Source organism: Streptomyces sp. NPDC017676, from assembly GCF_044329325.1.
Taxonomy (GTDB): Bacteria; Actinomycetota; Actinomycetes; order Streptomycetales; family Streptomycetaceae; genus Streptomyces.
Map to the genome: position 1 here is coordinate 1 of NZ_JBIRJA010000036.1, position 45,297 is coordinate 45,297.

Genomic DNA, 45,297 nt, shown 5'->3' on the forward strand with positions numbered 1-45,297 from the left:
TGAGCGCTGGCGGGTGGCTGCGCCACCCGCACACCTCGGGTGCTGCGCACCCGAGGTGACGGTCCGTTCGCTGCGCTCCCGGACCGGCGGGACTGCGTCCCGTTACCGGCCTTCGTTTCACTCCGGCCGGGGCCGGCGGGTCCGCTGCGCTCCCCCGCCTGACGGTCCTTCCGGCTGCGCCTCCGGAACCGTTGAGGCCCGCTGACGCGGGCCGGGCTGGCTGCGAGGGATGGGGGTGGCTCGTTCGTGTCGGGTTCCAGTGTAGTGGCTGCATCACGTTGATGCAGCATGTACCGTTGGCGGAAACACGGGACACCTCCAACCACCCATGGCCGGATCGATGTCCAACCAGCAGGAAAAGGGAAACCGCATGTGGAGTGCTCAGGATGTGGCGCGGGATCAGGTTAGGCGCCAGGCGAACGGCCTCGATATGGCCGCCGTTGCGGAGAAGGTCGCGGAGGCCGCTGCCCGCGAGCGTGAGACAGCGGAGCAGTTGAGGCGGGGTGGTTCCTTCTCCGAGTTCGAGATGAACCCGGAGCGGCTGGCTGCCATCTGGGCGGCGAAGCATGTGGAGTGGCAGCGCGTCAGGGACTTGCTGGCTCAGGCCGGTTGGGGCGCGTACGAGCCGGAGCGGGACACCGAGGGCTCCACTTGGGCTCAGGCGCGCGAAGAGCGGCGTGACGGTGCTCTCGCGGCCCGGGCCGCCTTCGAGGCGCGGCGGCGGGAGGAGGCGGATGAGCTGCGGGCGGAGCTGTGGCTGTCTGCCGTGCCCAGTCGGCTGATCCGGGCGGTGGCCGATCGGGCCGGGCTCATGCCTGCCCAGGTCCTGGCGCAGCTCGCGGAGCGGGTCGTGGTGCGCGAGGACGGTACGGTGTCAGTCCCGCCCTTCACGCCGTCCCGGTAATTTCCCGAAGCGGCCAGAAAATGAGTTAGGGGAGGATTGCTAAATGCCGCATATCCAGCTCAAGGAACACCAGGTTGACCAGAAGGCGGCTTTCCGCAAGTGGGTGGGATTTCCTGCAAGGTCATCTGTGCCCCCGGAAGGGGCGCGGGGCACGATCGTGTCCGCGACCGGGTCGGGCAAGACGATCACGGCCGCCGCGTGCGCGCTGGAATGCTTCCCGGGCGGGCGGATCCTCGTGACCGTGCCAACCCTGGACCTGCTCGCGCAGACCGTCCAGGCGTGGCGCCTGGTCGGACACCGCTCCCCCATGGTCGCGGTGTGCTCGCTGGAGAACGACCCGGTGCTCAACTCGCTGGGCGTGCGCACCACCACGAACCCGATCCAGCTCGCCCTGTGGGCCGGGACCGGGCCGGTCGTCGTGTTCGCCACGTACGCCTCCCTGGTGGACCGCGAGGGCATCGACGCACCCGAGGGCCAGCGGAAGGTCCGCGGACCACTGGAAGCCGCCCTGGCGGGCGGAGAGCGGCTCTACGGCCAGCGCATGGCGGGCTTCGACCTCGCCATCGTGGATGAGGCGCACGGAACCGCGGGTGATCTTGGTCGTCCGTGGGCGGCGATCCACGACAACCAGCGGATCCCGGCGGACTTCCGGCTCTACCTCACCGCCACCCCACGCATCCTCGCCTCGCCCCGGCCGCAAAGGGGCGCCACCGGCCAGGAGCTGGAGATCGCGTCGATGGGCCAGGACTCCACCACCTACGGGCCGTGGATCGCCGAGCTCGGGCTCTCCGAGGCGATCGAGCGCGGGATCCTCGCCGGGTTCGAGATCGACGTGCTGGAGATCCACGACCCATCCCCCGTCATCGGGGAGTCCGAGGAGGCGCAGCGGGGCCGGCGCCTGGCGCTCCTGCAGACCGCGCTCCTGGAGCACGCGGCGAAGTGGAACCTCAAGACCGTCATGACGTTCCACCAGAAGGTGGAGGAGGCCGCGGCGTTCGCGGAGAAGCTGCCGGAGACGGCTGCCGAGCTGTACGCCAACGACGCCACCGACGACGACCTGGCCGCCGCCGACAAGCTGCCGAAGTCCTCCATCGACGCCGAGTTCTACGAACTTGAGGCCGGCCGCCACGTCCCGCCGGACCGGGTGTGGTCGGCGTGGCTGTGCGGCGACCACCTCGTGTCCGAGCGGCGCGAGGTGCTGCGCCAGTTCGCCAACGGCATCGACGCGGCAGGGCGCCGGGTCCACCGCGCCTTCCTCGCCAGCGTTCGCGTGCTCGGGGAAGGCGTGGACATCACCGGCGAGCGCGGAGTCGAGGCCGTCTGCTTCGCCGACACCCGCGGCTCCCAGGTGGAGATCGTGCAGAACATCGGCCGAGCGCTCCGGCTCAACAAGGACGGCTCCACCAAGGTCGCGCGGATCATCGTGCCGGTGTTCCTGGAGCCCGGCGAGGACCCGCAGGACATGGTCGCCTCCGCCAGCTTCCGCCCCCTTGTAGCGGTCCTCCAAGGACTCCGCAGTCACGATGAACGACTCGTCGAGCAGCTCGCCTCCCGCGCTCTCTCCAGCGGGAATCGCAAGGTCCACGTCCGGCGAGACGAGGACGGACAGATCGTCGGGGTTGGCAGCAAGGGTGACGGCGAGGACCAGGAGGACGACACACAGGCCGCTGCCGAAGCGGCGCTGCTGCACTTCTCCAGCCCGCGCGACGCCGCGGCCATCGCGGCGTTCCTGCGCACCCGGGTCTACCGGCCCGAGTCCCTGGTGTGGCTGGAGGGCTACCAGGCCCTCATCCGGTGGCGGAAGGAGAACGAGATCACCGGCCTCTACGCCGTGCCCTACGACGTCGAGGTCGAAGTGGGGATCACGAAAGATTTTCCGCTGGGGCGGTGGGTGCACCAGCAGCGGAAGGCGCTGCGGGCAGGTGAATTGGAGGACCGGCGCAAGACCCTGCTGGACGCGCCGGAGGCCGGGATGGTGTGGGAGCCGGGCGAGGAGGCGTGGGAGAACAAGCTCGCCGCGCTCCGGTCCTACCGGCGGGCCATGGGGCACCTCGCTCCGCGTCAGGACGCGGTGTGGGGCGAAGGCGAGGCGATGGTGCCCGTCGGGCAGCACATGGCCAACCTCCGGCGGAAAGGCGTCAAGAACGGCCTGGGCAAGGACCCCAAGCGGGCGGCACAGCGCGCGAAGCAACTGGCTGCGATCGACCCGGACTGGAACTGCCCCTGGCCCCTGGACTGGCAACGCCACTACCGCGTCCTCGCCGGCCTCGTCGAAGCCGACGGCAGCCTCCCCGACATCGCACCCGGAGTGCTGTTCGAGGGCGACGACCTGGGCAAGTGGCTCCAGCAGCAGAAGCTGCCGGCCGTCTGGGCGCGGCTCCTGCCCGAGCAACAGGAGCGGCTTTCCACGCTGGGCATCAAGCCGCTGGAGGCGGCTTCTCCCGCCCCGGCGGCCAGGCGCACGACAAAGGGGCCGAGCAAGGCACAGCAGGCGTTCCAGCGTGGCCTGACGGCCCTCGCGCAGTGGGTGGAGCGAGAAGGCCATCGGCCCGTGCCGAGGGGGCACAGTGAACAGATCGCGATCGGTGGCGAGGCCGAGCCGATGCCCGTGAAGCTGGGCGTATGGGTCTCCAACACCAAGGCCAGAAGGGACCGGCTCACGGCGGAGCAGCTGGACGCGTTGCGGAAGCTGGGCGCGGACTGGGCGTGACACAACCACCAGCAGGTCGCAAAGAGACCCCGGAAGTCATGGCCCGGGGTCTCGTGCTGGCGGCGCGAGACACAAGACCGGGCCCGTGCGTTACCCCAAGTCCACTCCCCTGCTGATCGCGAAGCAGCAGAATCGGACCAACACCCATCACGGTGCCGCCGCACGGGCACCGAAGGATCAGAAGTGCCGTTCCCAAGACAGCGGCACGGGGCGGGGTGTACCGGCCCATGACAGTCGTGCCCGCTGCAGATGCCACCCCGTGTCAGTGACCACGCTCAACACACGACCAGCGAAACAGCCCCGACCTGACAGCCGTCACTGACATCCAACCACTGACACCAGCCCGGCACATCGCAGTGAAGGAGTTACGCAGGAAACGTAGGCGAAAGGCGTGAGACGGCGGTATGAAGTGACTCACGTCATACAGGCGGCCCTATACTGGGCGGTCTCGCCAAGGCCAACTCCCTTATTCTCCAGCTTTGTTGACCATGCGCGACATTGACACCGCCTTGACTGGTCCTGCGTCGGGGGACGATCTATGACCCAGCCACAGCTTCCGCCTCAACGCATGGAAGCCTCCAGACCCGGAGCGCGCCGTCCGGTCGACCCCTGGCTGAGTGAGGCCAGTCGGCTGCTGTGCGCGGGCACGTATCTGCACGTCGGCTACCGGGACGCGGTGATCGACGAACTGTATGTGCACCGCGAGCGGTTCGCCGCACCCTCCTATGGCTTCGACGCCGCCCGTGTCCTCGCCCACGCCCTGCGTGCCCGCCGCCAGGAAGTGGCGTGGGCCGCTGGCATGATCGGCCTGTGGGTGATGACGGCTGTTCTCACCAAAGGGCTGATCATGACGGTGATCTGGCCCATCCTCCTGATCGCGCTGGGTCGTCGGCTGCGCGGTGGCCGTGGCATGGGCGCGGAATTCCCGCAGTTCGCCCTGTTTCGCCGCCTCTTCGCCTTCGTCCTGCGCTGGTATGGGCGCAGCACCCTGTTCTCCGGGTACTTCGCCCTGCTTCGGCTGCTCATCGACGGTCCCGACGAGTACGCGTCCGACACCTTCGACGGGGCTTTCCTCAACCCGCTGCACTATGGCTTCGCCGATGCTGATCGTTTCACGGCCGGGTGCCTGCTCGCACTCCCGCTCCTGCTCGCGTTGCTCAGCGTCTGGCAGCGTGGCCAGTTCGCGCACACAATCGCGACCGATCTGTCCAGGCAGCGCTTCCCGAACGTCGCCGCCGATCCGGCCGAGGCGACGCCCGGAGAGCGGTTCCGCGAACTGAGTCGCTGTATCCGCCAGGAGCAGCACGCGCCGCTGATCCTGTACTCGAAGTCCGATCCGTTCCGTGGTGCGGGACTGCCGTACGAACCCTGGTCCCTGTCGATCGAACTGCGCCCCCGCGTGACGGATGGCGACGCCTCGCCGAACGACGCCCTCAGCAAGCCGGGGGTGACGCCCTCGTCTGCGGAGCGGCTCGACAACAACACGATCCTGGAAAAGATCAAGCCGCTGGTGGAGCAACTGCGGGAGCCGTCGCCCCGCAGTTCCCCGCGCGCGGCCGACGCCGTCATCGACCGGTTGCGTGAACTCGTCGTGGACGAATGTGTTTTCCTGCCCGCTGACGGGCTGCCGGGCCGGATGGCCTTCCCGCACACGCCGGACACGTTCGCGATGCACCGCGCCGACGCCGTGGAGGAAGGCGGCGAGCAGCGTCGGCACTTCCTGCGCATCCGTGTCGGCGGCTGGGACGAAGAGATTGTCGTCACCGTCTTCGTCCGCGTCCACACGCAGGGCGGGATGCTGATGCTGGAGGTCGCGCCGCACGTCCTGCCGCCGGTCAACCCGTTGTTCGGGACCGCCGACCGGATCGCCCACGAGCATCTACACCGTGGGGGTTTCGGCCGCTACGTCTTCGCGCTGCTGCGCATCCCCGCCGCCACCGGCGACGCCCTGCGCGTCCTGGTCCGCGCCATCGCTCAGCAGTGGCGGCAGCTGACCGGCGTCCACGCGGACACGCTGCCGGACGGGCCGGGTGTCTCGGTTCGGGAACTGGGCGCGACCGACGAGGCGACCCTCTTCCAGGAGATGGACATCGCCCGCTATCTGAAGTCCATCCAGGACCGAATCGCAGGCGGGGTGCGCCAGGCGCTGTGGAGCGCGGGGTACGACATCGCTGAGTTCGAGCAGAAGGTCACCCACGTGTTCAACAACAGCGGGACCTTCGTCGGCGGCTCCGTCCAGGGCAAAGGGATCGCCATCGGCGACAACAGCAAGGCCGTCTCCTCAGGCAGCGGATCGTCCAAGGCGTCGCCCTCTGGCGCCGGTGGCGCGTTGAAGTAGCCGGAGAACAAGCAGATGCGGAGCGGGGCCGGTGCAGTCGGTTCCGTCAGCACAACGGAGGGTGACATGAACCATGCGCCAGCGGGGGACGACCCCCACGTCGGTACTTATGTCGGGGGATCCGTCACCGGCAACGGCATCGCGGTCGGTGCCGGCGCCAGTGCGAACTACACGTCGATGCCGGCCCCAGCCGACGACGGACATCGAGCGCTCCTCGAAGCCGTCCGTGCCCTTAGCGAGGATCTGAGGAGATACCCGGTCTCGTCTGAGACGCAGGAGCTCTCCGCGCGCCTGGAGGAGGCCGAGCAGCAGGTGACAGCCACCGGTCGTATCCAGCCTGGCGTACTCGACCGGCTCCGCAGCGCCCTCGACGCGGCGAGCGGAGTTCTCGGCGCGATCACGTCCGCCACGGCTCTCGGTACGGCCCTGGCCGGACTCATCGGGAGCTGAGCCATGGGCGACGGGGGAGCCGGCGGGGTCCGGTGGAACAAGGACACACAGTCGTGGGAGCCGGCGGGCGCGGGCGGTCACCCCGCCCCGCCTCCGCCGCCTGGGAGACCATTCTGGCCCCCGACCACCGGCGGACCGGCCGACTCCGGTGGCGGGGCGCCTGGAGAGCGGCCCGCCACCGAACCGGCAGGCGGCGCTGCCCAGCCGGACCTGCCGTGGCCGTCCTCCGTACCGCCCCAGGCTCCGCGCGGCCGCCAGAGCAGGATCGTCGCCGCCGCGGTCGTCGCGGCGGTCGCGGTCACCGCGCTGGCGGGCTGGCTCGCGGTCGACATGGTGGGGGACGACGATCATGACAAGGCGGGCCGTACCCCGTCGAGCACGGCCGGTGTTTCCCAGGACGGCCAGGCATCATCCTCGGGCACCTCGCCCTCCGACGACACGTACACCACCGCGTCCGAGTCGCCCAAGGTGCCCGCCGGATACCGGCCGGTCGAGGATCCCTCAGGCTTCTCCACCGTCGTCCCCGAGGACTGGACCCGCAGCGAGCAGAACGGCGGCGCCGTCGTCTTCTACACCTCGCCCGACAAGCGCGGCCTCCTGCAGATCTTCGAGGTGGTCGAGGAGGGCTACACCCCAGACGACGCCCTGGACGCCGCCGTCGACGGCCTCTCCAAGCAGCCGGGCTTCGCACAGATCAGCCGAGGGCCCGTCTCTGGGGAGACACAAGCGAGCGAGCTCGTCTACGAGTACAACAACAAGGACCTCGGCGAGCGTGTGAAGGCGGTCGACCGGGTCTTCCAGGCGGACGACGGCCGCCTCTACGCGATGGTCGTCCGTGGCGCGGCGGACGACTGGACTGAGACGCAGGAAACACTGGAGGACGCCAGGTCGGCGTTCACACCGAGCTGAAGCGGCGACCACCAGGAGCACCGCTTCCCTCGGGTCGGCGGCGACGCGGTCGCGGACGACGTCGACGGTGGGAGATCGTGCAGAACATCGGCCGAGCGCTCCGGCTCAACAAGGACGGCTCCACCAAGGTGGCCAGGATCATCGTGCCGGTGTTCCTGGAGCCCGGCGAGGACCCGCAGGACATGGTCGCCTCCGCCAGCTTCCGCCCCCTTGTAGCGGTCCTCCAAGGACTCCGCAGTGGGCAGCACATGGCCAACCTGCGCCGGAAGGGCGGCCTGGGCAAGGACCCGGAGCGGGCGGCACAGCGCGCGAAGCAGCTGGCCGCGATCGACCCGGACTGGGACTGCCCGTGGCCGCTGGACTGGCAGCGGCACTACCGCGTCCTCGCGGACCTGGTCGACGCCGACGGCGTCCTGCCGGCCATCGAACCCGGGGTGCTGTTCGAGGGCGATGACCTGGGCAAGTGGCTGGAACGGCAGAAGAATCCGGGCACCTGGGCGCAGCTGTCGAGCGAGCAGCAGGAGCGGCTGTCCCAGCTGGGCGTGCAGCTGCTTGAGGCGCCGTCTCCCGCCTCGGCTGCCACGCCTACGGCTAAGGGTCCAAGCAAGGCGCAGCAGGCGTTCCAGCGCGGCGTTCAGGCCCTTGCGCAGTGCATCGCCCGGGAGGGCCACCACCGCGTCCCCAGGGCCCACGCAGAAGAGATCGCGGTGGAGGGCGAGGCCGCCTCGGTGGTCGTCAAGCTGGGTGTGTGGGTCTCGAAACCAAGACCCGGCGGTACAAGCTCAGCGCGGAGCAGCTGGACGCGCTGCGGGAGCTGGGCGTGGAGTGGGCGTGAGCCCGGACTCAGGTCCTGTCCGGTCTTCGGGGCAGGACCTGAGTCGGACGGCCTTGTTTTTCAGCCCGTCTCGTCATCGATCAGGCCGTAGGGCGGCTCTGTCTCGTCTCGGCTGAATCGGACGATCACACGGTCCTCGATCAGCTCGGGTGGGCTGTTGTCGGCGACGATGACCTGCGCCCCGTTGCCATGACGTGCCAGCCACTGTGTGAGGTGCCGATAGAAGTCGTCGGTGCTGACAGCGTCCGCGATGAGGGTGTCACGGCCGGTGCCGTGTCCAAGATTCTTCTGAGGGCTGTCGATCATGAGAAAGCCAGGGTGCGATGCCCCGCTCTCGAAGGCCGTTTCGAAGACGGCCAGTTGCCATGCGAGGGTGATGAGCGTCCTAGCTCCTGAAGATGCCACCTGGTAAGGCTCACCACGCACAAAGGGAGTCAGGTCGTTCGCCACGTGAGCCTGGCTGAGTTTGGGATAGTGCCACTCAGTAAGGAGACGACCAAACCGCGTGCTGATCTGCCGGAGCACCTCATTCCGGTCCTGGGTGGCATCACCCAGTTGCGCAAGTTCCTCACGAAGCTGGCCCAGGTTCGCCTCTTGCCGGTTCACGAGTCCAGCCCGCTTGGCCAAGCCTTCTTGGAGTTTGGACGCGGTGTTCAACTGATCGATCTGGCGCGTAACTACCTCTTTGTGGCGATGCAACTCGTCTCGGGCCACGAGGAAGGTGGAGACGGTCGGCGAGGTGGCTTCGTCGAGGGCTTTCGCCGCACGCTGTTCTTCCAAGCTGGCGGTCTGAGCCCGCTGCCTGGCAGAGGAGAGCGAGGCATCGAGTTCCTCGATGTACGTAGTGATCTCTTTGAGCCGGGCCTTCGTCGAACGGATCTCAGCCGCGACGTCCAGCTGCTCAGCTTGTTCGCTGATGTTGTTGCCGGCAGCGGCACCGAGGGTCAGGTCCGGCGCCTCCGGCAAGTCGTGGTCGCACATACTGCAGCGCCCGTCGATGACATGGGGCGGGACAGACAACGGGTTCAAGCAGGCGGGACACGTGCGGACGCGGAGCGGATCAAACAGCTGCCGCGCTTGAGCCAGCATGCCGAGTTTGAGGAGGTCGTCGGCGTATTGGGCGCGCAGGGGAAGCATGCGTGCAAGCTGCGTTTCCCGGTCACGCAGAACGGCGGAGGCTGTGCGGGCCTCCTCTGCAGAGCGCCGGTGGGTCTGGCGCAGCTCTTCGGCGAAGGTGGTGGCGGCGTGGGCCCGCTGATCGAGCTCTTCAAGCTGTGCAGTGATCGACGCCAACTGGCGCTCGGCATCCAGGCGGGTCTGCGGGTCGGTGGCCGTTTCACCGTCTTGTTCGGCGACAAAGGCGGTGGCTGCGGCTAGCTCAGCCCGCGAACGGCTGAGGCGTCCCTCGAGCTGTTTGATGCGTGAGCCGAGTTCTACGGCGCGGTCGTCGTGGACGCCGAAGACGACATCGACGACCTGGCGCAGCTTGTGCTTGCGCGGAGGGCTGTTCTCGAAGAGGAAGTTCTTGTCAGCGACCCGTTCGTTGGGCAGGAAGGTCAGCCACATCAGGTCGCGGATGCTGAGCGGGTCGGTGCGTGATTCTGCGTCGGTTGGCGCTTCCCGCAGTTCTACGCCTTCCAGCTTGCAGTGGCTCAGCAGTAGAGAGGACAGGCTTTGAGGGTCGCCGGCCGGGGCGATGACCTTCCTTTCGATGGTGGCGAAGGAAGGCTGGTCCAATCGTCCGCGTCGGACGAAGGCCACGGTGGAGGGCTCGCCTACAGCGCGTTCAATGATGTGGCTGTCGCCAGAGAGCTCGACTTCCAGCAAGGCCGAGCGGACCTTGCGGAGGACTTCGGGGTGCCTGGGGTGGTTCTTGGCGCCGAGACCATAAGCGACGAACTCCAGGACGGCTGTCTTGCCGGAGCTAAAGGCTCCCGAGATGACAGAGAGATCTTGGACTCGGCCCTCTGTGGTGAAGTCGATGTCGTAGTTACGACCGATACCCACCAGGCGGAGACGTCGTACGCGGATGCCATGTGCTTCGGTCATCGGTCGTCCTCCACAAAGGGCTGCTCAAGTGGCTGAAGTACCGTCCTGCCGCTGTCTACGGTTGCAAGCACGCTGGCGAGAGCTGCGGCGGGCCGGTTGCTGCCGTCGACACGCAGCCAGCCAGCAGTCTCCTTGCGCAGGCGGGCGTCACTGAGACGACGTAGCTTTCCGACGACCATTTCGGCTGCGGTAGTGAAGGATCTGGCGTAGGTCGTGGTGAGGTGAGCGCTCAAATCACGTCCGGCAGAGGTGATGCGGTAGACGAGGCCACCCTGCTCATTCGCGGCGGTGCAGCATCCGTAGGCCACCAGCAGGCTCAAGTCATGCTGAATGCGCTCACGGCGGCTGGTGAAGCGCTGTCCCGAGGACGCGTAGGACAGCACCCGCGGGTCGAAGCCCGCGAGACGCAGCAGGGATGCCTCCCGGCTGTCCGGCTCCACCACCAGGAAGGGGTTCGCGGAGAGGAAGTCGTAGTAAGCGATGCGTTCCAGGTTCGCGCCGGGCGGCTTCTGGTTGGCCATGGCGTTCATGAGAAGAAGGAGCTGTGCCAGCCGGAACTGGACCTCGTCCTCCGGCATGACTACCGGACGGTCGGCGTCCACGGCGACTCCTCATCGTCGGTCGGGGGCTCGTGCCGGGACTGCTGGATGTGTGAATCGGTTTCGGAGTGCGCGGCGGCAACAGTGCGCCAGTGCTTGACCCAGCCGGCCTTTCGGTTGTCCACGAGCCGGTGAACCAGGCCCCAGGCATGCGCTACCTCCAGCCTCAACTGCTTGGGCAGCTGAGGGTGCTCCGCCCGGACGTCAGCCCAGACCAGACTGTGCAGCTTGCGCAGGCTGTCGTCAGCGCAGCACTCGTTGAAGCGGGTCTCCCACACGCCGTGGAGGGTCGCGTCGGTGGACACCAGAGCATTGACCTCCGACGGCACTCCCTTATGGGCGATCTCGCGCGCGACCAGGTCCGCATTGAAGAACTGGCGCTTGGCACCATCGAGCTCAAGATGGCCGGCCTCCCTCATCTGCCTGACGAAGAGCGCAGAGTCGAAGGCAACCGCCTTGTCCTCGTCCACTTCCAGGACGGGTCGGGCTTCCCCGTCAACGGGAGGCACTGCCGTGGGCAGCTCGTAGTATGCGCGGCGCACATGATCAGCTTCCGGCGCCCGCAATCTGACCGTCAGCTGTGTCTCGTCCCACAAGTCGATGACCAGGTTGTGGTCACGTTCCTGGGTCCTCTTCCACTTGTCCCACCACTTCGTGGTCGGCCCATCCATGCTGGAGGGGATACACAGGATCCACATCTTCACCGTGTGCCCGTGCTCGGCCGCCTGCTTGATCACCGACTGGAAGGACTCCCTGATCGTCCGCTGGTGTGTAGCCGCGGTGACGGGATGAAAGTACTTGGACTGCCAGACCGTGATGGAGCCACCGAGGTCGCCAGCGAACGCGTCGATGCCCCAGTCACCCGGGTTGGCTGCGATGGTGCGGACGCCAGGCATGGTGGCGTTGGCGAGCTCGATGATCATTTTCTCGAAGTCGTCCCGGGCCCCGCCCATTCCACCCGTACGCATCTGGTGAGCCACGAAACTGATCGGCGGCACACCAGCCGCCATCGCCACGTGATCTTTCACGGCACCCCCCAGCGCACGGTACCCACCGCTCTCAGCCCGTGCTTCCTCCGTGACGCAAAGTCAGGAGTGGCACCGTAACGCTGTTCTCCTCTATCGATCAAGAGGATGCCCAGGGGGTCTTCCGCATCTAACGGACGCTTACCGCTCCACGCGTCGACCTGAGCGCGAACCCGGCCGGGACGCTGCACCACCCCGGCCAGGTCGGTCTGCTGGCGCGAGGACCTGGCGGACCTGGTCGCCGCCGACACCCCGCTCGGACCCGAGCAGGCCGCCACCCGGCTCGGGGTGCGCAGGGTCGAGTTCGACTGGATGGTGCGGCTCGGCTGGGTCCTCTCCCCGCAGTCGATCGAGGTCCGCTTCGGCACCAGCCGGGCCGGGGCCGTCGACGTCGCGCTCTACACCACGGCCTCCGTCGACGCCGTCGTCCCCGCACACCCGGAGGTCGACTGGCAGCAGCTGCGCGCGGTGGAGAAAGGCCGACGCTCCCCACTCGCTGCGCTGGCGCAGCAGGCCGCCCCGACCTGACCGACACGGTGCGGTCCACGAGGACGCTCCCCCACGGATGCCTGAGTGGGGGAGCGTCCTCGTCTCCGGCAGGTCTGCCTCAGCGGCCCGGAGGCTCGGGGTAGCGCTCGCGGCGCCGGTACGGGTCGTCGACGCCGATCTCGTACCAGGGCTCGCCGCGCTGGAGCCGGGGCAGGGTGTTCACCCACACCGCGACGGCGATGCCCTTCACGTCGTCGGCGAGCGCCTGGAGGCGGTTGTCGAGCAGGTGCTCCTCCTTGCCCGCCAGGACGACGTGCAGTCGCGGGAAGGTCTGGGAGCGGGTGTAGCGGTGGTGCTGCCAGAACGGGAACGTGTTGCCGATCATGCCGCGGGCGCCTTCCCAGACACGGTGCCCGGCGTAGCGCTCGTAGTCCCAGACTTCCTTGGCGAGGCGGGCCTGGGACATGGTGCCGTTGTCGAGTTCGAAGAGGCGCACCTCGCTGGTCTTGGTCGGCAGCGCGAGGACGGCGTCGGTGTTGAAGCTGAGGCCGGTCTCTTTGATGGCGTGGTTGACCTCCACCTGCCAGTCGGTCAGGTGCTTGCGGCCGCCGTAGGCGAGGATCATGTCCGTCACCGCGACGCCGTGCGGCCCGAACCCGGCTCGAACGGCCTTCGCTCCGGTGCCGGCCTTCGGTCGGGGAGGCAGCTCGTTGCCGTCGGCTAGAGCCTTCTGTCCCGCCGCAGTCAGGTTCCAGATCGGGTGCCTGCCCGCTTTGCCGTTCGTCTCCGCCAGCCCCAGCTCCGCCAGCTTCTTCATCGCCCTGCGCACGTACGACCGGCCGTCCGACTCATCCTTCGTGATCACCTGGGCCATCTGCCGGACCGTGGCTATCCGCACGCACCCCAGCATCCGCAACGCATCAGCACGCACCTTGGCCGCAGGGGTGGACTTCTTCCCCTTCGCCGGTGTCTCAGGGGAAGGGAGAGAGGTGTCAGCGTGCCGGAACGTCCCATGGCGGGCGGCGTGAGCTGCGGTGATGGGCACGACGTTGGAATCGTTCGCGGCACCGTTCACGGCACTGGATTCCGGGCCGCCAGGCGGGCGTTCAGCACCCCTTGACCGGCCCGGGCGCGGCTCCGGCTCCGGCTCCGGCTCCGGCTGCCAGGCGCTGCTGATGTACGTCATGGCAAGACTCCTCACACAGGTGGCGCGGGGGTCCGGACGGAAGTCCCCCGTCACCTGGTAGAGGTGTGGCGAACATCGACGGTGTGACACTCCACTGAGCGCCGTTACCGAGCCGTGATCATCAGGCAAGCGCGGAGCAGAGCCCGGAGATTTCTCCTCACCGGCATGGGCGGAATGTCGCAGGTAGCGGAACTGGACAAGGGGCAACGCGGGCACCGGCCAGGCGAGTCCGCTCACCGTCGGTGCTCGGACTCTATCCACAGGCATCTGCTCTGAAGATCGCTTCTGAGGCTGCCGCGATCGGCGCGGCAACCCGTACGTTGAGGAGCCGACATGCCCGTCACCACGCCGCTCGCCCCGATGACCCCGCACGCAGCCATCAGCGCCTTCAGCTACCTCCGGGCCGTCCAGGCCGACGACGCCGACGCCGCCCGCGAGTTCGCCGGCGCCGAACCGCGGATGCCCGAGCTGCTCGTCGACGCCGCGACGCGGATCGTCGTCCCGGTCACCGCGCTGCCCGGCCCCCACGTGGCTGAGCCGTGCGCGGACACCTTCGCCCTGGAGGCCCTCGGGCGCGTCTTCGTGACCTCTCTGCGGACCTGGGCGCAGGCCGGCCCGGAGACGGCGGAAGGCATCGCCCGCGCCGTCATCGACTTCGCGCAGCAATTCCTCACCGAGGACCACGAGAACGTCGCCGACACCCTGCGCCAACTGGAGGCCGTCGGCGTGAGCCAGGCCCTCGATGCGCACCCCGCACCGACCGGTGCGCACCCGGTGCGCCTCACTGCCGTGTAGTGCGCCCGCCGCGCTGTCCATCACGGTGCGCGCCACCGGTGCCGGCGCACCCCGCACCAGGTGTGCCACGGGCGGCGGGCTCCTATATCACGCAGCCCCTTGACCGCGGTCTGATCGACGGCTGGAGGGCGCTGTGGCAAGGAGAAATGGGCCGGGTAGCAGAGGTGGACAAGGGGGCGCACGTGCGGGTAGCAGACCTGGACAAGGGGTCACGCGCGAACCCGGCCGCACCTGGGGGAGGGGTGCTGGTGCGCGCGCCAATGCGGTGCGCGCACCAGGTGCGGTGGACATCGCGGTGCGCACCTCGGCGGCGTCCATCGTCATCCGGTGCGCACTGGAGTAAGTGGAGTCCACTCGGTGGAGCCCATCGGGTGGACTCCACTTCAGTGGCCGGTGTCCGGCATCGTCACCACAGCCAGGCGTTGGAGTGCCGCACTCGGGACAGGGCACGCGCGTCGCGGCGCGCGGCAGCGTTGCCGATCCGGTTCTGCCGGGAGCGGGGCCGGCGCGACTGCGCGGCGGCGAGGCGACGCTTCCCGGCTTCCTGGAGTCGCTTGCGCTGCTTGCGCAGTTCCGCCTTCTTCGCCACCTTCGACTTCGGCTTCCGGGGCCGCTTCCAGATCGGCTGCCACCCCAGGGGCTCGTCGGGCTCGGGCTCCTGGTCCTCGGTGAGCGCGGCGGCCATCTTCGCGCGGTCGGCACGGGCGCGGGCGAGGGCCTCGTCGGGGTTGGGGCGTTCTTCCGGGGTGCTCATGTGACTCCTTTTGTGGTCCGGCCCGGTGTGTGCTGGGTGCCGGGCTGCGGGGTCGTCGCCGGGGCGGGCTGTGGCCGGGGGCCGTGCGTGAGGTCGCGCTCCCGCTTTCCGTCCTGGAGTCTGGCGGCCAGCTTCACGGCGACTTCGAAGGTCCGGCGGGTCTGTTCCACCGTGTCGATGCCGGTCTCCGGCTCCAGAAGGCGGCCGTCTTTCGGGCCGGTGCGGAACGGCCGCGGGTGCGACCTCGAGGCGGCGGGCACGGCGACGGTGCGCGGCCGGGTGCGAGAGCCCAGTCGCTCCGCACGACGCACCGCGTGGACCCGGGCCGTCAGAGCACTGGCGGCGAGGCGGGCCCGCTCGTACGGCGGGGCGGTCCGCTTGCGGGTCAGTGGGCGCAGCACGGCCTGGTCCTCGGTGTCGTACGGGTACAGGGCGCGCAGGTCGGCGGTCATCATCCGTCGGCTGGCCGGGCGGGTGTAGTCGTCGACGACGGTCTGCACGATCTGTTCGTCCAGCCCGGGCTGGTGTGGCCGGCCGCGCAGGACGTAGGAGAGGTGGCGGCGGGCTTCGGCGAGCAGGTGGTGGTGTTTGAACGCGCCGCGCATCACGTACACCACGGCGACGACGTCGACGGCCGCCAGCGCGATGTCGACCACCGGCCGCACCCGCGCCCACACCGCCGCGGCCGCAGCCCGCGCCCGCTCCGCCAGCCGGTCGATGACGTCGGCGCCGTAGGCCCGGATCGCCGAGGTGCGCCATCGCTTGCGCAGCTCGGTCAGCGACAGCAGTTCCGTGCGCTTGGGCGGGCGCGTCTGGTCGGCGGCCTGGCAGGCCAGCGCGTAGGAGGCCCGCTCCCCCGGCGCGTGCCCGTGCTTCTCCTCGTACCTGGCGGTCAGGACGGGCAGCGCGTCCTCGATCTGCTGACGCCGGGTCGACTGCCAGCCGATGAGCCGCCGATCGATGCCCGCGATCTCCATGACCGGCCGGCGGCCGGGCGTCACCTCGCGCGGCTCCCACGCCCACCCGAGCCGGGCGGACACCTCCTCCATGAAGTACAGGATGTAGAGGGTGTCAGCCGCGACGATGTGGACCATCACCGAGTCCGCCGACAGGTTGCCCCACGTCCCCTGGTCGTCCGGCCGCCGGGCACGCACCGAGACGATCGCGTGATCGTGAAGAAGCGGCTTCGAATCCATGGCCCTGGACTCGTAGTGTCGGAAGACCGCGACGATCAGCCCGTCCCGGATCCGGGCGCGGCGCTTGCCACCGCCTCTCCAGCGGATCTCCGCGACTGACTCCCCCAGCCACCCGAGCGTCTTGTCCTCGGCGATGTCATGGCACAACTCCAGCACCCGGCGGTGCTTGTCGTCCATCAGGGCCCACGCGAGGTGCGCCGTCGGCGGGGGCCGGAACGTCAGATCGAAACCCAACCAGGGGGTGCGCTCCTTGGCCTTGTCGGTCTTGGGTGAGCGGTTGTGCTCGATGGGCCTGCCCAGCACGGTCGCCCGCCGGGCCTGCGCCGGGCTCTTGCCCTGCGCCAGGAGAGCGCGCTCGATCCGGTCGGCGTCCGGGTACCGGCCCTCCCCCAGGAGCAGTTCGGCCTGCCTCTCAGTCACCACGTCCCCGTCCTTGAGACCGACCGCGGCCAGGCCCCCGCCCTTCCACACACCGGGTGGGACACCGGCTTCATCCTGAGCGGCGCGCAGCGGCTTGCCCGCAGGGCGGTAGCCATCGCCCACCATCACGCCACGGAAGAGGTACCGGCACCCGTTCCCCGGGCGAACTGGAGACATGCTGATCATCAGCCCATGGAACCCCGGCGCTGACCTGCGCAAAAGCGCAATCCGAGGTCGTTCCCGCCGGGCGGGAGGCCATCACCAAGTCTTTACCGCAGCGCCCGCCAGGCGGACCGTCCGCTCAGCACGCGACAGTAAGCCACCGACCTGTGCACAGTCCGCCGCATGCTGAACGAAATGATCTACGCAGACCCCTGCCCGCTGTGCTCGCGACCGATGCAACCCGAGTTCCGCAGCGTCGGCCGCTCCGCCCAACAGGACCATCCGGCCCGCACCGACTTCCACCCGTACCACTGCGACGGCTGCGAGGCCGCCCGCCCCCAGGAGTGTTACGACGCGATGCGCCCCCGCTACGAGAGCTGACTCCGGCGTGCGAATGCTGCGCCCCGACCGCACGAGCACCACCCACCCCGGAATCCGACTCCAGCCGACACCAACGCCATCGCGCACACACCAGCGCAACACTCCTCCGGCCGCCCACCACTGAGCGCACCACGTCACCGACGCCCTTCAACACGAACAGCCGCTATCGCCCCCGGCCGCCCGGCCGGGGGGCTTCGTGCTTCCTGAAGGAGTTCGCCGTGCCCACCTACGAGGCCACGCCCCGCTTCACCGACGACCACCACCGCCTCACCCTCGAGCAGCGCCACCGCTTCCGCCAGGCCGTGGCCGCCTTCGTCGACGACCTGCGCACGGGACGAGGGCGTTTCCGCGCCGGCCTCCGCGTGAAAGGCGTCCGCAGCGCACCGGGCGTCTTCCAGCTGACCTGGGACGGCAACGGGCGGGCGACCTGGCAGTACGGGCCCGAGATAGTCCAGGGCGTGCAGCACGTTATCTGGCGCCGCATCGGCACCCATGACATCCTCAGCGGCCCGTGACGCCGTACCGCGTCGGGGATCGGCGGGCGGGGGGCAGCCGCTGGCGGGCTCGGCGCCCGCGCCGAAAGGCGGGACGTCCGTGACCGCGACGTCCTGCCGGAGCCGGGCGAAGCGCACCGGGTGCCGCCACGAGCCGCGCTCGAGTGCGGTGTCCACCATGATCTCGGCGACCAGCTCCGGTTCAACCAGTCCGACGTAGGGTGGCTTCCGCGACCCCCAAGGTCGTGGATCCGAATCACACGGTGCAGACCCGGACGCTGCACGCCTACCTGCGCTGGCGCAATGCCAACGCCCGCCACCCCGACATACTCGCCGCACAACGCCGGGAACGCGCTCGCGTCCGCAGTGAGAAGGGCATTCGCTGGGGCGGACGCCCCCTCGCCGGCTCAATCGGCAGCAGAGTGCCGTCCAGCAGCACGAACGCCTTCGACGATGCTGTGCGGACGACCTCCGCAAGGGTCGGCGCGAGAGCTGCCAGAACCTCGACAGCCTCGGTGATGTACCGGTACGCGGTCGTGGTCCCGATCCCGAACCCGGCCGCGAGCTGAGCATACGGGTGGCCATTGCGGAGATGGGCGAGCGTGAGCAGGGCCTGTCGGCCGGCACTCAGGCGCCGCCAGCGGGTACCGAGCTCCCGGCGGCGCTGACGGAGCTTGGCAGACAGGAAGCGTAGGGCAGAGCTGGACACATCAACACCGGACGGGTAGACAAGCACAAGAAGCCTCTGGTGGAGACGGATTTCTTGGTCGAAAACCCATCTACCAGGGGCTTCACCTGTCTGTCAGCCCAACCGCCCGTCCGGCCGGACAGGTTGGAAAGAGCTCAGTGCCACCAGCACGCCCTCGCGGCATAGAGATCGAGTGTCCAAGATCACGGGGAAACTTCACAGGGGGAGGTCGGCGTCGGCATAGTGACTGAGAGGTGCTGGCTGCGATCGTATTCGTGGCCACGCCAGGCTGCACCTGGCAGCGGCTGCCGTCCTCCTCGTTCGGGAGCGGCAGCTCACCGGCGCTTCACGGAGTGGTCGAAGGCCAGGGGCGAAGCTCCACCGCCTGGTCCTCGACGAGCTCGGTGTCCGCGGCGCATCGGCGCTTCGTCGAGGGCCCCTCAGTGCAAGTGCCGTTCGATCCGGTTTCTGTACTTCTGCCCGGTGGTGTAGACCGTGTTGTTGATGTCGCCGACGGAGAAATTGATCAGCGCGTCGCAGGCGAGGAGGCAGAAGCCGGGGGGCGGTCCAGGAGGCGTCGGAGCGGATGTGACCTGGATGGTCGTGGTGTTGTTGGAGGCGTCGCACTGTGCGTTGCCGTTATAGGCGGCGGTGATGGTGTGCGTGCCGGTGGTGGTGAACGTGGCGGTGTAGTCGGCCTGGCCGTTGGCACCGACGGGCACGGTGTCGAGCAGGGTGCTGCCGTCGAAGAATGTTACGCCGAGCCCGCCGGTGGGGTCGGCGGGACAATCGACCGTGGCTTCCAGCTGCACTGGAGTGCCTACCTCGGCGGTCTGGGGCGTTGCCGTCACCGTGGTGTTCGAGGGTACGGCCCAAGCGGGTGAGGCCAGCCCCAGCACAGCGGCGAGGGCTGCGACGGTGACGAGTTTTCCTTTACGTGGCGTGAGGCGCACCTGTTCGGCTCCTTGATCTGTCGCCGGGCCCGCAGCGTGCGGGCACGTGGAGCTTCACGCTAGGCGGATCTGCGCTAGCTGCTGGGAAGGCTGCGCCCGCAACCAACCCGGTTGGATCAGCGGCCGGGCTCGCCATAGGGGAGCGGTGCGTGGGGCGGGGTGAGTGTTGTGAGGCGGCAGCCACTCCTTGTTGCTGTCGGGGCGTCAGATGCCTGGTGCGTTCATACGGGTGTAGGTGAGCCCGGAGCTGGTACCACCTGCAGTAGTAACGGTCACGGTGAGCGGGCCTGCGGCTCCCGCGGGTGCCACGGCGGTGATCTGGGTGTCCGACACGACGCTGAAGGCGACGGCCGTGCCAGCGAAGGTCACGGCTGATGCGGTGGCGAGGTTGGTGCCGGTGAGAGTGACCACTGTGCCCGCGGAGGTGGGGCCGCTGCTGGGTGCCAGTGCCGTCAGGACGGGAGCGGCCACATAGGTGAACGCTACGGGGTTGCTTGTGCCACCCGGGGTGACCACGGTGATGGGTGAATTCCCTGTCCCCGGCGGAGCCGTGACGGTGATCTGTGTTGCAGACACGATCGTGAAGGAAGGGGCGTTGGTGGTGCCGAAGCGGACGGCGCTGGCGTTGAGCAGATTGTTGCCGGCGAGGGTGACCACAATGCCGCCGGCCGTTGGGCTCTGGGTGGGGGCGGCACCGGTGAGGACGGGTGGCGCGGCGTAGAAGAAAAAGGCGTCGGGGGCGCTGGTGCCGCCTGGTGTCGTGACGGCCACCACGGCGGCGCCGGCGCTGTTGGCTGGAGTTACGGCAGTGATCTGGGTGGCCGAGTTGACCGAGAAGGACATGGCCGGAGCCCCCGCGAAGGTGACCGTTGTGGCCCCGGTGAACCCGGTTCCCGTGAGGGTCACCGTGGTGCCGCCCGAGGTGGGACCGCTGCTCGGGGTCACACCCGTGACTACCGGCACCTGCGCCGTGATGTACGTGAACGTCACCGAGTTGCTGTTGCCGGTGGGATGGGCGATCGAGACAGCTGCCGCTCCCGCGGTGTGAGCCGGGCTGACGGCCGTGATCTGGGTGGCCGAATTGACGACGAACGATGTGGCGTTGGTGCTGCCGAACCGCACAGCGGTGGACCCCGTCATTCCGGTACCGGTGAGGGTGACGGTGGTGCCTCCGGTGGTGGGCCCTTGCGAGGGATTGATGGTGCTGATCGTGGGCGGCATGTAGAGCCTCCTAGGGCAGCCTGGGGCGAGGCGCCCGGGTGACATGGATGCCGGTCCGGGCCGATGAACCGCCCCGTTCGGGGCGCGAACGGATGAGAATGAGGCCGCCCGCCCGGGGCGGGTCAGGCAGAGGACGGGAGAGTCGGGCGACGGCACCGAGGGGCGATGCCCGGGGCCGCCGGTTGCCGTGCGGACGCCGACGGCCGCACGAGGCATGCTGCCGCCCGGTGAAGACCGGGCGGCAGCATGGAGGCTGGCTCAGATGCCGGGACCCGCGACGTAGGTGAACGCACCTGCGGCCGTGTCGGATCCGGCCGGGTTGGTCACCACCACGTCGACCGCCCCTGCGGTTCCAGGCGGGGTCACCGCCGAGACCGTGGTGGAGTTCACCACGGAGAACGGTGCCGGGTTGCCGTCGAAGGTGACCGACTCGGTGGTGCCGAGGTTGGTTCCGGTGATGGTCACACCGGTGCCGCCGGACGTCGGCCCCGACGTCGGCGCGACGGTGGTCACGACGGGCACGTCCACGTAGGTGTAGGACAGGCCGTTGTTCGTCCCTCCCGCGGTGGTCACGCTCACTCCTACGGGGCCCGCCGCTGCACCCGCCGGGACGGCAACGGTGAGCTGGTTGTCGGAGACGACCGTCGGCGTGGCGCTGTTGGCGCCGAAGGACACACTGGTGGCCGTCGCCAGCCCCACGCCGTTGATCGTGACCGTGTTGCCGCCCGCCAGAGGGCCGGAGGTCGGGCCGAGCGTGGACTTGAACGGGGCTCCGACGTAGAAGAACGGAATCGGGTTGCTGGTGCCGCCCGGGGTCGTCACCGTCACCCCGACGGTGCCGGTGCCCGAGGGCGAGACCGCGGTGACCTGGGTCGGTGAGACGTTGGTGATGTTGGTGGCCGGCTTGGTGCCGAAGGTGACGGCGGTGGTGCCGGACAGGTTCGTGCCGGTGATGGTCACCAGCGTGCCACCGCCGGTGGATCCCTGATTGGGGGAGATGGGCATAAGGAGACTCCTCGCTGACAGAAAGGGATGGGGACGCAGCGGAACCGGGAAGTACCGTGCCGAACCTCGCGGATGGCCTCACGGGAGAATGGCGGCTCAACTGTGTTGCCGGAAACGGAGCTTCCTCGTGAGCGCACAAGAAAAAACCGGCGGACGCCGCCCTTTGCCGTGATCCCCGGTAATGGGATGGGCGGCCCACCGGTTCGCTTCTTCAAGTACGTCATACCAACGCCTTACTGACAAGACGTTCGGCGACACCGAACAGCGCATTCGGATGACGAAGTGAGTTCCGGGAAGTGCTCGGTACCACCGGCGCACGCCTCCGCCGAACCTCCCGGCACCGCACAACAAGCCAGCCGGCACCGCGCAAGCAGCACCGACTGGCGATCCAACCCCCTCAGGGGTGCCCATCATGACCCCGGCGGACCTGCACCCTCCCCACGTGTGAAGGGCGACAGCCCCACCCGGACCACGCCCCCCGAGCGGTACGGGCTGCCCGTTGGTTGGACATTGCCAGTAAGTCAGACTTATGGCATATGCCTCAAGCAGCCGGTCGCGATGTCACCCGATCGGCGTAGCGCGTGAGACGGGCAAGGTAGTTACTCCAAATGTAGATCGTGATCTTCATCTGGCCACCACTGTCCGGCGTCACCAGCGGGCAACGAGCGTCTCCTCACCCCGGTTGCGGTACAGCCAGGTGGTCCCCGGTGTGGTGGCCCCGGTCAGATAGCCGACGACGGGCAGCCCAAACTCGGGGTCGTAGAAAGTCCGGCGGCACAGGCAGCCCGATCCGTCGATGGCCGAGGGACTGGCCTTGTCCTCCGTGACGCGCCGGTGGAACAGCGACGACCGGTCGGCGGCCGTCTCCGAACGCGACTCCGCGCACGTAGTACCGCCACGCGTTACGCCTCTGAACCTTCGCGACACTCAGCATCCCCACAGGGGACACTCGCTCTGACCTGCGGAAAAGCGCGATCCCGTGAGGCGGGATACCGGAACTTCACGGCCGATCCCGTACGGCGGGCACTTGCGGCGACACCGTGCCCGCCCGGCGGACACCACCAGGGCCATGCAAATGCTGCGCGATGCGGCACCCAGTCACACGCGCACTTGCGTCTTCGTCAGGGGGTCCAGTCGGAGGGGATGAGTGCGTTCCGGTTGCCTTCGTCGTCGGGTCGCCAGTTGGCGATCACAGCGTTCTGGAACCAGGGTTCGGGCAGGTTTGCGTGGTCGCTGACGATGATCTGCAAGTCGCCCTTGTTGAGTTGTACCACTTCGTCGAGGAGTGTGAAGTAGGCAGTGACGGTGGCCCAGTCGGCGTCCTGGACCTTGGAGGCGTCTCGGGGTTTCTCTGGGAAGAACGCCTGCGTGGGTTGATCAAGCATGAGGAAGCTGGGCACGGGCCGGCTGTTGCTTCGCATATAGGTGTGCAGGGCCAGGTGAGCAACGAGGTGGTAGCCGATGTGGTATTTAGCGCTACGGGACTGCTGCATGATCGGGTGACAGCGGGTTTTATGCAGCCAGGGCTGCGGGTGGGGTCATGATGGTCTCGTACTCGACGGGGGTCAATCGGGCCAGGCGTCTTTGACGTCGGCGTCGGTGGTAGGTGCGCTCGATCCAGGTGACGATCGCGATCCGCAGCTCCTGTCGGGTGGCCCAGGTACGGCGGTCGAGGACGTTCTTCTGCAGCAGCGCGAAGAAGCTCTCCATGGCCGCGTTGTCGCCGGCCGCACCGACCCGGCCCATGGAGCCGACCAGGTCGTGACGTGCGAGAACGGACGCGAACTTCCGTGAGCGGGACTGCGACCCGCGATCGGAATGAACAATGCATCCGGCGACCCGGCCGCGACGGGCCACCGCGGATTCAAGGGCTCTCACCGCGAGGCTGGATTTCATCCGGGCGTCGATGGAATAGCCCACGATGCGGCCGGAGTACACGTCCTTGACCGCGCACAGGTACAGCTTGCCCTCGCCGGTCGCGTGCTCGGTGATGTCCGTGAGCCACAGCCGGTTCGGCCCGGCCGCGGTGAAGTCCCGCCGCACCCGGTCATCGTGGACAGGCGGCCCGGCATTGGCGTTCTTCCCACGGCCTCTTCGCTTGCCGAAGGCACTCCACCAGCCGTTGTCCCGACAGATCCGCCAGGCGGGCTGCCCAGGATGGGGAAGGCGTCGCGGACGCGGGTGGCGACGTCCTCCTGGAGCAGCGAGTAGGCGTAGAGCATGGCGGCGTCGAACCCCTCCGGGGCCTGCCCCCAGCCTTCCCAGTCCAGAAGCCGCAGGGGCTCAGTGAGGTTCGCCCCGTGCAGGTCAGCGTGGGCAGTGGTCCAGCAGGTAACGGCGGGGGCCGGGATGCCGACGAACTCGGGGATGGCCCGGTCCATGTACTGCTGACGTACGGCGACACGGTCAGTGACAGTTGCCGACATTTTCTCCAGCGTCTTGGTCAGGTCAGCCCACCAGGAGCCGGGCAGCTGGAGGTCGTGCTGGAGGATCGGGTCGTCGGACAGGACCGGCTGGTCGACGCGGGCCGACAGCTCCGCCCGGTAGGCGGTGCCGTCGTCGACGGCATCGTGCACGGCCAGGAGCTCGGGGCGGTGCCCGTCGAGGTCGCCGAAAGCATGCTGTGCGTCCAGGGCGCCGTCCCACAGCTTCCCTGACGCCTTGGCCTCCGGGGCGGACACCAACCGCAGCCACGCCGGGGCGCCGGCGGCGGTGCGGGCCGGGGCGCCCAGGGTGCGCCCAGCCCACCCCCAGAACTCGCCGCCCGGCTCGGTCTGGACGTCCAGGGCCTCCGCGGCGCGGGCGTGGTGGGTGCGCATGCGCTGTTCGGTGTCCGGGTCAGGGGGAGGCGAGTACATGAGTAATCTCCCGCAACTTGGCGGCGGTCAGGGAGGGTTGGGCTACGGCTTCGGCCGCGTCCCTCCAGTGTGGCGTACTGGAGGCCGCGTTGAGGACGTCCGTCACTCCTGGACATGACGCGACGGTGAGGAGGCACGCCTGTGCGGGGGTCAGGCCGGGCCGGATGAGGTCGGCGAGCTCCTGGTCGACCATGCCGGGGAGCTCGCCGCCGTGCAGCGGCGCGGAGGCCACCACCCGCAGCCCCGCACCCACGGCGGCCGGGAGCGGACCCCGGCCGTCCAAGGCCTGGACGATCAGCGTCATCATCACCAGGCTGACCGGCAGCTGCACCGCGACCAGGCGGTGGTGCTGTCCGCCCGCGGCTTCGGCGGCCAGGGCGAGCAGCTCCCCCACCGTGAACGCCTCTTCTTCCAGACCCGCCCACGTGGCGACCCCGTACCCGGCCACGTTCCCGGCCGCCACCTCCTCCTCCAGGACCACGAAGGCGGCCCGCATCGCCTGGTGCAGGGCGAGACGGTCGCCGGGGTGTGCACGCTCGGGGTTGTGCAGCATGACCAGGTCGAGCCGCTCACGTCCGAGCTGCTCACGGTTACGGCGGACCTGCCAGCGCACGTAGTCCGGGGCGAGGCTGTGCCCGGCCGCAGCCTGGTCCTCGGTGAGGACACCGGCGTTCACGGCGTCGGTGCCGGTGGCCCCCGTGAAGTACCCCGCTTTCGTGGAGACCCGCAGGGACGGGTGGGCGGCCAGGACCGGAGCCAGCAAGTCCTGGGCGCGGCCTGCGGCGTAGTTCGGGGCGGTGTCGATCCACCGCGCGCCGGAGGCGGCCGCACGGGCAGCCGCCTCCGGGATCGCCCGGCACCGATAGGTGCCCAGAGCGAGCTCCGCTGTCACAACAGGCTCCCCACCACGGCGGCCTGCCCTGTGACGAGCTCCTGGACCAGCCCGACGACGTCCTCCAGGGCGAGGCCGGCCGTGTCGGCGAGAGTGGCCAGGTCCACGGCGCGGCCGTCGACCAGCGGACGCAGTACCGCCTCTGCCTCGAGGGCGAAGTGCGATCGCTAGTACTGCGGATACGTCCACCTCTTCGCCAACCCCGACCTCAGGACGTACCGACAGAAGCGGGAACACTGAGGCTTGTCGGCCTGCTCGAGCGTGTTATCGCGCAAAAAGGGGTAGAAGTGCCAAAAGGTGCACTTTCTTGTTCAGTCCTTCGCGGAGTGCACCTGCCGGGAGAGCGCCATGGATCTATGGCTGGTCTGGTTGATCGCCGCAGGGGTGCTGGCGGTGGCGGAGATCTTCACCCTCACTGCCGCGCTCGGGATCCTCGGCGTCGCCGCGGCGGTCACGGCGGGAACCGCCGCCCTGGGGCTCTCGCCGCCCTTGCAGCTCGTGGTCTTCACCGCTCTGGCCGCGACCAGTCTGTTGTTCGTGCGCCCCGTCGCAGCGCGCCATCTGCTCAATCCGCAGACCGAGCGATTCGGCACGGATGCGCTGGTGGGTCGCTCCGCCCGTGTCGTGTCGGAAGTGACGGGCCTGGGCGGCAGGGTCCGCATCGGTGGCGAGGAGTGGACGGCCCGCTCCTACGACGAGACGCTGGTGATACCGCAGGGAGCGACCGTCGACGTCATGGAGATCGATGGCGCCACCGCCGTCGTCTACCCCCGGGAGTGAGTCATGGACGTGACGGGACTGGTGATAGCCGGTCTGATCCTCGCGGCGCTCGCGGTGTTCACCGTGGTGCGGGCGGTACGCATTGTGCCGCAGGCGCGGGCCCGCAACGTCGAACGCCTCGGCCGCTACCGGCGCACCCTGAGGCCGGGCCTCAACCTTGTCATCCCCTATGTCGACCGCGTCTATCCGGTGATCGACCTGAGGGAACAGGTGGTCTCGTTCCGGCCACAGCCGGTCATCACCGAGGACAACCTGGTTGTCGAGATCGACACCGTGCTGTACTTCCAGGTCACCGATCCACGGGCGGCCGCCTACGAGATCGCCGACTTCCTGCAGGGCGTCGAACAGCTCACCGTCACCACCCTGCGCAACGTCGTTGGCTCGATGGACCTGGAGAAGACCCTTACCTCCCGTGACACCATCAACAACCAGCTCCGTGGTGTGCTCGACGAGGCCACCGGCAAGTGGGGGCTGAGGGTCAACCGTGTGGAGATCAAGGCCATCGACCCTCCGCAGTCCATCAAGGACGCCATGGAGAAGCAGATGCGCGCCGAGCGCGACAAGCGGGCGGCGATCCTGGGGGCGGAAGGGCAGCGCCAGTCGCAGATCCTTACCGCCGAAGGGGACAAGCAGGCGGCAGTGCTCAGGGCGGAAGGCAACCGCACCGCCGAGATCCTCAAGGCCGAGGGGCAGTCCCGAGCCGTCGACGAGGTGTTCCAGGCCGTGCACCGCAACGACCCCGACCCCAAGCTCCTCGCCTACCAGTACATGCAGATGCTGCCCCAGCTCGCCCAGGGCGCGGGCAGCACCTTCTGGGTGATCCCCAGCGAGGTCACCTCCGCGCTCCAAGGGGTATCCCGCGCCTTCAACGAGGTGCTGCCCCGGTCGCCGGCCATCCGGGAGACGTCCGCGGAGGACAGGGCGGCCACCCAGGCGGCAGACGATGCGGCGAAGGCGGCGGAGGCCGCTGCCGAGGCACTTGCCGACGCGGCCGAAGCCGACGCCGACACATATCCCTTCACCGCCGGCCGTCAGACGCCGCAAGCACCAGGGGGCAGGGAGGGGACGGCCGGTCAAGCCCCTGCCGCCGACGCGTCCCGCCGGGCGAGGTGACCGGATAGGCCCTTCCGGATAACGGTCGCGTCACGAGGGACGTCTGGGTGTCCGATGAAGGCTTGGGCGCACTGGGCTAGGGTCCAGCCCGGTGGTGGCCTGCAGGCCGCGTGAGCCGGTCGCGCGCCGGGACGTGAGCTGGTCCAGGACGTCGACGATGGCGCGGACGGGCTGGTGCGGGAGGGTGTGGAAGAGGAGGCGGGCGAGGAAGTCCGCTACCGCCGTGCGCTCCCGTGCGGGCAGGGCGTTGAGGAGGTCTACAAGCGCTTGGGGTGGCGAAGGCGGTAGGCGTGAGTGGGTCGAGCAGGGGCCGTGTCGGCGGTCATCAGCCCTTCTGTTTGTTCTGCCGTTCCGCCGTAGTGGTGGTGTGGGTCGTGCGTTGGTAGGTGTCCGGGATGCCGTCGGCCTCAGCGTCGAGGTTCTCCTCCTCGGACAGGTGGCGGTAGATCACGTTACGGCGGCGCAGCAGTACAGCGGCGAGTGCCGCCGAGATGAGGGAGCCGACGAGGACAGCGGCTTTGACGTGCTCGCCGGTGGCGCTGCCGGAAAAGGCGAGCTCCCCGATGAGCAGGGCGACCGTGAAGCCGATGCCTGCCAGGGTCGACAGGCCGAAGACGTCGGCCCAAGCGAGCTCCGGGTTGAGCTGGGCCCGGGTGAAACGGGCCGCCAGGTAAGTGCCTAGGAAGATGCCGAGAGCCTTGCCGGCGGCCAGGCCGATGACCACCCCGAGCGGCTCTGGTGAGGTGAAGACCTGGCTCAGCGCGTCGCCGGAGACGCTGACGCCGGCGGCGAAGAGGGCGAACAGCGGTACGGCGACTCCGGCGGAAAGCGGGCGCAGCAGGTGCTCGGTCCGCAGGGCGGGCGAGTGCTCTTCCCCTTCGTCGGGTGTGGTGCGTAGCAGCAGCGCCATGACCACGCCGGTGACCGTGGCGTGCACCCCGCCGTTGTACGTCAGCGCCCAGACAGCGACACCCAGCGGCACGTACCACCACCAGCCGGTTACCCGGAACCTCTGCAGCAGGTAGAAGAAAACCAGTCCGGCCGCAGCCCCCAGCAGCGCCCAGACGTTGATGTGGGAGGTGAAGAAGACGGCGATGACGAGAATGGCGCCGAGGTCGTCGACCACGGCCAAGGTCAGCAGGAAGGCCCGCAGGGCCGACGGCAGGTGGGTGGAGATCACGGCCAGGACCGCGAGGGCGAAGGCGATGTCCGTCGCCATCGGAACCGCCCAGCCTTCCATGCTGCCGCCCCCGGTGCCGACGGTCAGGGCGTACAGCGCTGCGGGGATGGCCATGCCGCAGACGGCCGCCACCATCGGCAGCGCTGCGGTGGCGGTGGTGCGCAACTGGCCCACCACGAGCTCGCGTTTCAGCTCGATGCCCGCGACCAGGAAGAAGATGGTCAGCAGACCGTCGGCGGTCCAGTGCCCGACGCTCAGGTCGAGCCCCAGGGCCGCTGTCCCGAAGTGGAACTCCCGCACGGTTTCATAGGCGTCGCTCCAGGGGCTGTTCGCCCACACCAGGGCCACCACGGCCGCGGCCAGCAGCGCCAGGCCGCCGACCGTCTCCGTCCGCAACGCGTCGGCCACAGCCTGCCGCTCGGGCCAGGGAAGAAAACCGAGAAAGGGCGCACGCGTACGCGGGGTGGCAGCCATGTCGGTGTGCACCTCCGGTTGTCGGCAACGGGCGGTACAGCCCCTGACAGACGCCGACCAGACTTCCCGGCACACCCCGCGTCATTTCTGACGCCTTCCCCTCACCCTAACGGCCGATCCACCGCGGGCCCACCGCTTGCCGGTTCTTTTGGCAGCCGCGTACGACGACAACCGTGCAGGAAGCGTGCGTCGCCAGGGAACGGCTGACCGAGCCCAGCAGTGCACCCGTGATCGGTCCTCTTCCCCGGCAACCTGTTACGACGGCGGTGGCGCGTCGGGCCTCCCGCAACAAGGCTGCTTCGGCGTCCTCGGGAACGATGTCGACGGCGATCTGCACACCCGGGTGACGTTGCCGGGCTCGCTCGGTGGCGTGGCCGAGGATGTCCTGGGCGAGGGAGCGTTCGGAAGCAACCCCTGCGGACTCCATGAAGGAAGGCCCTTCGTAGCGCTCCCACAGGCAGGCGTGCACGAGGCGCAGGGGCAAGCCGTGCAGTGCCGCTTCGTCTGCGGCCCAGTCGATCGCTCCCAAGCTGCTTTCTGATCCGTCGACCCCCGCCACTATGGGCAGCAGCATCAGTCTCACCGCCTTGGTGCGCGCGACGGCCTCTACAGCACAGTGCCCGTCCCGAGATCTTGTGGCGCGGGCCTGCGGTCCTGGCGGGAACGCAGACGCGCATGGTCTTGTGTCGTTTCACAACGGCGTCTGCGGGTTGTTCGTGCCGGCAGACCTACCCCGACGACGCGGTTGCCTTTCTCTGCCACCCCTACCAAATTTTGAGATCTGTTTAACATCTTCTGATGGTTCCTTGGGGTCTCAGGTGTCGGGGGGCTTGGCGGCGCGGTGCGGATTGGCCGGTGGATCCCGGTCGGCTGTAGGAGAGGCATTCTCGGCGGGAGCAGAGGCGGGAGCCGTGCCGTCATCGGTCCGAGATCGGTCATCAGTGGGGCCGGACAGTGAGGGCCGAGCCATGCTCAGACCGATGGAAACGGCGAGAACGGCGACGATGACGGCGAGGCTGAGGGGTGAGGGAATTTCTGGAACGGCGGTGCTGATCGTTTTATGGGACGCCTGGAGGATGAGCTTGACCCCTATGAAGGCGAGGATGAGCGCCAGGCCCTTGCTGAGGTAGTGGAAGCGGTCGAGCAGCCCGGCGAGCATGAAGTACAGAGCGCGCAGTCCGAGGATGGCGAAGGCGTTGCTGGTGTAGACGATGAAGGCGTCACTGCTGACGGCCAGGACGGCGGGCACGCTGTCGACGGCGAAGACGAGGTCGGCGGCTTCGATCGCGGCGACGACGGCGAGCAGCGGCGTGGCGACGCGCTTCCCGGCTTCCCTGACGAAGAAGTGGGTCCCCGCGTATTCGTCCCGTACCAGGACGACCTTGCGAAGCAGCTTCACGGCGAAGCTCTTGCCGGGGTCGAAGCTGTCGTCCTCTTCTTTAAGAATCTTGTACGTACTGTAGAAGAGGATCGCGGCGAAGACGAACAGGACGGCGGTGAAGCGGCTGACCACTGCGATACCGGCGGCGAGGAAGATGCCGCGGAAGACCAGGGCGCCGAGGACACCGAGGAACAGCACGCGGTGCTGGTAGGCGCGCGGCACCTTGAAATAACCGAAAATCAAGGCGAAGACGAAGAGGTTGTCGACCGACAGGCTCTTCTCCAGAAGCCACGCGGTCGTGTACTCGACTCCGGCGGTCGTGCCGACCACCGCGAAGATCACGCCACCAAAGACGATCGCCAGGCCCACCCAGACACCGCTCCAGGCGGCGGCCTCGCGGAAACCGATAATGTGTTCCTGCCGGTGGGCGAGAAGATCGACCGCCAACGACACCAGCACGGTGACGGCGAACGTCATCCACATCCACAGCGGCACGTCATGCACGGTTCCGACCTCTCCAGCGTGATCGACCGGCGGTCTTCTTACGAGTCTGGGGCACGTGGCGGGGGTTGTCTCCCTGGTGTCGATGCATGGACGCTGAGCGGAACGGCTCTGCGCTCAGCAGCACGTGCCCGCTCAAGAGTCGGCCTGGGGCGGTCGTTCGGTGCTGCGTTCACCGAAACCATGCGTGCGTGGAGAGTTCCGGGCGTATGCCGCGCTCGGCGCGAGCGAGGACGACGGCGCTGGACAGCAGCCCGACGTGGCTGAGCGCTTGGGGGAAGTTACCGAGGAAGGAGTGGTCGCGGGGGTCGATCTGCTCGGCGAGCAGGCCGAGCGGACTGGCGTAGGAGCACAGCTTTTCGAATAGTTCCGCGGCTTCGTCGATGCGGCCTTGGCCCGCGAGGTTGTCCACGAGCCAGAAGCTGCACAGCATAAAAGCGCCCTCAGGCTCGTCAAGGCCGTCGGGTGAGTCCCGTGGCAGGTATCGGTAGAGCAGGCCGTCGCCCGCGCCGAGGCGTTCGGTGATTGCCTGCGTAGTGGCGATCATGCGGGGATGATCGGCCGGGAGGATGCGTCGCAGTGGGAGGGCAAGGAGCGAAGCGTCCAGTCCTCCTGTCGCATCGAGGTGCTCGGTGAAGCAGTGCGCGCGCTCGTCCCAGGCGTCCTGGATGATCCGCCCGGTGAGGCGACGGGCCTCCGCAGCCCACGTGCCCGGGTTGCCCGGAAGGTTCAGCCGGGTGGCGAGTCGTGCGGCCCGGTCCAGGGCGACCTGGCACATCGCTGCCGAGTATGTGAAGGGGCGTGCCCGGGTGCGTACTTCCCAGATGCTGTGATCCGGTGTCCGCCAGGCGGTGCGGGCCTGCTCGGCCAGGCGGTGCCACAAGCCGGTGCTCACAGGTCGGCCTGTGGCCGCCCATTGGAAGGCGCAGTCGAGGAGTTCTCCGTAGACGTCGTGCTGAACCTGTTCGGCGGCGGCGTTTCCCCACCGCACGGGTGTGGAGCGGTGGTAGCCCTCCAGTTCAGCGTCGATCACCTCCGGCGGTGGAGGACGGCCGTCCACGTCGTAGAGCACGCGCAGTCGTCCGTCGCGACAGGCAGCGGTCAGCGCCCAGTGGAGAAAGCCTCCCGCTTCGTCGGGTAGGCCGATCCGGCGTAGTGCGAAGACGGTGTAGGCCGCGTCGCGGATCCACGCGTACCGATAGTCCCAGTTCCGGTCGCCTCCGATGCGTTCGGGCAGTGAGGAAGTCGCGGCGGCGACGATGGCGCCGTTCTCGACGTAGTCCAGGAGCTTGAGGGTGGTGGCCGAGCGGCGCACGAGGTCCGGGCGGGGTGTGTCGGCCACTACGAAGGCTGACCAGCGGCGCCAGGCTCGTACGGTGTCGTCGAGGCACTGGGAGACTGATCTTTTCGATTCGGCGCCCTGTTGTTCGCTCCACCGCAGACGGACCCAGAGGTCTTCGCCCTGGCTCAGGTGCAGAGTGCATGCCGGATCGGCCAGTGGCCGGGACACGGTCAAGTAGATCTTCACGGGCTGCCGGGGGCAGTTCAGTTGCCAACCGGTGGTTTGACGGTCGGCCTGGGTGTCGCCGCGCGGTCGCACTGCCACTTTCAGATCGACAGAGCCCTGGGTGACACGTGCGTGCCGGAGCAGTTCCCCTGTGCCGGCCGGGGCGTCCACCTCCAGCTGTGCACCTGGTCGGAGGAGGAGCGCGTCGGTGACCTCGACGAGGCCGGTGTCTGTCCTCAGTTCTGTCACCAGGACGCCGGTGTCCTCTAGGTAGTGCTGGCGGCTCAGCTGTAGCCCGTCCGGCGCCAGCAGGAAGGAACCGCCACGGTGGCGGTCGAGCAGCGAGCAGAACAGGGGCGGAGCGTCGAAGCGGGGCACGCACATGAAGCTGACGGTGCCGTCGCGGTCCACGAGGGCGCACGCGCGGCCGTCGCCGATCAGGCCGTGGTCCTTGATCGGCAGGTAGTCCACCGGAGGTGCCGGCGACCACTCGTTCATGTGTGACCCAGTACCCATCGAAGGCGAGCCGGATCACTCGGAGGGTTGCAGCGGGCGGGAGGGCCAGTCCAGGAGGCGGGCGCCGAGGGCTGCGGTCTGCAGGATGTACCGCTGGCCGGGGTCGGTGGGGTCTTGGCCGGTGAGTTGCCGGATACGGGTGAGCCGGTAGGTGACGGTACGCACGCTCACCCCCAGTCGGCGTGCCGTGGTCGTGTTCAGGCAGCCACTGGCGAAGTACGCGTCCAGGGTTGCCAGGAGTGCCCGGGGCCCGCCTCGTGCTTCCTCCAGGCCGCCGAGGACGGTGGCCACCAGGTCGGTGATGGCGGCGCGGTCCCTGCCGAGGACTTGGAAGACCAGCAGGTCGGAGGCGTACACACGCGGGGCGGTCAGGCCGAGCTGGGCGGCGAGGTCGAGGGTGCCGCGCGCCTCCTGGTACGAGCGGACGATGCCACTGGGACCGGGCCGCGGGCGGCTGACGGCGATGCGGCAAGGCTCGTCGACAGCACTGCGCACCGCAGTGGCGAAGAAGTCCGCAACGTCCGGCACCGCGCCGGGCGATACGCATACGAGCAGACTGTCTTTGGTGGTGATCAGTACGTCCTGTGGGGTGAACCGTGCGGTCAGCGCTTCTTCGACGTAGCGCGGGGTGTCGTCCCCCGCGCCGAACGGCTTGCCCGCCCGGGCGACGGCCACGCTGTGCGGCCCGACCAGCCGCAGCCCGAAGCGTTCGGCCCGCTCGGCGAGGCGGCCCAGGTCGGTTCGGCCGTCGAGGAGGTCGTCGACGAACTCCCGCCGCATCGCCTCCTCGCCCCGGATGGCCGCACGATGGGCGGTTTCATAGCCCTCGGTCAGTGCCACGGTCGCCTCGCCGATCGCCCTGATCAGAGCAGATACGACTTCCCTCAGGTCTTCGGCCTCCAGAGCATGCCCGGTGCCCGACAGGTCCGTCCAGACCCGGTGGACCAAGGTGAGGTACTCGGCGACCAGGATGCGCAGGGCTGTTCCGCGGCCGGCCGCCGTGGCGGCGAGCTGCCGGAGTTGTTCAAGGTCCTCACTGGGCAGTCGCCGCTTGCCGAGGGAGGCACCCGCGAGCTGGTTCAGGTGGCGTTCCATCCCCGCCGTCGGGGGTTCGTTTCCCTCGACGGCCGCGGCATCCCGTGCGGGAATTCTGGCAGGCGGTGCCACGGGACCCGGGGCTTGGGGACGCTTTCCCGTCGGCATGCTCCCATCTTGCCGTAGGTGGGCAAAGAGCGAGGGGCTGAGACGGCCGTGTTTGTGCCTGCCCGGCAGGCGTCCAGCCGATTCGCCCGGGTATTCCATGAGTAGAGCGCCAATGGAGAACCCTGTGACCAGGGGGTATCGCGCTGTGTTCCGATCCCGCCTCCTCACGTCGGTCAGGAGGATCACCCAGATGCTCCTGGTGGCCCTGGGCTGTCTGCTGGCAGCCCCTGCTGTGAGCGCGGCGCAGTCGCCGACCGTGCTCGCGACGCGGGTCGACGGCACCATCACTCCGGTCGTCGCCGGCCATCTTGAGGAGGGACTAGGTGTCGCTGAACGGGATGGGCATGAGGCGCTCCTGGTCGAGATGGACACTCCGGGCGGGCTGCTCCAATCGACCCGGGAGATCGTCCAGGACGTCCTCGCCTCCGAGGTGCCGGTCATCGTGTACGTCACCCCCTCTGGGGCGAGGGCCGCGTCGGCAGGCGCCTACATCGCGCTGTCCGCGCACGTCGCCGCCGTGGCGCCGGGCACGCACATCGGCGCCGGTACGCCGGTGACCGGGCAGGGCGAAGAGGTGAGCGAGAAGGTCGTCAACGACGCAGTCGCCTTCGCGGTCTCGATCGCCGAGCAGCGGGGGCGCAGCACGGACTTCGCCCGGGACATGGTCCGCGAGGGCAGGTCGGTGTCTGACCAGGAGGCCATGCGGATCCAGGTCGTCGATCTCGTGGCGCCGTCCCGCGATGCTCTGCTCAGCAAGCTGGACGGCCACCGTGTTGTGGTCGGCCCGCAGGACGCGGAGCGCGAGGTCGTACTGCGTACGGCGGGTGCGCAGGTCGTGGAGCACGAGCTGGGGTTCTTCGGTGAGCTGCGGCAGATGCTGGCCAGCCCGGAACTTGCGTATCTCTTCCTGTCGATCGGCACGCTGGCCGTGATCTACGAGCTGGCCAGTCCTGGCATGGGTTTCGGCGGTGTCCTCGGCGCGGTCCTGCTCGTCCTTGGCTTCGTCGCACTCAGCGTTCTTCCCTTCAACGTGGGCGGGCTGCTGCTGCTCGCCCTGGCCGCCGCCCTGTTCGTGGCGGAAGTACTCACCCCCGGCGTCGGGGTCTTCGCCGCAGGGGGAACGGTGTCCCTGCTGTTCGCGGGGGCGCTGATGTTCCGCGGTGAGCTCCGTGTGGACCCCGCTGTGCTGTGGCCGGCCGCCCTGGTGGCGGGCGGCGGATCGGTGCTCGCCGGTCGGCTGGCCTGGCGCGCCAGGAAGGCACCGGCGACGACCGGGAACCAGGCGCTGCTGGGCCGCGAGGCACTCGTGCAACGGGTCGAGGGCGACATCGGTCAGGTGCAGCTTGAAGGGGCGTGGTGGACCGTACGCGGCCGTGATGCGGAGCTCGCCGACGGTCAGCGCGTCCGCGTGGTGGGCCAAGACGGCTTGGAACTGATCGTCGAACCCGCCGGGCCCACACCAGGCCCAGGCACGGAACAGGAGGACCGGCCATGAACGCAAGCTTGATCGGCATCATCATCGGCGCAGTCGTCCTTCTGCTGCTACTCATGTCCGCGGTGAAGATCGTGCCCGAGTACGAGCGTGGGGTGATCTTCCGCCTCGGCCGGATCATCGGAGCGAAGGGGCCGGGGCTGTTCTTCATCATCCCCGTGGTCGACCGTATGTTCCGGGTGTCTCTGCGGACCGTGACCATGGACATCCCGCCGCAGGACGTCATCACCAAGGACAACGTCACCGTACGGGTCAACGCCGTCACCTACTTCAACGTCGTCGACCCCAACCGCTCTGTGGTGGCCATCGAGGACCACATCAAGGGGACCTCGCAGATCGCCCAGACGACGCTGCGCAGCATCCTCGGCCAGGTCGACCTGGACGAACTGCTGATCAACCGGGATGAGATCAACCAGCGGCTTCAGCGCATCATCGACGACGTCACCAACCCGTGGGGCGTCAAGGTCACCCTCGTCGAGGTCAAAGACGTCGAGCTGCCCGAGGCCATGCGGCGCGCTATGGCCCGCCAGGCCGAGGCCGAGCGCGACCGGCGCGCCAAGGTCATCCACGCCAAGGGCGAGTTCGAGGCCGCCCAGACCCTGGCGGACGCAGCGGAACGGATCGAGGGCCACCCCGCCGCCATGCACCTGCGGATCCTGTCGACCATGGCGGAGATCTCCGGTGAGCGAAACTCCACCCTCATCTTCCCCCTGCCCATGGAGATCCTGCGCATGGTCGACATGCTCCGGGGCTCCGACGCTCCGCCGAGCGGCGCCCGCACCCCATAGGCCAGACCCGCTGAGCGGCCGTGCACTCGGCAGTCGACACCGCGTCCCCCGAATACAAGGTGATCGGTATGAACCCCTCTATGGACGACCGGCGCATCTTCGCAGAGATGGAGCGCCGCCTCTCCCAGGACGACCCCGAGTTGGTCGGGCTGATGGATGCGCTGAACCATCAGTTTCCCGACGGCCAGGCCGACAGACATGCCCTTGAGGACACCGACACCCCTACCGACGCATATAGCCCTGACAACGCAGACGTCCATGAAGTCGACGTTCTGCGCCTCGACTGGCGCTGGAAGGCCATCCTGGTGTTCGCCGTCGTGCTGGTGGCGGGTCTGATTCTCACGGCGGTCTTCAACAGATCAGCCTCAACCGGTGACAATCAGGGACCACCGAACAGCCGTGCTCTAGCCGTATCCATCCACACGCACAGCAGAGGGCTCCCGGCTCCGGGTGAGCACCGGGGCACCTCCGGCCGCAGGGGTGCTGATGGTCGACTCCGCCGTCGCAGCCGTGCGCGCCGCTGTCCGGCTGCGACGGCGTCAAAACTTCGGCCGTATCGGCTGGCGTGGCAACCGGCATCGGCTCACGGTCTCGCTGTCCCCTCACACCTGCCCAGCGAAAGTGATGCGCCCATGACCAGGAAAGCGACTCCCGCCGCCACCCACCCCCGCCGAGTGACACTGACAGCAGGCGGAAACCGTGCATGTGCCGACCCGTGGACACCTCGGTTCATCGGTTCAGGGGTAGGACCGCCTGCCCCAGTCCGCAGGAGAAGGTCATGAACAACTCGGTACGGATGGGCCGCGTTCTGGGTGTGCCGCTGCGCATCCACTGGACCGTTCCCCTGCTGGTGATGCTCTTCGGATACAGCCTGGGCAGCCAGACCCTTCCGGCCAGGATTCCGGATCAGTCGAATGCCACTTACACCATTGCCGGCCTGGCCGGGGCCCTGCTTCTCCTTGTGAGCCTGCTGGCCCATGAGATCGCCCACGCGATCACGGCCCGTAAGAATGGCATCCCTGTCCAGAGCATCACACTGTGGGCCATGGGCGGCATGACCCAAATGGGCAAGCCCCACACGGCCAGCTCCACGTTCTGGATAGCCGTCAGCGGGCCGCTCACCAGCCTGCTCGCCGGTGCGCTGGCGCTCGGAGCGGGCATCGGGCTGGACACACTGCCCGGCTGGGCGGTGCCCGCAGCCGTCCTGCTCTGGCTCGGCTGGGTGAATTTCGTCCTCGCCGTGTTCAACCTGCTGCCCGCCGCTCCGCTCGACGGAGGACGGGTGGTGCAGGCGCTGACGTGGTGGCGTACGGGAGATCAGAACCGCGCCGAGCGAGCGGCCGCACGAGCCGGTCAGGTCCTCGGCATCGCGCTGATCGGCCTCGGGTGGATCGTCGTCCTGCGCGGCGCGCTGAGCGGGTTGTGGCTGACGGTCATCGGCTTCTTCGTCCTGATCGTCGCCGGCGCAGAACACCAGCGTGCGAGGCTCGCTCCCGCCCTGCGCGGAATGCGAGCGGGAGATGCCATGACCAGCCCCGTCGAGACGTGCCAGGACTGGCTGACCGTGCAACGCTGCATCGATGACGTGGCCGCGCGGACCCGGCACTCCTCACTGGCCCTGATCGACTTCGAAGGGCGCCCCAGCGGACTGGTCCACCTCCCGCGGCTCGCGAGGATTCCCGCCGCGCAACGGGAGACGCTTCGCGTACGCGACGTGGCGATCCCCAGGGCGCGCTGTACGACCTGCGCCCCGGACGATCTGCTGCAGGACGTGCTCGAAAAGCTCTCCCCGGGCCGCGCCCTGCCCATCCTCGTCACCGAGGGGCAGAACCTGGCGGGCATCATCACCGCGGACGACATCTCCCGGATCGTCCAGCGCCAGGCACTGCGCGGCACAGATAGTCGGTAACGCTACCAGGGGTTGGGGTGTCGGCCGATGGGAGCGTCACAGCATGGAAGGGTTCGATGGTGGCGGTGGCGGCGGAATCCGCTGCGCCGAGGCAGTGACATCGTCGAAGCGTGGGTATTGCTCGCCGCGTGGGTGGTCGCACTCGTCGGCGGCCTGCTCGCGGGCCTGGCAGTTGCGGACGCCATAAGAGAGTCCACCGAACGGCAGCGGTCAGAGCGACGCGAGGTCTCGGCCGTACTCGTCGAGGACGCGGAGGGCCGGCTGCCCGAACGGGCACCCAGCGGGTATCGGGTCTGGGCGACAGTGCGCTGGACGACGCCGGAAGGTTCCACGCACACGGACGAGGCCAAAGTGCCGTCCGGGACCCCGGCCGGGCACACGGTCACCGTGTGGGCGGACCGGGAAGGCAAGATCGCGGCTGAGCCCCTAACCGATGAGGAGACCCGGTGGCACGCGATCTCAGGAGGCGCGCTGACCGCGTCAGGGGCGAGCGGGGCCGTGCTGGCCGTCGCCTGGGGGGCTCGCCAAGGACTGGAGCGGCACCGTATGGCGCGGTGGGCTGCGGAGTGGGAGCGCATGAACACCCAGGAAGGAGGGAAGAAAGGCTCACCTTGAGGGCGGGGCAGAGTGACCCTTGGAGGAACTCCGCTCGCATGGGTGGATAGAAGGCGTCTGAACGCGTCACGCCCGGTCCCGGGACGGGAGCGGGGCCCATCCGTCCATGCTTGTGCGCCGCATCAGGGGAGTTGCCGCCACGGACGGGGACCGAGCCAGGGAAGGGAGGGAAGACGTCGCGGCGGCCGCGGTGGCGGGCCAGAGCCCGCCGGTTCTGCATCCGCACTCACCTGCCCGACCCGTTTTCCCAAACCCCGAGGCGCCGGCCCCGGACGGCGTTGGCAAGACCGTCAAACGCCCCGAGACTCTCAAGGTCATCGGCAAGCGCCGGAAGATCTTGGTAGAGAGCTGCACAGCGTGGGGCAAGACCGGTGCTCTCCGCTCACTGCCCTGGTGCGGGCCAGGCAGCAGGAGAGAGACCGCCGCAGTCTGAGCTTTGGGGGGGCGAAGGCTTACCCAAAGAGGAAGCCGACCATCTGGTACGGGACCATGAACAGGCCAAGGCCGAGGAGCGGGAGCCCGATGGCCAAGGGGCCGGAGATCTGGGCGGCGAAGTGCCGGCCCGGCGCCACGGGCGCAGCCCGGGTAGGACGCAGCGGATCGAAGACGATCGCGAGCCGGGTGTAGTCACCGCCGTAGTAGCGCGACGGCAGGCTCGGAAAGATCTCCCGCTTCACACCCTGCAGATCGACGTAGGCGAAGTGACTCCTGCTCTCGAACCCGCGGGCATGCCTCGCCATGACCGAAACGCCGCGGCGGTTCAGCACGAGCCAGTCGTACCACCAGGTCATACCCAGGGACAGCAGGAACCCCCCGGAGCCGAGGGGCAAAACACCGATGCCCCACAGCATCGCCCGCCCGATGTCGTCCGCGGCCACGAAGACCGCCAGACCGGCGAGGTAGAGCAGCACCGACACCGCTATGACGAGGCGGCTCCTCCACCTACCGGCGTGCGCCGGGGGCTTCGCCGCAGGCGAGGCATTCCCGAGCACCTCGACGAGCTGCTCACCGTCCCGCACGGGCGTCCCGGGCATCCGCCGCGGCAACGCCTCGTTGACCGTGCGCGCGAACTGGTCCGCCGCCCTCCGGGCACCACCGTCCAGCCGGTAGACCGTCGGAGATGCGCCAGGGCTCGCAGTCAGGACAACCTCGACCGACCCTTCCGATTCCGCGCCGAGCCGGACCTCCTCGATCGCGGTGAGTGGTATCCGGCGTTGCAGTCCGTCCTGCATCAAATGGACCGCCGTGCCCTCCAGCCACACACTCCCGTCACGCCCCCGCACCGCGACAGACGCCACAGGTCTCCCCGATGTCTGATCCATGGCCCCCCTCGATCACGTGGCGCACTGTACTGCAAGGCGCCGGAGGCGGGGCACCGGAGCATGCCAGGCCGAAACGCAAAAGGCCCGGCACCGCCGAGGGTGCGGGGCCTTCTCAGGCTCAGTCGCAGTACGAGGCGAGGTCGCCCCGGCGGCGGATGTCGAGAGTGGCGCAGTGGAAGGAGCCGCCGAAGGGGGCGTAGTGCAGGAGGCCGAACGGTATCGGAGTGAAACCCCACTTCTCCAGGGCACGGAGCATGCCGGTGTGATGGCGTTCGGCGATGACTCGCTGTTCGTCGAGCATGAGGACGTTGAGGCTGAGCCACTTGCCGCACATGGAGGTGATCTTCAGCAGCCGGTCGGGAATGGGATCAGGCTCGGGAGCGGTCAGGATGTCCCAGGAATGCAGGGCTTCAGGCAGGTGGTCGATGTCGACGTACTCGGGGTTGACCAGGGCTTTGCCGGGGCCGAGCGGCAGGAATGTCGTGTCGATGTGCATGGGGGTGCGGCACCGGCTGGGGATCTCGTGGATGCGGTAGCCGGGGCCGAGGTGCCGACGCAGCCAGTCGATGCCCATGGCGTTGGTGACGTTGCTGCGCAGGGCGAACAGGTCGCGGCCCGCTCGGACGAAGTCCGCGGCGTCGAAGACCGGCTCGAACTCGGTGAGGATGTAGCGCATCGGCTCCCCGTCACGGGGGACGGTGAAGTGGTCGTCGTAGAGCTCGTCGGTGAGCTGTGGTTTCGGGGCGGCTGTCCAGCGCGCTCCCCGCCGGAAGTAATCCTTCAGCAGACCCCGGTAGGAGAAGGTCTCGAAGTAGCGGCAGGGCCATGCCATCGGGGTCTCGATGATCTCGTCGCCGATCACCAGCAGGCTGTCGCGGGGACAGCTGTTGCAGAAGCCGCGTGAGGACCATGCGGGCGTGCCGAACTGCGCCCGGTGATCGGCCGGGTCTGGACGGGTGACCGTGATGCCGAGGGAGCGGAGCAGGGCGACGAACCCCTCCAGCTCCCGACGCGCGGGTTCGACAAGAGCGCGCGGGTAGCGGCGGCCCGCGGTCAGACTCTGGAGGCGGGCGGTCCAGCGAGGCACGTTGCAGGTGACCACCGCATGGCCGGGTGGGATCGCCGCCCCGTCCAGACGGCCCACGACGATCTCCTCCAGCGGATCCCACTCGGTGTGCGAGCACACCGCCGGCCCGCAGATGGTCGTTGTGTGCTCAGACAGGGTCGGATGCGCGGTCATCGCGACGTCCTCCGTCCGGTCGATGGGCGACCCTTCCGTCCTGCCGGTGGAGCCCGAGTTCCCCCTTCGTTGTATAGGACACTCGCCGTGCAGGCGGGTGGGCTCTCAACCCCCCGTGGGACCAGCCCGGTCCTGCCTTGCTACCAGGCGGACGCGGCATCCTCATTGAGTGTTCGTCCACCGACCTGAGCGGTCCAAGCGCCGACGCACTTCCCGAGGTTTCCGCGCCCGGCTCGGGACCGTCCGCCATGAGCAGGGCGCCCCGGCCTGATTTACCGGCTGACAGCCAGCCCGCCCAGCGCGCACGCCGGGCGCCCAGCCAGCCGCTGACATGGGCGGCTTCACCAGGTGTCAACTCGGACGCGGAACGTCAGCCCGTCCGGGCTGCTCAGATACTCCTACGGCGCGACGCCGCATCCGGCTGACTCCCATGAGTGAGGATGAGACCGGAGAACATGAGAGCGTTCGTGCCGAAGAAGCGGAACTCCCCCGGCGGGCTTGGCACGAAGTGGAAGTAGAACACCCCCTGGATCACGCAGGGAACACCCACCAGCAGAGCTCCGAGCCCGTAAATCCGGGGGCGGGTGACACGACGGCGTACCCAGGGCAGTGTCCAGCCGGTCGCATCGACGCCATGCCCAGGGTGACCGCCAGCAGGCCCAAGACCATGCCACTTCCAACGACCCATTCCATGAGCCCCTCCCCATCGCCTGAGCTCGCCCGCGCCTCGCGAACTCGCCCGCTGATCATCCACGCTGATCAAGATCAGTGCCAGGCTGCACATCAAGTGGTATCCGGAGCCTCGGGACAACAACGCAGATGCACCGCGCAATCCGTCCTTTCACAGCTTCGTCCAGCTGTGCGGTCGGCAATCCTCCCCCCGCCTTGACAAGCCGGTCCTTCCGGGCACGGCCACTTGGCACGGTGCGCTCGGGATGTCTGGTGTCAGAGGTCCTCGGCTGGCCAGTCCAGCAGCCGTGCGCCGATCACTGCCGTCTGGAGCATGTACCGATGAGCGGGGTCTGCGGGGTTGGCGCCGGTGAGTTTGTGGATGCGTTCCAGTCGGTAGGTCAGGGCGCGCACGCTGAGAGTGAGGCGGCGGGCGGCCTCGGCGGCGACACAGCCGGAGTCGAAGTACGCGCTGAGGGTGTCCAGGAGCGGCTGCGCGCCGCCGCGGGCCGTGGTGAGCGGTCCCAAAGTGCCAGCGACGAGGTCGGCCATGGCTTGGCGGTCGCGGGTGAGGACGGGGTAGACCAGCAGGTCGGCGGAGCGCAGAACAGGGTCGTCCAGGTGGAGGCGCTCGGCCAGTTCGAGGGCGTTGAGCGCCTCCTCGTAGGACTGGACGACGCCTCCCGGACCTGGTTGGGGTCGTCCGATGGCGACCCGGCCGCCGTCGGTGGCGGCGTGGGCCTGTTTGGCGAAGTAGGTGAGGACCTCGTCCTGGTGGCCGGGGGCGATGCACAGCAGTCGGCCGTCCTTGGTGGTGAGCAAGATGCTGCGGTCGCCGAAGCGGGAGATGAGCGCCCGTTCAACCTGCCGCGGCACCGGGTCGCCCTCGTCGTAGGCGGCGGGGCCCTGCGCGACGGCGACAGCATGCGCGTGGGACAGGCGCAGGCCGAAGCGCTCGGCGCGCTCGGCGAGGCGGCCCAGGTCGCTGCGGCCATAGAGAAGGTCGTCGATGAACTCCCGACGAGCGGCCTCTTCCTGGCGCACGGCGACAAGCTGGGCGCGTTCGTATCCCTCGGCGAAGGCGTCAATGACCTGCTGCACGGCGGCAAGCGCGTCGTCGGCGGAGCCGTGCGAAGGGGGCCAGGCCGTGCGGGCGGCGGCCAGATGCGCGCTGACGAGGGCGCGCAGCCCGTGTCCTGCCTCGGCGGCCTGCTCACCGAGGGCGCGGCGGGAGGAGATCTCATCCCGGGTAAGGCGTCGCCCGGTGGCCGATACCTCAGCCAGTATCTGTGCGTAACCGTCCAGATACGGCTCCGGGATTTCCCGGTCTGTCATGTCGTCCCCCGGTCATTGACGTGCCGGGTGACGGATCCTGGCGGCCACCGGCATGCAGACCCTAATGAACACTGCCGGGAAGCGGCAATGCGCGATCGCGACCGGATCCTGGAGCATGGCTCGCGGGGAGCACGGCGGATGGTTTCGGTGCCGGACACCGGCAGGTGCCCGGCACCGAAATCCCGGAATGACCGTGCATGCGCCGTCGGAGACGCTGCCGCTTGCGGAGAGGGGGCCAGGAGATGCGAGCAGTTCTGGCAGCGGCCACGGGCCTGCCTACGATGCTGCTGACCGCTGCGCTCGTCGTGGTCGTCTGTTTCTGGCTCCTGGCCGCTGTGGGCGTTGCCGACGTCAACAGCTTCGACACGGATGTGGACGTGCAGGCGTGGCGTATGAGTGGAGTGCCCGTGACGGTGGCTTTCTCGCTGCTGGCAGTGCTCGCCTGGTCCTTGAGCGTGGGGGCGGCGGTTGTGCTGGGTGTGCTGGCGCCTCCGACGCCTGCCGACGGGCTGCTGCGCCTGATCGCTCCGGTGGGAGCGCTGTTCGCCGCCTGGGTCATGGCCTGCTGGATCGTGGGGCTGTTGCGCCGCCTTTTCCCGGACGAACCGGTGCTGTCCGGGCTGGGCGAAGTTCGTACAGGCGATGACGCCGGATCGCGGGAAGCCCGCGAAGCAGCATGAGTTCACGACACCGGCGTGGCCTTGCTCACTGCCGGCCTCTTCATCCTCGCCGTGACCCGCCGGCACTGACCTCTCGCCCCTTTCGACCGAAACCCTGGTACCGATGATGATCTGGCAGTGGATTGGCCTCGCCGTCTTCTCCGTCACCCTGCTGCCCGCTGGTGTCGCTCTGCTCACCGGCCGCGTACCTCAGCGGCTGCGCCCCCGCCTGGATCCCATGCTTCCGCGCGGCCTGGCGTTTCTCGGCTTCTACGCCGCTGCGCCGCTCAACGCCGTTCCCCGCCTGGCCGGTGCCTCGCCCTTGATCACACTGGCCGCCACAGGCCTGGCGATGGCGGTGACACTCGCGGGATGCACCGTGGTGATCGTCGCCATCCAGCGGACACGGGCCGCCCGATGACTGGCCGTACACAATTGGCGCGGCATGCCTGGTCCTTCACTGCCTGGTGGCTTCTGCTGACTCTGGCTCTGTGGCTGCTTGGCCACGCCGTCGGTCATGCCTCTTCTCTGACGGCATGCGCCGCTTCCTCAGCGTTCCTGGTCGGCATGGGGGAGATCGGTGACTGGCTGCGCCGACGTTGGGCAGCTCACCGGGGACACGCCGGGCCGGCTGCTAAGAGATCCCGTTCACGCCGCGTGCAGGGGTGATCCGGTGCTCTCTCGTTGGTGGTATGCCCTGATCAGCGGCGCGTGCCTGCTGGGCTTCCTCGTCGCCGCGGGCACGGGGGCCTGGGCGGATGAGCACAAGATCGGCTGGCTTTCTTCGGGGTGCGTCGCGATCGGAGGCGGCATGCTGGGCGTCGGACTGGTCATGGCCGGACGGGCCCTTTTGCCCGGTCGGCTACGGCGGGCGATGTTCCGGGTGCCTCCACCCGAAGGACGGCACCGACGACCAGGGCCACCGCGTCCGTGAACATCCACAGCAGGTGCTACACATCCTGTCTCTGCCGGGTCACGTGCGCACCCCGATCCGCAGGAGCTGCGCCAACAAGTCAGCGCGGTGCAGCAGCAGTTCGACCACTTCTTGCGTGACGTGTACGCCTTCCCCAGCGGGCTGCAGGCTCCCGATGACGTCCTCGTCGCGCCTGCGGGAGCACGCTGGAAAGCCGTCTGAATCGTCACGACGTGCAGCCATCCCACATGCCTCCTCGCAGAACGGACCCCGCAGGTCTCAACCCGCCGGCTGAGCTGACCCCGGTTTCGTGGAGTCCCTGAAGCCAGGCATATGATTCTGGCCCGAAGGAGAACCACGAGCAGTGCCAGCACCACGCAAATACCC

35 protein-coding genes and 7 pseudogenes are annotated in these 45,297 nt (G+C 68.6%); 20 read left to right on the plus strand and 22 right to left on the minus strand.

What is annotated here, in order from left to right:
- The first annotated feature begins 340 nt into the window (after positions 1-340).
- The 6 genes and pseudogenes from ACH4LD_RS41570 to ACH4LD_RS41595 all read left to right on the plus strand — a co-directional run.
- The gene (locus tag ACH4LD_RS41570; protein ID WP_398059424.1) at positions 341-904 is read left to right on the plus strand and encodes a hypothetical protein; all 564 of its coding nucleotides are present in this window, start codon (positions 341-343) and stop codon (positions 902-904) included.
- 43 nt (positions 905-947) lie between these two features.
- Complete coding sequence (locus ACH4LD_RS41575; RefSeq protein ID WP_398059426.1) at positions 948-3,614, plus strand: Helicase associated domain protein; 2,667 nt, start codon at positions 948-950, stop codon at positions 3,612-3,614.
- 568 nt (positions 3,615-4,182) lie between these two features.
- On the plus strand, positions 4,183-5,952 hold the full coding sequence (locus ACH4LD_RS41580) for a hypothetical protein (RefSeq protein WP_398059428.1): 1,770 nt from the start codon (positions 4,183-4,185) through the stop codon (positions 5,950-5,952).
- A 66-nt stretch (positions 5,953-6,018) separates the two neighbouring features.
- Complete coding sequence (locus ACH4LD_RS41585; protein WP_398059430.1) at positions 6,019-6,402, plus strand: hypothetical protein; 384 nt, start codon at positions 6,019-6,021, stop codon at positions 6,400-6,402.
- Between the two features lie 3 nt (positions 6,403-6,405).
- The gene (locus tag ACH4LD_RS41590) at positions 6,406-7,311 is read left to right on the plus strand and encodes a hypothetical protein (RefSeq protein WP_398059432.1); all 906 of its coding nucleotides are present in this window, start codon (positions 6,406-6,408) and stop codon (positions 7,309-7,311) included.
- A gap of 71 nt (positions 7,312-7,382) precedes the next feature.
- Positions 7,383-8,146: pseudogene (locus ACH4LD_RS41595) on the plus strand (helicase associated domain-containing protein); the annotation flags it as partial.
- A 60-nt stretch (positions 8,147-8,206) separates the two neighbouring features.
- Here ACH4LD_RS41595 and ACH4LD_RS41600 read toward each other — a convergent pair.
- Genes ACH4LD_RS41600 through ACH4LD_RS41610 form a run of 3 tightly spaced genes read right to left on the minus strand, consistent with a single transcriptional unit; the run spans position 8,207 to position 11,822 of the window.
- Positions 8,207-10,195: a DNA recombination protein RecN gene (locus ACH4LD_RS41600; RefSeq protein ID WP_398059434.1), complete on the minus strand. Its 1,989-nt coding sequence runs from the start codon at positions 10,193-10,195 to the stop codon at positions 8,207-8,209.
- On the minus strand, positions 10,192-10,797 hold the full coding sequence (locus ACH4LD_RS41605) for an ABC-three component system middle component 2 (protein ID WP_367479989.1): 606 nt from the start codon (positions 10,795-10,797) through the stop codon (positions 10,192-10,194). Before ACH4LD_RS41605 ends, ACH4LD_RS41600 begins: the two co-directional genes overlap by 4 nt.
- On the minus strand, positions 10,776-11,822 hold the full coding sequence (locus ACH4LD_RS41610) for a serine/threonine protein kinase (RefSeq protein ID WP_398059436.1): 1,047 nt from the start codon (positions 11,820-11,822) through the stop codon (positions 10,776-10,778). Before ACH4LD_RS41610 ends, ACH4LD_RS41605 begins: the two co-directional genes overlap by 22 nt.
- 152 nt (positions 11,823-11,974) lie before the next feature.
- Here ACH4LD_RS41610 and ACH4LD_RS41615 point away from each other — a divergent pair.
- A pseudogene (locus tag ACH4LD_RS41615) lies at positions 11,975-12,347 on the plus strand (hypothetical protein); the annotation flags it as partial.
- Between the two features lie 79 nt (positions 12,348-12,426).
- Here the strand turns inward: ACH4LD_RS41615 and ACH4LD_RS41620 are convergent.
- Positions 12,427-13,761: a replication-relaxation family protein gene (locus tag ACH4LD_RS41620; protein WP_398059492.1), complete on the minus strand. Its 1,335-nt coding sequence runs from the start codon at positions 13,759-13,761 to the stop codon at positions 12,427-12,429.
- Between the two features lie 66 nt (positions 13,762-13,827).
- Here ACH4LD_RS41620 and ACH4LD_RS41625 point away from each other — a divergent pair, with 66 nt between their 5' ends.
- Complete coding sequence (locus ACH4LD_RS41625; protein WP_398059438.1) at positions 13,828-14,289, plus strand: hypothetical protein; 462 nt, start codon at positions 13,828-13,830, stop codon at positions 14,287-14,289.
- A gap of 406 nt (positions 14,290-14,695) precedes the next feature.
- Here ACH4LD_RS41625 and ACH4LD_RS41630 read toward each other — a convergent pair whose 3' ends face one another.
- Together ACH4LD_RS41630 and mobF are read right to left on the minus strand one after the other, a co-directional pair.
- On the minus strand, positions 14,696-15,043 hold the full coding sequence (locus tag ACH4LD_RS41630; protein WP_398059440.1) for a hypothetical protein: 348 nt from the start codon (positions 15,041-15,043) through the stop codon (positions 14,696-14,698).
- Complete coding sequence (mobF, locus tag ACH4LD_RS41635; protein ID WP_398059442.1) at positions 15,040-16,785, minus strand: MobF family relaxase; 1,746 nt, start codon at positions 16,783-16,785, stop codon at positions 15,040-15,042. The genes ACH4LD_RS41630 and mobF overlap by 4 nt, the downstream gene beginning before the upstream one ends.
- 219 nt (positions 16,786-17,004) lie before the next feature.
- Between mobF and ACH4LD_RS41640 the strand changes: the two genes are divergently transcribed.
- The 3 genes and pseudogenes from ACH4LD_RS41640 to ACH4LD_RS41650 all read left to right on the plus strand — a co-directional run.
- The gene (locus ACH4LD_RS41640) at positions 17,005-17,202 is read left to right on the plus strand and encodes a hypothetical protein (RefSeq protein WP_398059444.1); all 198 of its coding nucleotides are present in this window, start codon (positions 17,005-17,007) and stop codon (positions 17,200-17,202) included.
- A 218-nt stretch (positions 17,203-17,420) separates the two neighbouring features.
- Positions 17,421-17,717: a hypothetical protein gene (locus ACH4LD_RS41645; protein ID WP_398059446.1), complete on the plus strand. Its 297-nt coding sequence runs from the start codon at positions 17,421-17,423 to the stop codon at positions 17,715-17,717.
- A gap of 230 nt (positions 17,718-17,947) precedes the next feature.
- Positions 17,948-18,097: pseudogene (locus tag ACH4LD_RS41650) on the plus strand (IS630 family transposase); the annotation flags it as partial.
- A gap of 5 nt (positions 18,098-18,102) precedes the next feature.
- Here ACH4LD_RS41650 and ACH4LD_RS41655 read toward each other — a convergent pair.
- Positions 18,103-18,432 (minus strand): annotated as a pseudogene (locus ACH4LD_RS41655) (transposase family protein); the annotation flags it as partial.
- Between the two features lie 173 nt (positions 18,433-18,605).
- Here ACH4LD_RS41655 and ACH4LD_RS41660 point away from each other — a divergent pair.
- A pseudogene (locus ACH4LD_RS41660) lies at positions 18,606-18,847 on the plus strand (transposase); the annotation flags it as partial.
- Here the strand turns inward: ACH4LD_RS41660 and ACH4LD_RS41665 are convergent.
- The 5 genes and pseudogenes from ACH4LD_RS41665 to ACH4LD_RS41685 form a co-directional block, all read right to left on the minus strand.
- On the minus strand, positions 18,825-19,337 hold the full coding sequence (locus ACH4LD_RS41665; RefSeq protein WP_398059448.1) for an Ig-like domain-containing protein: 513 nt from the start codon (positions 19,335-19,337) through the stop codon (positions 18,825-18,827). The pseudogene ACH4LD_RS41660 and the gene ACH4LD_RS41665 sit on opposite strands and share 23 nt — an antisense overlap.
- A 204-nt stretch (positions 19,338-19,541) precedes the next feature.
- Positions 19,542-20,558 carry an IPT/TIG domain-containing protein gene (locus ACH4LD_RS41670; protein WP_398059450.1) on the minus strand — a complete coding sequence of 339 codons (1,017 nt, stop codon included), beginning with the start codon at positions 20,556-20,558 and terminating at the stop codon, positions 19,542-19,544.
- Between the two features lie 258 nt (positions 20,559-20,816).
- Positions 20,817-21,563 carry an IPT/TIG domain-containing protein gene (locus tag ACH4LD_RS41675; RefSeq protein ID WP_398059452.1) on the minus strand — a complete coding sequence of 249 codons (747 nt, stop codon included), beginning with the start codon at positions 21,561-21,563 and terminating at the stop codon, positions 20,817-20,819.
- Positions 21,564-22,684: 1,121 nt separating this feature from the next.
- The gene (locus tag ACH4LD_RS41680; RefSeq protein WP_398059454.1) at positions 22,685-23,056 is read right to left on the minus strand and encodes a DUF3732 domain-containing protein; all 372 of its coding nucleotides are present in this window, start codon (positions 23,054-23,056) and stop codon (positions 22,685-22,687) included.
- Between the two features lie 19 nt (positions 23,057-23,075).
- Positions 23,076-23,702 (minus strand): annotated as a pseudogene (locus ACH4LD_RS41685) (IS3 family transposase); the annotation flags it as partial.
- A 341-nt stretch (positions 23,703-24,043) separates the two neighbouring features.
- Between ACH4LD_RS41685 and ACH4LD_RS41690 the strand changes: the two are divergent.
- Positions 24,044-24,220, plus strand: a complete 177-nt coding sequence (locus tag ACH4LD_RS41690; protein WP_398059456.1) for a hypothetical protein — start codon at positions 24,044-24,046, stop codon at positions 24,218-24,220.
- 181 nt (positions 24,221-24,401) lie between these two features.
- Here the strand turns inward: ACH4LD_RS41690 and ACH4LD_RS41695 are convergent, their stop codons facing one another.
- Positions 24,402-25,313: an aldo/keto reductase gene (locus tag ACH4LD_RS41695; RefSeq protein ID WP_398059458.1), complete on the minus strand. Its 912-nt coding sequence runs from the start codon at positions 25,311-25,313 to the stop codon at positions 24,402-24,404.
- Positions 25,310-25,450: pseudogene (locus tag ACH4LD_RS41700) on the minus strand (hypothetical protein); the annotation flags it as partial. The pseudogene ACH4LD_RS41700 and the gene ACH4LD_RS41695, both read right to left, overlap by 4 nt.
- A 211-nt stretch (positions 25,451-25,661) precedes the next feature.
- On the opposite strand from ACH4LD_RS41700, the gene ACH4LD_RS41705 reads away from it, so the two are divergent.
- Both ACH4LD_RS41705 and ACH4LD_RS41710 read left to right on the plus strand, forming a co-directional pair.
- Complete coding sequence (locus ACH4LD_RS41705; RefSeq protein WP_398059460.1) at positions 25,662-26,093, plus strand: NfeD family protein; 432 nt, start codon at positions 25,662-25,664, stop codon at positions 26,091-26,093.
- Between the two features lie 3 nt (positions 26,094-26,096).
- Positions 26,097-27,206 carry an SPFH domain-containing protein gene (locus ACH4LD_RS41710; RefSeq protein WP_398059462.1) on the plus strand — a complete coding sequence of 370 codons (1,110 nt, stop codon included), beginning with the start codon at positions 26,097-26,099 and terminating at the stop codon, positions 27,204-27,206.
- Between the two features lie 325 nt (positions 27,207-27,531).
- Here ACH4LD_RS41710 and nhaA read toward each other — a convergent pair whose 3' ends face one another.
- The 5 genes from nhaA to ACH4LD_RS41735 all read right to left on the minus strand — a co-directional run bounded on the left by nhaA (position 27,532) and on the right by ACH4LD_RS41735 (position 33,860).
- On the minus strand, positions 27,532-28,860 hold the full coding sequence (gene nhaA / locus ACH4LD_RS41715) for a Na+/H+ antiporter NhaA (RefSeq protein ID WP_398059464.1): 1,329 nt from the start codon (positions 28,858-28,860) through the stop codon (positions 27,532-27,534).
- Positions 28,861-28,966: 106 nt separating this feature from the next.
- Positions 28,967-29,434 (minus strand): universal stress protein, encoded by a 468-nt coding sequence (locus ACH4LD_RS41720; protein ID WP_398059466.1) that lies wholly within the window; start codon positions 29,432-29,434, stop codon positions 28,967-28,969.
- A gap of 240 nt (positions 29,435-29,674) precedes the next feature.
- Positions 29,675-30,745, minus strand: a complete 1,071-nt coding sequence (locus ACH4LD_RS41725; protein ID WP_398059468.1) for a TerC family protein — start codon at positions 30,743-30,745, stop codon at positions 29,675-29,677.
- Between the two features lie 169 nt (positions 30,746-30,914).
- Positions 30,915-32,747 (minus strand): glycoside hydrolase family 15 protein, encoded by a 1,833-nt coding sequence (locus ACH4LD_RS41730; protein ID WP_398059470.1) that lies wholly within the window; start codon positions 32,745-32,747, stop codon positions 30,915-30,917.
- 33 nt (positions 32,748-32,780) lie between these two features.
- Positions 32,781-33,860, minus strand: coding sequence for a PucR family transcriptional regulator (locus ACH4LD_RS41735; RefSeq protein ID WP_398059472.1), 1,080 nt, complete (start codon positions 33,858-33,860; stop codon positions 32,781-32,783).
- A gap of 298 nt (positions 33,861-34,158) precedes the next feature.
- On the opposite strand from ACH4LD_RS41735, the gene ACH4LD_RS41740 reads away from it, so the two are divergent.
- The 3 genes from ACH4LD_RS41740 to ACH4LD_RS41750 all read left to right on the plus strand — a co-directional run bounded on the left by ACH4LD_RS41740 (position 34,159) and on the right by ACH4LD_RS41750 (position 38,157).
- Positions 34,159-35,463: a nodulation protein NfeD gene (locus tag ACH4LD_RS41740; protein ID WP_398059474.1), complete on the plus strand. Its 1,305-nt coding sequence runs from the start codon at positions 34,159-34,161 to the stop codon at positions 35,461-35,463.
- Positions 35,460-36,248: a slipin family protein gene (locus ACH4LD_RS41745; RefSeq protein WP_398059476.1), complete on the plus strand. Its 789-nt coding sequence runs from the start codon at positions 35,460-35,462 to the stop codon at positions 36,246-36,248. Before ACH4LD_RS41740 ends, ACH4LD_RS41745 begins: the two co-directional genes overlap by 4 nt.
- A gap of 778 nt (positions 36,249-37,026) precedes the next feature.
- Positions 37,027-38,157, plus strand: a complete 1,131-nt coding sequence (locus ACH4LD_RS41750) for a site-2 protease family protein (RefSeq protein ID WP_398059478.1) — start codon at positions 37,027-37,029, stop codon at positions 38,155-38,157.
- Between the two features lie 1,067 nt (positions 38,158-39,224).
- Here the strand turns inward: ACH4LD_RS41750 and ACH4LD_RS41755 are convergent.
- From ACH4LD_RS41755 to ACH4LD_RS41765, 3 genes are all read right to left on the minus strand, one after another.
- Positions 39,225-40,004 carry a hypothetical protein gene (locus ACH4LD_RS41755; RefSeq protein WP_398059480.1) on the minus strand — a complete coding sequence of 260 codons (780 nt, stop codon included), beginning with the start codon at positions 40,002-40,004 and terminating at the stop codon, positions 39,225-39,227.
- A gap of 208 nt (positions 40,005-40,212) precedes the next feature.
- A complete protein-coding gene (locus ACH4LD_RS41760; RefSeq protein WP_398059482.1) occupies positions 40,213-41,334 on the minus strand; it encodes an amidinotransferase in 1,122 nt (373 codons plus the stop codon).
- A 945-nt stretch (positions 41,335-42,279) separates the two neighbouring features.
- Positions 42,280-43,338 (minus strand): PucR family transcriptional regulator, encoded by a 1,059-nt coding sequence (locus tag ACH4LD_RS41765; RefSeq protein ID WP_398059484.1) that lies wholly within the window; start codon positions 43,336-43,338, stop codon positions 42,280-42,282.
- A gap of 281 nt (positions 43,339-43,619) precedes the next feature.
- Here ACH4LD_RS41765 and ACH4LD_RS41770 point away from each other — a divergent pair, with 281 nt between their 5' ends.
- On the plus strand, positions 43,620-44,018 hold the full coding sequence (locus tag ACH4LD_RS41770; protein WP_398059486.1) for a hypothetical protein: 399 nt from the start codon (positions 43,620-43,622) through the stop codon (positions 44,016-44,018).
- Between the two features lie 103 nt (positions 44,019-44,121).
- Positions 44,122-44,418 (plus strand): hypothetical protein, encoded by a 297-nt coding sequence (locus ACH4LD_RS41775; protein ID WP_398059488.1) that lies wholly within the window; start codon positions 44,122-44,124, stop codon positions 44,416-44,418.
- The last annotated feature ends 879 nt before the right edge of the window (positions 44,419-45,297 follow it).

Bases quoted from the DNA above. Each gene is read 5' to 3' on its own strand.
- ACH4LD_RS41735 (WP_398059472.1), bottom strand. From the start codon at position 33,860: ATGGAACGCCACCTGAACCAGCTCGCGGGTGCCTCCCTCGGCAAGCGG.
- ACH4LD_RS41770 (WP_398059486.1), top strand. From the start codon at position 43,620: ATGCTGCTGACCGCTGCGCTCGTCGTGGTCGTCTGTTTCTGGCTCCTG.
- ACH4LD_RS41585 (WP_398059430.1), top strand. From the start codon at position 6,019: ATGAACCATGCGCCAGCGGGGGACGACCCCCACGTCGGTACTTATGTC.
- ACH4LD_RS41765 (WP_398059484.1), bottom strand. From the start codon at position 43,338: ATGACAGACCGGGAAATCCCGGAGCCGTATCTGGACGGTTACGCACAG.
- ACH4LD_RS41720 (WP_398059466.1), bottom strand. From the start codon at position 29,434: ATGCTGCTGCCCATAGTGGCGGGGGTCGACGGATCAGAAAGCAGCTTG.
- ACH4LD_RS41755 (WP_398059480.1), bottom strand. From the start codon at position 40,004: ATGCAGGACGGACTGCAACGCCGGATACCACTCACCGCGATCGAGGAG.
- ACH4LD_RS41670 (WP_398059450.1), bottom strand. From the start codon at position 20,558: ATGCCGCCCACGATCAGCACCATCAATCCCTCGCAAGGGCCCACCACC.
- ACH4LD_RS41590 (WP_398059432.1), top strand. From the start codon at position 6,406: ATGGGCGACGGGGGAGCCGGCGGGGTCCGGTGGAACAAGGACACACAG.
- ACH4LD_RS41620 (WP_398059492.1), bottom strand. From the start codon at position 13,761: ATGCCTGTGGATAGAGTCCGAGCACCGACGGTGAGCGGACTCGCCTGG.
- ACH4LD_RS41710 (WP_398059462.1), top strand. From the start codon at position 26,097: ATGGACGTGACGGGACTGGTGATAGCCGGTCTGATCCTCGCGGCGCTC.
- nhaA (WP_398059464.1), bottom strand. From the start codon at position 28,860: ATGGCTGCCACCCCGCGTACGCGTGCGCCCTTTCTCGGTTTTCTTCCC.
- ACH4LD_RS41575 (WP_398059426.1), top strand. From the start codon at position 948: ATGCCGCATATCCAGCTCAAGGAACACCAGGTTGACCAGAAGGCGGCT.
- ACH4LD_RS41730 (WP_398059470.1), bottom strand. From the start codon at position 32,747: ATGAACGAGTGGTCGCCGGCACCTCCGGTGGACTACCTGCCGATCAAG.
- ACH4LD_RS41570 (WP_398059424.1), top strand. From the start codon at position 341: ATGTCCAACCAGCAGGAAAAGGGAAACCGCATGTGGAGTGCTCAGGAT.
- ACH4LD_RS41750 (WP_398059478.1), top strand. From the start codon at position 37,027: ATGAACAACTCGGTACGGATGGGCCGCGTTCTGGGTGTGCCGCTGCGC.
- ACH4LD_RS41775 (WP_398059488.1), top strand. From the start codon at position 44,122: ATGATGATCTGGCAGTGGATTGGCCTCGCCGTCTTCTCCGTCACCCTG.
- ACH4LD_RS41625 (WP_398059438.1), top strand. From the start codon at position 13,828: ATGCCCGTCACCACGCCGCTCGCCCCGATGACCCCGCACGCAGCCATC.
- mobF (WP_398059442.1), bottom strand. From the start codon at position 16,785: ATGGTGGGCGATGGCTACCGCCCTGCGGGCAAGCCGCTGCGCGCCGCT.
- ACH4LD_RS41640 (WP_398059444.1), top strand. From the start codon at position 17,005: ATGCTGAACGAAATGATCTACGCAGACCCCTGCCCGCTGTGCTCGCGA.
- ACH4LD_RS41760 (WP_398059482.1), bottom strand. From the start codon at position 41,334: ATGACCGCGCATCCGACCCTGTCTGAGCACACAACGACCATCTGCGGG.
- ACH4LD_RS41600 (WP_398059434.1), bottom strand. From the start codon at position 10,195: ATGACCGAAGCACATGGCATCCGCGTACGACGTCTCCGCCTGGTGGGT.
- ACH4LD_RS41675 (WP_398059452.1), bottom strand. From the start codon at position 21,563: ATGCCCATCTCCCCCAATCAGGGATCCACCGGCGGTGGCACGCTGGTG.
- ACH4LD_RS41630 (WP_398059440.1), bottom strand. From the start codon at position 15,043: ATGAGCACCCCGGAAGAACGCCCCAACCCCGACGAGGCCCTCGCCCGC.
- ACH4LD_RS41705 (WP_398059460.1), top strand. From the start codon at position 25,662: ATGGATCTATGGCTGGTCTGGTTGATCGCCGCAGGGGTGCTGGCGGTG.
- ACH4LD_RS41680 (WP_398059454.1), bottom strand. From the start codon at position 23,056: ATGCAGCAGTCCCGTAGCGCTAAATACCACATCGGCTACCACCTCGTT.
- ACH4LD_RS41740 (WP_398059474.1), top strand. From the start codon at position 34,159: ATGCTCCTGGTGGCCCTGGGCTGTCTGCTGGCAGCCCCTGCTGTGAGC.
- ACH4LD_RS41580 (WP_398059428.1), top strand. From the start codon at position 4,183: ATGGAAGCCTCCAGACCCGGAGCGCGCCGTCCGGTCGACCCCTGGCTG.
- ACH4LD_RS41745 (WP_398059476.1), top strand. From the start codon at position 35,460: ATGAACGCAAGCTTGATCGGCATCATCATCGGCGCAGTCGTCCTTCTG.